The sequence below is a fragment of the Caproiciproducens galactitolivorans genome (genome assembly GCF_026672255.1).
GTDB classification, from domain to species: domain Bacteria; phylum Bacillota; class Clostridia; order Oscillospirales; family Acutalibacteraceae; genus Caproiciproducens; species Caproiciproducens galactitolivorans_A.
Genome location: NZ_JAPOHA010000001.1, coordinates 288,358 through 344,892 on the forward strand (window position 1 = coordinate 288,358; position 56,535 = coordinate 344,892).

Consider the following 56,535-nt stretch of genomic DNA (forward strand, 5'->3'; position numbering starts at 1 on the left):
CAAAAAGGAATTTCCCAAGTCTTTCACGTGGTCATAAAGTTCCAACAGGGCGTCTTTTCCCTGTACATACTTGGAAGGGGCTCTCATAAGTTTCAGCATTTTTCATCTCTCCATGTTATTTATTTGTTTTTGTTTTAACAACAGTATAATCTAAAATTTAACAATCTTATTGCTTTCACGGGAATGATGATTATTGTTTGCCGAATTCTCAGAATTAATCGGAGCATCGTTCGCTTTTTACCCATCCTCGGATTGTACTGCGTTTAACGGCAAAGATAATTGCCAGAAGAACCAGCGTCGTCGTACCGCAGAAAACAAATCCGGAATCCCCGTCGAAGTTTTCCATCGCCGCGCCGGAAAGAAAATTTCCGATCGGAGTGGAACCCTGATTTAAGAAGGAATAAACACTCATCACCCGCCCGCGGTATTCGTTGGAAGAATGGATCTGGAAAATAGAGTTGGCGGTGTTGATAAACATCAGATTAAAGAAACTGATTGCGGAAATCAGAAGGGCGCTGATAAAATAACTCGCGGTCAGCGCGGTGGCAAGCTGTAAAACGCCGGTCAGAATACCGCTGTAAATCAGCAGGCTCTTTTTTACGCCGTTTTTGCTGATATAGGCCATTAAAATCGCGCCCATAAACGCGCCCAGTCCGGCCATGGACAGGAGCATCGTGTAGCCGTCCGCACCGCGTCCGAGAACCTTTTTCGCAAATACAGGAATAATTACGTCGTTATTCATTGCAAAGGTACAGACAACTGCCATGATCAGGACATTAATGATTAACGTTTCGCTCTTTTTAATATAGCGGATTCCGTCTCCAATGCTCGAGAGCATAGGCGTACCGACCCGCGCATGGTTTTCATTGACCCTTATCATAACGATTCCGGCAATTACCGGAATAAAGCTGACCGCGTTGATGAAAAAGCAAAAAACGGTGCCGAATTGCAGCATAACCAGACCGGAAACCGCCGGGCCGATAATACGCGCGAGATTCACGATGGTAGAGTTCAGGGAGATGGCGTTCGTCAGGTTTTCGGTACCGACCAGATCAATGAAAAACGACTGTCTGGCGGGCATATCCAAAGTCTGTGTAAGACCGAACACGGTGCTGAGTACGAGGATATGCCAGTATTGGATGAGTCCGGTATACGTCAGCGCCGTCATGATCACCGCCTGAAGCATAAATATCGCCTGTGTGAAGATCAGAATTTTCTTTTTTGAAAAACGGTCGACCAGCACTCCGGCAAAAAGAGAGAACAGGAGCATCGGCATGAACTGGCAGACTCCGACGATACCGATTAACAACGGTGATTTTGTAATGGTGTAGACCAGCCAGGTCTGCGCTGTTCGCTGCATCCAGGTTCCGGTCAGGGAAATACACTGACCGAACCAGAAGAGGCGAAAATTCCGATATTGAAGCGCACGGAAGGTCGTCTTGAAAAAGCCGGAAATCTTGTTTGTTGAAATGTGCATGGTCGTCCCTTCGTATGAATAAAAGATTGATTTTTTGGTTTTTTATATTATCTCACTTTCTGAAAAGCATTAATTACTGCTGGGAAATAAAACCGCCTTTGAAAGGAAGAAAAAGGGAACGAAATTGTCAATACCGATCGGAGGCATTGAATTTGCGGCGCTACTGAAGTACAATAGGTTTATACATAAAATATGTCAGGGGGAGTAAGTTATGAAGGTTTTAGCCATAAACGGAAGCCCGCATGAAAAAGGGTGTACATATACAGCCATCCGGTTGGTCGCGGATGAGTTGGAAAAGCAGGGAATAGAGACGGAGATTGTACAGCTCGGAAATCAGCCGATTCGCGGCTGTACCGGCTGCCGCGGATGCAAAGACAGCAAGCATTGCGTATTTGACGATATTGTAAATGAATGCATTGAGAAGTCGAAGGATGCGGACGGGATTCTTTTGGGAAGCCCGGTTTATTATGCCGGCATTGCCGGCAGCATGAAATGCTTTTTGGACCGCTTCTTTTACGCGGGGCCGTATCTTCACTACAAAGTAGGCGCCGCCGTTGTTTCGGCAAGGCGCGCCGGAACCGTTGAGACCTTTCAGCAACTGAATAATTATTTTAACCTCAGGGATATCGTCATTACTCCTTCCCATTACTGGAACGAAGTCCATGGTTCCAGCGCCGAGGACGTAATAAAGGATGAGGAAGGCGTTCAGATTATGCGTACGCTGGGCAGGAACATGGCCTGGCTTTTAAAAGCGATTGACGGCAGCAAAAATACAGTTCCGCTGCCGGAGCAGGAAGCGGCTGTCCGTACAAATTTCATCCGTTAAATCAGATCAAAAAAATCATCGTATGCCAACCGGCTGACGATGATTTTTTTGATTAAGCAGAAGAAAAAGCTTGAAACCGTTTTTAAGATATCTTAAAATGCTTGCTTAAACGTGAAATACCCTGGAGATAATAAAAAGCAGAGGAGTGATTTTTATGAAAAAAAGAATTGCCGGGTTAAGCATTATTCTGGCTTTCATCCTGCTTTCCTTTTCAGGATGCCAGTTTTATAAGGGAACGCCGGGCGGGAACAGCAGTAAGGTTGAACTGAACAGCGAGGCGTTCCGCATACCGTCCAGCGGGATATCCAGTGGAATAACCAGATAATAAAAATCCGGCAGGTCTATTGGACTGCCGGATTTATGAATTTCTTTCTCCATATCCACCGTATGAACTTTCTGGTTCCGATTTCATATATTTTGCTGTCCTCACAAGTAAGCGAGGTTAATTCCTGAAAATCCGTTTGCGTTATAACGTCTTCTTGTTTAATATCAGGGTTATCTTCCGGTATTTTGTAAAAACCGTTTACCCATAGAATCCCTCCCGGCTTTATATGCTGTGCGACGATCGGGTAAAAATGCGGCTCTAATCGATAGTGATTGATAACGACGAAATCAAACTCGCCGAAATCCGCAAAGGACTCTTTTTTACATAGGCTTTTTTGCAGGACAGTTATGTCCAAATCCATTTTTGAAGCGAAATGCTTTACTTTTGCGGCGGCGATGCTGCTGAAATCCACAGCGGTTACTTTGAAGCCCTGCGACGCTAAGTATACGGCGTTCCGCCCATCACCGCAAGCCAGGTCCAAGGCTGTCCCGCTTTGTGGTAAGCAGGGCATGTCCTCTACCAGACAGCTTTCCGGCTGCATCAGTTCCGGGCCTCTTGCTTCGAATTTTTTATTCCAATAAGATTGGTTTCCCATATACATCGTAATTCCCTCTCGCTGTTAAAATGCGGGTGTGTAGGGCGCGGCCGCGTGTAGAAATGCTTAGATTCTTGCGGCAAGTTCAAGCGCAATATAAAAATTACGAAGCTGGTGGCCGATTTCTTCATCGCTTCCAAGAATTCTTCTCTCCCAGTCGGGGGAATCAAGCAAATCTCCGCTTATCAAAAAATTGTAAAATTCCAGTTTTCTGAAATCGCATACGGCCTGAACGCCCGCGCATTCCATTTCAACAGCAATACAGCCTTCCTTTTTTCTCTTTTCCATATTGCCTCTTGTTTCCCGATAAATGCCGTCGGTGGTCCATGTTTTCCCCATAACGTAAGGTAAACCGAGTTCATCCAATATTCCGGCGGTTTTCTCTGCATTCCGAATCACAATATAATCCTGCGCTTTGGCGTAGTGATACGAGAATCCCTCGTCACGGTATGCCTGAGTGGGAACGATCAATTTACCGGCAGTTATCTCTTTGTTTAAGGTTCCACAGGAACCAAACATGATGTATTTTGTCGCACCGGTTAGACAATGGGCCTCTTCAATACAGGTACCGGCTCCGGCTGAAGTGATCATCGTCATATAAAATGCAATCTCCATCCCTTTATAGGGAAATCGGTAAATAGGAATGCCGCCGTTTGCCGAGCCGATTTCTGCAATCTGTTCGCATTTGAATTTTCCAAGGATATTTTCTACGACAACATTTGAAAAAGTTACAATGCAAGTATCACAAATTTTATCTCTTTTTCCGTAGAAATTAACCGGGTTGATAACGGCTCCCGTTTTGTCGTCAAAAGTTTCTGTTAACATTTCATACCTCCTGATTCCGTATATGGTTAATCTTTAGTCCAGGGTCCTATACTTCCAATCATTGTATGAATATTTATCGTTCGTAATTTCTTCATATCTGTCACAGACATATAGAAGATTCCTGCTTCGTTTTCTTCGCTCATCACCGTTTTCCGTTGCGCAAAAGATATCTTCTGCCATTTTGGGCTCAAAATCTGATATGCAAAAGATTTCATCATCAAAGTCTCCAACAGGACAGAAGTTGCCGTGGATGCAAGATTGACAACAAATAATCTTTACGTTCTTTGGAAGTTTGTTTTGCAAGTCAATAATCGCACTTTCAGTAGATTCCAACGATTCGGCAGCGCAAAGCTCATCGCCTATTATTACTGATATTCGAGTATAGACGGAGTCATCGGGATAACGTGGCCGGAAAAATTTCAGATGATCGGTTTTCAAAAATGGCCAAACAATATGAAGATGAACAGAGCGGATTAGCAGGACGTATAAAAATGCTCAGGACCGAGCTTGACAAGGAAAGCCGTCGGACGGTAGGCACGGATATGTTTATGGCTACTGTACGTAAATATACCAGAGCCAGAAAGCTTACGCCGCGAATGCTGAATGAGCTGATCGATCACATTGAAGTCCATCAGGCCGAAAAGGTGAACGGCGTATACGTACAGAAGCTGACTATTCACTATAATTGTATTGGCTCCATTGAAATACCCGATGTTTCATCCCTGCCGGAACCGGATGTTCTTATACAAACGAGAAAAGGAGTAGCCGTAAGCTACTCCCAAGCGCAGATGGCAGGATAAGCATATAAAAAAGCGAGTGTTCTTACAGCACTTTCAAATGCTATAAGAACACTCGACATGGTGCCGGTGGCCGGACTTGAACCGGCACGGTATTGCTACCAATGGATTTTGAGTCCATCACGTCTGCCAATTCCATCACACCGGCGTGAGCAACAAGTGATATTATATAATAAATCGGCGGAAAAAGCAATATGAACTTTCAATTAATTAAGAAAAAACAGACGGAACCCCGGAATGGGCATTCCGTCTGTTTTGTAACCTTATAAATTCGAGTCGAACAGGGTAATGCAGTGCCTTGGGCAGACGTCAACGCATTCGCCGCATCCCGTGCACTTTTGCGGATCGACTTCGGCAATGAAGTTTTTCACATGAATTGCATCATGGGTACATGTTTTTTCGCACTTCATACAGCCGATGCATCCGATTTTACAGACTTTGTTCGTCTGGGCGCCTTTATCGCAGTTTGTGCAGCGGACGACCGCCTGCTTTTTTGCGGGGATAAAAGAAATCAGGTGCTTCGGGCAGGCCTTTATACACATAGAACAGGCTTTGCAGCGCGTCGGTTCGATTCTGGCCACGCCGTTGCAGACGCTGACGGCGTTATACTGACACGCCCTTACACAGTCGCCTAAACCGATGCATCCGTATTGGCAGCTTGCGGGCCCTCCGGCGACCGCTGCCGCACCCGCGCAGGTTTCGATTCCTTCGTATTCCGCCTTATTGCTGGTATTGTCGTAGCTGCCGAGGCAATGAACCGTTGCGACTTTAACTTCCATCTCGCCGGAATCACAGCCAAGGTATGCCGAGATACTTTTTGCAACAGCGGCGCCGCCTACCGGGCACAGCCCCGGCTTGGATTCACCGGTTGCCAATGCTTTCGCGTAGCCGTCGCAGCCGGAAAAACCACAGGCTCCGCAGTTTGCGCCGGGAAGCAATTCGCGTATCGTTTCCGCCTTTTCATCCTTTGGCACAGCCATTACAATGGAGGCAAACGCCAGAATCAGGCCGCACAGCAGTCCGATTCCCGCAACGATCAGGATTGGAATCAGTATTTCATTCATCATTCAGCATCTCCTAACCCAGCATCTTGTCGACAATTCCCTGGAAGCCAAGGAACGATACGGCTGTCAGCGAAGCGGCGACCAGAGTAATCGGCAAACCCTGCAGGCATTTGGGAACATCGTTATTTTCGATCCGTTCCCGTACGCCGGCAAACAGCACCATGGCAACCAAAAAGCCGATGCCGGAGCCGAATGCGTTTACCAGTGACTGAATAAACCCGAAGCTGGGGTCGGCCTGACCTTTTTCAATCACCAGCATTGTTACGCCGAGTACGGCGCAGTTCGTGGTGATCAGGGGCAGATAAATGCCGAGCGCATTATAAAGAGCAGGGATATATTTTTTCAGTACGGTTTCAATAAACTGAACGAGCGCCGCGATAATCAGAATAAACACGATGGTTTGCAGGTAAGCGAGGTTCAACGGCACCAGAACATAGGTATAGATCGGCCAGGTCGCCGCGGTGGAAATTACCATAACAACGGTAACGGCGATACTCATACCGGTTGCGGTGTCCAGTTTTTTGGAAACGCCGAGAAACGGGCAGATGCCAAGAAATTTATTCAGTATGTAGTTTTCGGTTAAAATAGCGGCTAAAAAGATAGCGAGTAAACTTTTCATCATTTCTTAGCACACTCCTTTTCTCTTTCCGCCAATTTGGAGCAGCTTGCACAAAGCGGGCAGCTTTGGCAGCCAAGTTCCGCCGGCGCTTCCCCTTTACCGGCCGCAAGCTTATTTGCAAGGGCAATCAGCATGCCGAATACGAAGAATCCGCCCGGAGGGAGCAGGAAGATAATAATCGGGGAAATGAATCCCTCCGTAATCGGAAAGCCGAAAACGGTTCCCGCGCCGAGAAGCTCACGGATAATGCCCATGACCAGCAGGGTTGCGGTAAATCCGACGCCCATGCCGAGGCCATCGAGAATGGACGGGAGCACCTTGTTTTTATTCGCGAACATTTCCGCCCTGCCCAGAATGATACAGTTTACGACGATCAGGGGGAGGTAAATGCCGAGCGCCGCTTTCAGGCTCGGCGAATAGGCTTCTATCAGCATCTGAACGATGGTAACGAACCCGGCGATCAGCGTGATGTAACAGGGGATTCGTACCTTGTCGGGGATTACCTTGCGAAGAAGGGAAATGACGGCGTTGGAGCAAACCAGCACGAATGTTGTTGCAAGGCCCATGCCGATTGCGTTGCTTGCGGAGGTACTCAGCGCCAGCGTTGCGCAGGTACCAAGCACAAGGCGCAGCACCGGGTTTTCTTTAATGATGCCTTTGCTGAATTCCTGCCATGGAGTTTTCGCCATTTTATTTACCCCCCTTAATCTTTTCATACTGCGCAACGGCTTCGTTTACACATTTCGTAACCGCCTTGCTGGTGATGGTTGCGCCCGTCATGGCGTTAATCTGACCTTCTCCGGCGTTTCCGGTTTTCACCACTTCAAACCCTTTTTCCGGGGCGTTTTGCAGGTATTGATTCCGGAAATTTTCTTTTTGCGCGTTCAGGCCGAGGCCCGGCGTATCGCTGATGGTCAGAAGGACAACGCCGGTCACTTTTCCGTTTTTATCAATCCCGGTCATTACCTTTAAATCGCCGCCGTAGCTTTTCGTCTTTGTCGTAAATACATAGCCGACAACGTCTCCTCCGTTTTTGCCGACAGCGTACAGTTTGTTTGCCGAATCCTCAAACTGCTTTGCTCCGGGAAGGACAAGCGCGCGGGAAGCGGAGGTTGTCTCCTCGTTGATCTGCTTGATTTTATCCTGTGTCATCAGATTGGTGACCGCAAGCAGGGTTGCGATCACAAGGCAGATCGTGAACAGGGTAACGGTCGGTTTCAGAATTTCCTTTGCATCGATCTTCATTTTTTAACACGCTCCTTTCCAAAGGCAAGCGGACGTGTTAAACGCTCGATATGTGGAACCAGAATATTCATTAAAATAATCGAGAAGGACACGCCTTCGGGAAGCTGCCCGAATATCCGGATCAGCATGGTAATGATACCCGCGCCGACCGCGTAAACAATTTTTCCTTTGAAATTGATCGGAGATGTGGCGTAATCGGTCGCCATGAAGATTGCGCCGAGCAGCAGGCCGCCCGCCAGAAGATCAAACAGAACATCCCGTCCGGCAATTAAGGACAGAACGGCAACCGTGCCGATGTAGCAAAGTGGAATCACAGGACTTATGATTTTGCGGTAGACAAGATAAATGCCGCCTAAAATCAAAGCGACCGCGCAGGTTTCACCCAGACAGCCCGCGCGAACACCGACGAACATACTGAGCAGATTCGGCATGGTGCCGCTTGCCCCGCTTTTCAGGATGCCGAGCGGGGAGGCGGTTGTCATTGCGTCTGCCGTCGTCTGCATATAGTAAAACGGTTTGTTCCATGTGCTCATCTCGGAAGGAAACGAGGCCATTAATATAATTCTTGCCGTGAGAGCAGGGTTGACGAAGTTCTGCCCGATGCCGCCGAACATCTGCTTTACAACAACGATTGCGGTGATGCCCCCGAATATAACAATAAACGGGCTTACGCCTACCGGCACATTGAAAGCGAGCAGAAGGCCGGTTACCACCGCGCTTAAATCACCAATGGTGTTTTCCCGCTTCATCACCCTGCGGGAAACATACTCGCTTGCTACGCAGGATGCAACGGAAACGACAATCAGCAGAAGCGCTTTCGGCCCGAATATGATAACGGACGCAATCGCCGCCGGAGTCAGCGCGATGATAACGTCCAGCATGATTTTACGGGTTGTAATGCCGCTTTTGATGTGGGGAGACGAGGATACGATCATTTTTTCTGCCATTATTTTTTACCTCCTGCTTTTACCAGCCCTTTACCTAGCCGGATCGCCTGCACAAGCGGCCTGCCGGCAGGGCAGTTAAAGGCGCAGGAACCGCACTCCATGCAGTCCATTACGTCGTATTCCTGAAGCTTTTCAATGTCTTTGGCATTCGAATATTTTTCAAGCTGGGTAGGAATCAGGTTCATTGGGCAGCTGTTCACGCAGCGGCCGCAGCGTATGCAGGAGGTAGGCTTGTTCATCCGCGCTTCCTGCTCGTCGAACGCAAGGATTCCGTTGTTCTGTTTTAAAATCGGAAGGCTGTCATCCGCAAGGGAAAGTCCCATCATAGGGCCGCCCATCAGCAGCTTTTTCGGCTCGGCACGGTAGCCGCCGCAGAAGTCAACGACGTCTGCAATTTTGGTTCCGACCGGAACGATCACGTTCTGCGGGTTCCGAATGGCGGAACCGTCAATGGTAACGCGCTTCTTTACGAGCGGCATGCCGGTTTTCAAGTAATTCGCCAGAAAAGCGACGGATGTGACGTTCATAACCAGACAGCCGACGTCCGCGGGGAGCTTTCCTATAGGAATTTCCCGGTTCGTGCAGGCTTTGATCAGAACTTTTTCCGCGCCCTGTGGGTATCGTGAAGGCAGCGTCAGGATGCAGATGCGGCTTTCCGCATTTGTTTCGCCGTCTGCGATGGCCTTTAACTTCCGGATGCCGTCCGGCTTATTCTCTTCCACCGCAAGGATTACCCGTTCAATTTTCAGCATGCGCCGTACAACGGAAATTCCGTCAAAGATGGATTGGGTATTTTCAATGATTTCCCGGTCGTCGGCCGTTATGTAAGGTTCGCACTCGGCGGCGTTGACGATCAGGGTGTCGATCGGCTTATCCTTTTGCACGCTTAATTTAACATGCGTCGGGAACCCGGCGCCTCCCAATCCGACCAGCCCGGATTCCCGGGCCGCTTTGGCAAGATCGGACGGCGTTTCAAGAACAGGCGGCTTTAAATCGGGCGAAATCTTCATTTCCCCATCCGAATCGATCACGACTGCGTCGGAAAATTGTCCGCCGGGCAGCATGACCTTTTTGATTGCCGTGACTTTTCCGGAAATGCTTGCATGAATCGGTGCGCTGATAAAAGCGTCGCTGTCTGCAATTTTCTGCCCGACAAGAACCTCGTCGCCGACTTTTACCAGAGGCGCGCAGGGGGCGCCTGCGTGCTGCTGCATAGGAAGAACAACCTGAGCCGGGGGCGGCAGAATGGCGGATTCTATCTGCTCGGTACTTTTCCGAGGGGGAACATCTGCACCGCCATGCGTTAAAAATGGCTTAACAGGAAATTCCATGTTTCTAACCTCCAAATGAAATTAATCTATCGTAAATTTATCCAGTAACGGCATCATTACACTTAATACGAGACCGGTTACGATTCCGGACAATATGCCGAAAAGAATCAGCCAAGGCAGATAGTAAAGAACCGCCGGTGTGGTTAAAAGGGACGCGACCAAAAGCTGCGCCGCGTTGTGGGAAAGCGCGCCCGCTACCCCAAGCCCGACCAGTCCGAAGGGGCGGCTCTTGATGCGGAGCAGGAGCCACATGACAAGGGTACTGAGCAAGCCGCCGGAAAGGCTCATCAGCATAGCGGTGAACCCCCGGGTAATTCCGGCAAACAGCCCTTTTATAACGGCAATGCAAAGGGCGGGGGCAAGCCCTACCGCACCGGCCGCGTACATGGTAACAAGATTGGAAAGCCCCAGCTTTGCACCGGGGGGCAAAAGCGGGAGCGGGGGGAGCGCCAGTTCGATTGCCGACAGAACAAGGGCGAGCGCGGTTAAAAGGCCGTTAAAGGCAACGCTCCGCGTACGCGGGGATAAATTCAATTTAGACGGCTGATTCATTTTCTTACCCTGTAAACCCGTCAAAGGTTTTTTTATCCTCTATGATTCGGACGGAAATTTTTGCCGGAAGACAAACCGCCACCTGTCCCGGTTTCGTAAGTTTGCCCGTCCGTACGCAGATCTGGTCGCGGCAGTCGGAATGCCGGAAGGAAATCGCGCCGGGTTCCAGCAGCAGCTTAACGTGGTATTCGCCGCCCAAGTCGATGATCTGCGTGGTTTTTTGTTTCCCTAAATCGAAGCGGTAGCATTCCGTGCCGTTTCGTTCAACCACGGCAACCCCGGTGCTTTTTGTACTGTTAAAACAGAACAGCAGTACAACGGCAAGAAGAAGAAAAAATAAAATGAAAAAGACATCCTGTTTTTTTATCATAATCGCATATTATACTCCACTTTCTACAAGAGTATATTTCCTATTGGATAATTTAAAGATATTTTTCATGCTTTCTGTTAAATAAACTTGATTATCCGTTGTAATAAAAATACCCCCGGCGTTATATTTCTTCAGCAGCTCGGTCCCCTTTTCCCGTCCAAGCACAAAACAGGCGGTTGAAAGCGCGTCACTCAGCGCACCGTTGCTGCATACGACCGTGACGGAGATCAGGCCGTTGTTTTCCGGGTATCCGGTCTTTGGATTCAGCAGATGGTGGTAAGTGACGCCGTTCTTTGTAAAGTACTTTTCATAGGTGCCGGAGGTGGAAACATAGCCGGATTGAAGATCAATCGACCCGATGGAAGTGCTTTGCGTTTCGGTGCTGTGCGGGTCACGTACGGCAATGTTCCAGGGGGTTCCGTCTTCTTTCGTTCCGAACACGCCGATGCTGCCTCCGACCGCAACAATTCCATAGTCCGCGCCGGCCTGCTTGTAAGCGGCTACCGCTTCGTCGCATGCCGCGCCCTTTCCGACCGCGCCAAGGTCAACAGCCATATAATGCATTTTTAATGAGGCGGCGGATTCCTGCGTGTTAACGCGAAGATCATGATAATTTACATATTTTAAATATTTCTGAATTTCTTCTTTTGCGGGGAGATGCTGATTCTCGCCACCGAAATCCCAAAGGGAGGAAATCGGCAGAATGGTAGGATCGAGCGCGCCGTCCGATTTTTCCGCAACGTCAAGGCTTTTTTGAAGGATTGCCGCCGTTCTTGGATCGATCGAAATCCAGTCGGAGCCGGAAGCTTGGTTCAGTTTGCTGATATCGGAATCACCGAGTCTCCAGGAAATCAGATTCTCCAGTTCGCCGATTTTCTGTGCCGCTGCTTTGGCAGCCTGCTGCGCGTTTTTGCCGTAAACGGTTTGCTGCACGTAGGTTCCCATTGCATAATTTGTGCATTCAAAGCTTTGCGGTTTTTGATTGGATTTTATAAAAATACCGGCCAATACGGCCAGTATCACAAAGAATACAGCGGAAAGCAGGAGAACGAGCTTTTTATCTTTTTTCATCGGTCAACCTCCAGTAGTAGATTATACCATGATTTCATACAAAGTCCAATAAAACCGCATTTTTTAAGACTAACGAAGAAACCGCTGCCTGCGGAAGAAATAAAGTCACCTGCCTGCGTTTTTTGCCGGCAGATGACTTTCTCTTCTATTATAGTATCCTTTCTTCGTTTAGTCTACGGCGCCTTTTTCCAGAATAAACAGGTCGATCATTTTTGCAATGCAGGAAAGCGCGGAGATTTCTTCGGAAGACCATACGCGTTCTTCCTTGCACGCATCGAAGCCGACAATGCCTTTCCGCTTTCCGTCCCGTTTGATGCAGAAGTACAATACGGATTTTACGTCGTGTTTCAGCAGTTCTTCCCGCAGCGGGTGTTGGAGAAGATTGGTGTCACCGCAGAAAAAGACGCCGTCTTCGTTAAAGAGAGGCAGAATGTCAAAGGCGGTCTCCTCCTGAAAGGTATGCCGGGGGGGAATTCCCTCCGCGCACCATTCATAAATGTTTTTTAAGGCCGTTTTTTCCGAGTCCTCAAAAATGTAGGCGCGGCTTATATGAAAGCGTTCTCCGGTCATTCTCAGGACGATATTCATTACGCTTTCGAAGTCCTTGGCGTGGTACAGCATGTCGGATACATAGGAAAGGATATCGTCATGAAAAGATTGATAAAGGGGTGCGGAGTATTCCGGCGTCGGCGTCAGCGTATTCCGGAGTTCCGGGCAGGTTTCCAGTTGCTTTTGGGATTCCGCGCTGCTGTCAAAAAGAACGAACCGGTTCCGGCCGCCGCGCTTTGCCTCGTACAGGGCAATATCGGCTTTTTTATAAAGCTCGGTATAGGTTGTTCCGTCTTTCGGGGAAACAGCCACGCCCACGCTTCCGGAAATAGAGTAACAGGTATTGAACGTTTGCTGCAGGCACTGGTTAATGGCCAATGCCTTTTCAACGATCAGCGCCGGGTTGTCAACGTTTTTCAGGAGCACCATAAATTCGTCGCCGCCGATCCGGCCCACGATATCCGAAGCCCGGAATAGCTTTTTCAGTTTGCCGCCGATATCCGCCAGCACGGCGTCTCCGAACATATGCCCCAGATTATCGTTGACCTCTTTAAAGTGGTCGACGTCAATCATGTAAAGGGCGCAGGGCTCATTGTCACACAGCGCCTGTTCAATTAAATTCTGGGTTGCGATTTTATTAAGCAGGTCCGTCAGGCCGTCCCGCTGCGCTTTATGTAAAAGTCTTTGCGTCGCTTCCTTTTGGCAGGTAATGTCGCTGATTCGGCCGATTGCCCGGATTGCCTTGCCTTCTTTGCTGAAAATAGTGGTGATTTTAATGTTATACCATAGATAATCGCCGTTTTCGAGTTTCATCCGACATTCGCCTTCCGCGTTGTGTTCGCCGTTTTTGACGCTTTCGAACATTTTGCGGAAGGGTTCAATATCGTCCGGATGAATCATACCGGTTTTCAGGAAGCTTTCAGGGAAATTTTTAATGGCATAGCCGCCGCCCGCAATCTGCCGGCCGCCCGTACTGTTCAGAATCGTACTATTTAAAATATCATAGTCAAAAATCATGCTGTCCGACTGATCCAAAACGATCTGGTAGCGTTCGTTGCTGATTTCCAGTTCCTGCATGATTTCCCTCTGGTCGGTAATATCAATTAAAAGGCTGTACAGCTCCGGTTCTTCTCCGCTTTCCACCATCAGCTGGCCCCGTTCCAGAATCCATACCAGCGTGCCGTCTTTTTTCTGAATCCGATACTGTATATCGATTACGCTGCCGGTATGAAGCTGTACGTCGATGCTCTGTTTCACCGTTTCCCGGTCGTGCGGATAGATCATTTTCAGAAACTGATTATCGAACAGGTCGGCTATTTCCTCAAGAGTATAGCCCGTCAAATAATAGAAACCGTCGCTGCAATAAATCATGGTGAAATCCCCGTCGTATTTACAGCGCTGGACGCAGCCGGGAATATTGGCCGTTAAAACATTCATTTCCTGACAGCTCTTTTTAATGTCGCTGTTCTTTTTCCGGAGAAGGAGGATCACATAAAAACCGAGAAGAATGAAGGCGAATGCGGTGCTGAATGCCAGCAACGCGGAGTTGCGGATCAGGTAATCGGACTGCGGCAGAATCACATCCGCAGGAACCACGGTGATCAGGTACCAGTCGCCGGAACCCAGCGGCTGGTAATGTACAAAACTGTCCGCACCGCCGACATTGCATTCCGCCATCCCGCTGCTATTCCGGTTGATTTCATTCTTCATGGTTTCAACGCCCGTTTTGTCCTGATTTGTACGCATGAGCGAAGAATAGAAATTCTGAAGGGCGCTGTCGGCTGCTTTTTGAGGATAGAGCACAACGGTGCCGTCACGGCGAATCAGGAAACGGGTTCCCTTTCCTTCGTACAGGGGGGTATCCAGTTGTTCGGCGACGGGGGCGGCGGACGCGGTTCCGCTTAATACGCCGATCACTTTATGGTTCGAATAGATCGGTACGGAATAGAGAAGCGCTTTTTTTACCTTTGGAAACGAATCGGATGAATCGGTAACGACACAGGAGCCTTTTATCGATTTTTTAAAAGAATCATCGGAGGCGATATTCTTTTTCTGCCCGTCATTTGTTATGCTGTCCCCATGGATGTCGGCAATGGAGACCTGAAGAAACTGTTTACTGTTCAGTACCGCCTGTACGGCGCCCGCAGCCGTTTCATTATATAAATTTCCCTTTTCACCAATGCAGGTGGACAAGGATTGCAAAACAGATGATTTTTCGTCCAGCTTTGCCGTTATTGCCGCCGCGCTTTGTGCAGCGTTTTCGACCATATTCTTCGAAACGGACGACCGAAGGTCGCTGTTCATCTTGCCTACGAATGCTGCAAATGAGATTGGCAGAAAGGATAAAGAGATCAGAAAAACGAACGCAGCCGCCAGTTTTGGCTTTAACGTCACAAGCTCGCATCCCTTCCGTTGTATATTTTTACAGGAAAAAATTGTTTATTATAGATAAAATATACACTATTTTATTCTTTTACGCAATTCTTTTTTCTTTATAAAATCCAGGATAGGATTTTCATCTTAAATGTGATAAAATCAAAAATAGGAATGCGAAGCAGATTCTTTCGGGGAATAAAAGAAAATTTTCTCCGCGCTCATTTTGGAGAAATCGGAGGAAAAATATACAGGAAACCGATTTTTCGCTGCGGCAATGGGGCAGATACCCGCGTAGGTGATAATTTTTATGCGAATTACGGATGTATTATGCTCGGCGCCTGTTTGGCTCCATCGGGAGAATTTCCGTTCGTGACTTCCCCTGTATTGCATTTATACGGCGGCTTGTCCCATACAGGTGCCGGCTGGCAGCGCTCCGGCGAAAGCCATCAAACGTTTCCGTAGAAATTTCGTGCAAATCTGATACAGAAAACCCAAAAAAGATTTTGTCGGATTTGTATTTTATTACAAAATTACAGCGAAATACTTTTCACGCACAAACTGTATGTTATACTAAAGTTTAATAATATTTTGGAGGGCGACATGGCGGTACAAAAAGTAAAGGAATATCTTAAAACGTTCGGAATGGAAAACCGTCTGCGGGAATTTTCGGTTTCCAGCGCAACGGTTGAGCTTGCGGCGCAGGCGCTGCAAGTGGAAGAAGCGCGCATTGCAAAAACCATTTCTTTTTACGCGGAAGACGGGTGTATTTTAATCGTTACCGCGGGTGACGCGAAAATTGACAATCCAAAGTTCAAAGCGGAATTCGGGATGAAAGCGAAAATGCTTGCTCCCGAAGATGTGGAGCGGCTTACCGGATACCGGATCGGCGGGGTATGCCCGTTCGGGAATCCGCCGCAGGCAAAGGTTTACTGCGATTTGTCTTTGAAGCGGTTCACCACGGTCTATCCGGCCGGGGGCAGCTCCAATTCCTGTGTGGAATTAAGCTGCGAGGAGCTTTTTCAGGTATCGAAAAGTGTAAAATGGCTGGATGTCTGCAAGAATTGGCAGGAAACCGGGGGACAGGGTTAATCGTATGAGAATGCGGAATAAGCCATGGGCTGCGCCGGAACTGAATGCCTGCGAATTTTTTGTCCGTAATCCGTCGGAGCACATCGGGAAATGGCACGCGTATTTTTCGCGCAGACAGCCGATCCACCTGGAACTTGGCTGCGGAAAAGGTCTTTTTCTTGCGGGACTGGCCCCGAAGCACCCGGAAATCAATTATATGGGGATCGATCTGAAGGACGCCGTTCTGGCCCCGGCAAAGCGCAATATTGAACAGGCGTTTCAGGAGCAGAACCGGAAACCGGACAATGTGGTGCTGATGGCACAGGATATCGAGCGGATTTTAACGGTTATGAATGCGGAGGATGCCGTCGAAAGAATCTATATCAATTTCTGCAATCCCTGGCCGAAAGCGAAGCACAATAAGCGCCGCCTTACGTATCCGCGAATGCTGGAAAACTATAAACAGATTCTGGCAAAGGGCGGCGAAATCTATTTTAAAACGGATGACGATCCGCTTTTTGCCGATTCGCTTTCTTATTTTGCGGAAAGCGGATTTGAAATCATCAAAATAACCTATGATCTTCACGCGGAGAACTGGCCGGAAAATGTACTTACGGAGCATGAGAAAATGTTTATGGAGCGGGGGATAAAAATCAAAGCCCTGATTGCGAAAATCCCTGTTTCTTAATTCATAAAGATGCATTGACAAAATCACGGGACTACATTATAGTTCCTATAAAATCAGTAATATTATTTGGAGGGTGCTGGAATGGGCGAGGCCATTATCGAAATACGGGCGCTTAGCAAATCTTTCCGCACAAAAGATACGGAAGTAACCGCCCTGCGGGATATTAACCTGACAATTGAAAAGGGCGAGATTTTCGGAATTATCGGCATGAGCGGCGCTGGTAAGAGCACGCTTGTACGTTGTATCAATATGCTTGAAAAGCCTACAGAAGGTACGGTTTTGTTCGACGGCCGCGATATGGCGAAGTTATCCGACCGGGAACTGCGGGAAGTCCGGCATTCCATGGGAATGATTTTTCAGCAGTTCAATCTTTTAATGCAGCGCACGGCGGAAAGCAACATTTGTTTCCCGCTGGAGCTCGCCGGAATGGATAAGGCTTCCGCAAAGAAGCGCGCGAAAGAGCTTCTGGAACTGGTCGGGCTTGCAGATAAAGCCAAGGCGTATCCGTCCCAGCTTTCGGGCGGGCAGAAACAGCGCGTCGCCATTGCACGCGCACTCGCTACGAATCCGAAAGTGCTTCTCTGCGACGAAGCCACCAGCGCGCTTGACCCGACAACCACCACGTCGATTCTGGCATTGTTAAAGGATATCAATCAGCGGCTGGGCATTACGATTATTATTATTACACATCAAATGAGCGTAATCGAGGAAATCTGCAACCGCGTTGCGATTATCAACGAAAGCCAGATTGCCGAGTCCGGCACGGTGGAAGATATTTTCTATAAACCGAAAACCGAAATCGCGCAGAAACTGGTCTATCCTTCCGGAAAACCGACGGAACAATTTATCAGCAAGCGATGCATGCGCATTGTGTTTGACGGAAATTCTTCGTTTGAGCCGGTTATTGCAAATATGGTGCTTGAATGCAAGGCTCCCGTGAACATCATGTATGCAGATACAAAAAATATAGACGGCAAAGCGTTTGGCCAAATGGTGGTCCAGCTGCCGCAGGATGAAGCTCTGGCGCAGAAAATGTTTGCCTATGTCCGCGCAAGAGGATTATCCGCTGAGGAGGTGAACGGTTATGTGGGATGAGGCAACGCTGAATTTACTGATACAGGGTGTTGGTGAAACCCTGTATATGACGCTTGTTTCCACCTTGTTCGCTTATATCATCGGGCTGCCGCTGGGCATCCTGCTTGTAACAAGCGCAAAGGACGGGATCCGCCCGTGCCCATGGCTGTTTAAAACGTTGGACGTTATTGTGAATCTGACCCGTTCCATACCGTTCCTGATCCTTCTCGTAGCCATCATTCCTTTTACACGGCTCGTTGTCGGAACATCCATCGGCTCAACCGCAACCATTGTTCCGCTGACTTTATCCGCGGCGCCGTTCGTCGCCCGGCTGGTCGAGTCTTCGATTAAGGAAGTCGATGTCGGCGTAATCGAGGCCGCCCAGTCCATGGGCGCTTCCAATATGCAGATTATCTGGAAGGTCATGCTTCCGGAAGCCAAACCGTCCCTGATTGTCGGCTGTGCAATCGCAACCACAACCATCCTCGGCTATTCGGCGATGGCCGGCTTTGTGGGCGGCGGCGGACTTGGCGCGATTGCAACCAATTACGGATTCTATCGTTATCAGTATGATGTTATGCTGGTTACCGTAATCCTTTTGGTGCTGATCGTACAGGTGCTTCAGGGAATCGGAATGAAAGCGGCAGGATTCAGCAATAAGAGATAATCATTCTATATTATTGGAGGGAAAATTCATGAAAAGAATCGTATCGATTTTATTAATAGCGGCTCTTTCCCTGTCGGTGTTTGCCGGCTGCGCAAAATCCGGCCAAACTTCTTCTGCGGGGACATCCGCGGGAAACAAAAAAATTGTAATAGGCGCTTCTCCCACACCCCATGAGCTCATTTTGAAGGAAGCGGCGAAACTGTTAAAGCAAAAGGGCTATGACCTTGAGGTGAAGGAATTTAACGATTACGTTTTGCCCAATACCGCGCTGGTAAGCAAGGAACTGGACGCGAACTATTTCCAGCATGTAACCTATCTGGAGGATTACAATAAGAAAAACGGAACCGATCTTGTTTCCGCCGGGTCCATCCACTATGAACCGTTCGGAATTTATGCGGGAAGAACTAAAGCCCTGGCCGATTTAAAAGACGGCGCGACGGTTTCCGTTCCGAATGATACATCCAATGAAGCGAGGGCCCTTCTTCTTTTGCAGTCGCAGGGGTTAATTAAACTGAAAGAAGGCGCCGGAATCGACGCGACCCAGAAAGATATCGTCGAGAACAAAAAGAATCTGAAATTTACGGAAATTGAGGCCGCCCAGCTTGTACGTTCCCTACCGGATGTCGACCTGGCCGTTATTAACGGAAACTATGCATTGCAGGGCAACCTGAAGGTTTCCGATGCACTTGCCGTGGAGAAAGACGATTCGATCGCCGCGGAAAAATATGCAAACGTGATCGCCGTGCGCAAAGGCGATGAAAACCGGGAAGAGATTAAAGCATTGGTTGAGGTACTGAAAAGCGACGAAATGAAAACCTTTATTAAAAATACCTTTAACGGTGCGGTCGTACCTGTAAAATAAGAAACGAAAGTGAACACCCGTGCCGGACAGCATTCCTGCACGGGTGTTTTTACGTTGAAATCAACCCTGTATTTTGCTACAATAAGGGAATCTTATGACGAGGTGTTCATGATGAAATGCTATAAAATCGAAAATGATATGCTTACGGAAGAAGGCGCTCAGCCGTTTCAAAACAATACCGTCTGTTTCTGCACGCCGAATGAACTTCGGGGCGGAATAAAGGTGGCTCCGCACACCATCGATGAGTGTACCCGTCCCGGTCCGGCCAAGCTGGAAGCCTACGACGGTTATGATTTCATTCTTCTCAACCTGATTGACTGTAAAGAGCAGCGTGTTGCAAAAAGAATCGGCATTTACATTATGCCGGATAAGCTTATTTTTACCTGTGCGCATTCTGCAAAAACCGTACAGGATGTTCTGGAGGCTTTATCATCCTGCCGAACCGCCAACCTGTCCCCGGAACGTGTGCTGTATGCTTTTTTCAATTATCTGACAACCAAAGATTCCGGGAAACTGGAAGACTTTGAGGAAGAAATCTCCGCACTTGAAGAACAGATTATGGAAAACAAGGAAGGAAATTATATTAAGGAAATCGCAGCAATGCGCAAAAAGCTGATGTTTTTTAAGAAATACTACGAGCAGCTTCTGGATATCGCGGAAAGTATTGAAGAAAATACGAACGAGCTGTTTTCTAACAGCGTGCTGCGCTATTTCCGGATGTTTACCGCGCGGCTTGAACGGCTGAACCGCAGCGTCCTGAATTTACGCGATTACATAACGCAGGTTCGGGAAGCGTATCAGTCCCAGGTGGATATCGGCTTGAACGAAATTATGAAACTGTTTACGGTGATTACCGCCATTTTTCTGCCGCTGACCCTTTTGGTGGGATGGTATGGAATGAATTTTAAAAATATGCCGGAGCTGCAGTGGCCGTATGGCTATGCTTTTGCGGTGGGCCTTTCCGTTTTGATTGTTATCATCAGTGTCCTCTTTTTCAAAAAGAAAAAGATATTGTAATAGAAAACAGATTATCGACTGCTTTTTCATAAAATACTGGAATTATTTCGTCTTATGCACTATAATAAGAAAGCTTAGGAAACAAGGAAATATTTTCCTGTATTATAAAAAACGCATCTCTGGTGATATTGCACAATAAATTTCGGAAGCCATAAATTATCTTGACATTTCCATAGCCCGGTAGTAAAATGAAATCAGCTTGAAACCGGTTTCAAAATAATTGATGCATATTTAGGGAAGGCTATGGTGATAAAGTTTGGCTCAGATCGGCGATGTGGCAAAATTGGCGGGCGTATCTTCGGCAACCGTATCGCGTGTGATCAACGGATCTGCCAAAGTAAACGAAGAAAAAGTCAAACGTGTAATGGAAGCGATTGAAGTAACCGGTTTCAAACCGAATGAGATTGCGCGTTCACTGTACAAAAAATCTTCACGGATTATCGGATATATCGTACCAAGCATTTTAAACATTTTTTTGAATGAAATCGGGCGGGCAATTGAGGACGAGGCCTTTCAGAACGGATATAAAATGATCCTCTGCAACTCCGATGAAAACCCGAAAAAAGAGGCGGCCTATATTCAGATGCTGACCGCCATGAATGCCGACGGAATTATTATTACGGCAAACAACGACAATCTGGATGAGGAAATCCGGAACTGCCCGCTCCCGATCGTCGTACTGGACAAAGAAGCCAGCAGCCGTTATACCGCCGTGGTGCAGTCCGACAATTACTCCGGGGGGCGAATTTCCACCGAACACCTTCTGGAATGCGGATGCAGACACCCCGTTCTGATGCGCGGCCCGCAAAAGTATTCGAGCGGCCGGCAGCGTTTTCTCGGCTATGTGGACGTATGCAATGAGCATGGAATCCAGCCGCTGTTTATCGACAGCCAGTTCAGCTCCAATGACGGGCTCCGGTGTACGCAGGAACTTTTGGAGCGGTTCCCGTATGCGGACGGTATCCTGGCGGTCAACGATATGACGGTTCTGTCCATCTATAAGGTGCTGTCCGCACGGGGCAGAAGAGTTCCGGAAGATATCATGATCGTCGGTTACGACGGTGTGGAGCTGGGCGGCCTGATGAATCCCGCGCTGACAACCGTCATGCAGCCGATCGAGGAAATCGGAAGGCTTTCCGCGAAAATCATCATCGATCAGGTGGAGGACAAAAATCCGGACTGCCGGGAAAATATCCTTCCGGTTCAGCTGAAGGTAAGGCAGACAACCAGATCGCAGGCAGGGAATGAAGCTTAAATTGCCGGAACGAAAACGAAGGTTTCCTATTTTTAAATAAAAGGGATGGCAGTATATGAGTAAACGTATTTTTTTAATCGTACTGGACAGTGTCGGAATCGGCGAAGAACCGGATGCCGCACAATACGGGGACGAAGGCAGCAACACGCTTGCCGCCGCCGCTACAAGCAGTTCTTTTGCGATGCCCAATATGCAGAAGCTTGGGCTGTTTAATATTGACGGCGTTACCTGCCGACCAAAGGCGGAACATCCGGCCGCCGCGTTCGCCCGCATGCAGGAAGTTTCGAAAGGAAAGGACACGACGATCGGCCATTGGGAAATTGCGGGAATCAATTCCCCCAAACCGCTTCCGACCTATCCGAACGGTTTCCCCGATGACGTAATTCGTGCTTTTGAGGAGAAGACAGGCAGAAAGGCCATTTGCAACAAGCCGTATTCCGGTACCCAGGTTATTTTGGATTATGGCAGGGAACATGCACAAACGGGTGCCCTGATTGTTTATACCTCGGCGGACAGCGTTTTCCAGATCGCCGCGAATGAAGCGATCGTTCCGGTTGAAGAACTTTACCGTTACTGCCGGATCGCGAGGGATCTGCTGACCGGCGAACACGGCGTAGGCAGAGTAATCGCAAGGCCGTTTGTCGGCACTTACCCCGATTATACCCGCACGACAAACCGCCACGACTTTTCCCTTCTCCCCCCGAAAACCACCATGCTCGATCAGCTTTTGGAGAAAAAGTATGATGTGATTGCGGTTGGAAAAATTAATGATATCTTTGCCGGCAAAGGAATCAGCCGCTTTATGCGCACCAAAGGAAACGCCGAGGGCATTGAGCGCACCATTGAACTGACGAAAGAGGATTTCAACGGACTTTGTTTTGTGAATCTTGTTGATTTTGATATGCTGTATGGCCACCGCAACGATGTGGAAGGCTACGCGAAAGCGCTGACCTATTTTGATCAGAAGCTTCCGGAAATTTTGAACGGCCTGCGTGACGACGATCTGCTAATGATTACGGCGGATCACGGCTGCGACCCGATTACGCCGTCCACCGACCATTCGCGGGAATACACGCCGTGGATTATTTACGGAAAGAACGTAAAGCCCGGTGTAAACCTCGGCACCCTTCCGACCTTTGCCGATATTGCGGCGACCGTTTTGGAGTATTTTAATGTTGAACAGAAAGTGACGGGTACGTCGCAGTTAAGGAATATTTTAAAATAAGAGCAGGAGGAATATTCAAATGTCCAATACACCTACACCCCATAACGCGGCAAAAGAAGGGGAAATTGCCAAAACGGTTTTAATGCCGGGCGATCCGCTGCGGGCGAAATTTATAGCGGATACATTCCTGACCGATGTTATATGTTTCAATACGGTCCGCAATATGCTGGGGTTTACCGGAACCTATAAGGGCAAACGCGTGTCCGTTATGGGCGGCGGAATGGGAATGCCTTCCGTAGGCATTTATACTTACGAGTTGTTTCACTTTTACGATGTGGAGAATATTATCCGGATCGGCTCGGCCGGAGGAATCGCGGAGAATGTGCATGTGCGCGATGTAGTGATCGGCATGGGCGCCTGTACCGATTCAAACTATGCTTCCCAGTATCACCTTCCGGGTACGTTTGCGCCGATCGCGAGTTATGACCTCCTCAGCCGGGCGGTAAACGAGGCGGAAAGGCTGAACATCCGGACGAAGGTCGGCAATATCCTTTCTTCCGATGTGTTCTACGGAGACGACGGGGACGCGCTGGCAAAATGGAAGAAGATGGGCGTCCTTGCGGTGGAAATGGAAGCTGCCGCCCTGTATATGAACGCGGCCCGCGCCGGGAAAAACGCTCTTTGCATGCTCACAATTTCCGACTGCCCGTTTACCGGGGAAGCTCTCCCCGCCGAAGAACGCCAGACCAGCTTTACGCAGATGATGGAAATCGCGCTGTCTCTTGCCTGATGATGTGGGTAATATCACGTTTGTGATATTCTATATATCCCAAGGCCTCATTTAAAAAACCAGAGAACCTGCTTTTTTCAGTAAAATTGCGTCATTCAGGTTCAAATGCCTGCGTACGGCAGTATTCTTCCGCATCTGCCTTGTCTGGAACAATTTTATCTCGAAATGCGCGCTTTTTGTTTATTAAATAGGGCCTGACTAAAAACAGGAGGAAAAATTATGAAGAAGATTGTAGCATTTTTTCTTGCAGTAATGATGACGGCGTCTGTAACCGCGTGCGGTTCAAGCTCAACGACATCCAGCACCGCTCCCGCCGCCAGCACTGCGGAGAGCAAAGCGGAAAGCCAGGCGGCTTCCACCGCGGCAAAATCGGATTTTAAAATTGCGATGGTTACGGATACCGGCGGTGTAAACGACCAGTCCTTTAACCAGTCGTCCTGGGAAGGCCTTCAGAAGCTGTCCAAGGATTTGGGTGTTACGGTAAAGTACACGGAATCCAAACAGCCTTCCGATTACACCACAAACCTTGATAAGGCTGCCGACGACGGCAACAACCTGATCTGGGGCATCGGCTTTGCTATGGCCGACGCGGTAACAAACGCGGCAAAACAGAATCCGGATATCAGCTATGCGATCGTTGATAATTCCTACGGCGACAAAACGCCTTCCAATGTAACGGGCGTTATGTTCCGCGCGCAGGAGCCTTCCTTCCTCGTTGGCTACATTGCGGCGAAAACCACAAAGACCGGCAAGGTCGGTTTCGTAGGCGGCCAGACCAGTGACATCATCAGCCAGTTTGAATACGGTTACAAGGCCGGTGTTGCCTACGCCGCCAAAGAGATGAAAAAGAACATTACGGTCGACGCCCAGTACGCGGAAAGCTTCAATGACGCCGCAAAGGGCAAGGCGATTGCATCAAAGATGTTTAACAATGGCTGCGATATCGTATTCCATGCAGCCGGCGGTGTTGGCGTAGGCGTTATTGCAGCCGCAAAGGAAGCCAACAAATTTGCGATCGGTGTAGACCGTGACCAGGCTTATCTTGCGCCGAAGAATGTTCTCACCTCTGCTTTAAAGCTTGTAAACAAAGCAGTTGAACTCGTTTCCAAGGAAGCAGTCGACGGCAAACAGATTGGCGGCAAGACCTATAACTATGGCTTAGCGGAAAACGCTGTCGGAATTCCGGAAGAGCATACGCTCATGGGCGACGACACTTACAATGCCGCAATTGCACTCGAAAGCAAAATCAAAGACAAGACAATCACTCCTCCGGCAAACAAGGACGAATATAATAAATTTGTAGCCGGCCTTAAATAATTTAATTTCTTTCCGTTTCTTAAACCAGCGGGGCGCGTTTTCAGCCGCCCCGCTGTGTCTAAAGAGATATTAACAGGCAGGGGGTCTATTAGATGGAAGTCAGCAGCGAATATGCGGTGCAGATGCACGGTATTACAAAGATGTTCGGTTCTTTTTGCGCCCTGAATAATGTCCATCTCGACGTTAAGAAGGGAACAATCCACGCGATCCTAGGCGAAAACGGCGCGGGAAAAAGTACGCTGATGAACGTGCTTTACGGTTTGTATCAGGCGGATGCCGGTGAACTCTTTTTAAACGGTGAAAAAGTAAACATTAAAAACCCGAATATTGCGATCAAACATGGGATTGGGATGGTTCATCAGCACTTCATGCTGGTTGAAAATTTTACGGTAACGCAGAACATCATTCTGGGAAATGAGGTAACAAATCAGTTCGGCACATTAAATATGAAAAAAGCACGTGAGGAAATTCTCAAAATCGTCGAGAAATACGGGCTTGAAGTAGACCCGGATGCAAAAATAGAGGATATTTCCGTTGGTATGCAGCAGCGTGTTGAAATATTAAAAGCTCTTTATCGCGGGGTTGACCTGCTGATTTTGGACGAGCCTACCGCGGTACTGACTCCGCAGGAAATAGACGACCTGATTCAGATTATGCACAATCTGGTTTCGGACGGGAAAACGATTGTCATCATTACCCATAAACTGAAAGAAATCAAGGCTTCGTCCGATGTCTGTACCATTATCCGCCGCGGCGAGTATGTTGATACGGTTCCTGTCGCGGATGTGGACGAGGAGGAACTGGCGACAAAGATGGTCGGGCACGCCGTTCAGCTTGTCGTTGAAAAAACACCCGCCAACCCGGGCGACGTGGTTTTCGAAATCGATAACCTGACGGTGAAAGATGAACGAAAGCTGGACGCGGTGAAAAATTTGTCGCTGAAAGTACGAAAAGGGGAAATTGTCGGCATTGCCGGAATCGACGGAAACGGTCAGAAAGAACTTGTGGAGGCTATCACGAGCCTTACAAAGGCGGAAAGCGGCACCATTAAAATAAACGGGGCCGAAATCCAGAATACGACGCCGCGCAATGTAATCGACCATAAAATTTCAACGATTCATGAAGATCGCCAGAAACGCGGTCTGGTTCTGCCGTTTACCGTTGCGGAAAACATGGTCATTGAAAAATACCGCGAGCAGCCGTACAGCAAGGGCGGAATGCTCAACAGCAGCGAGATTCTCGCGTTTACAAAAGGCCTTATCAAGGATTATGATATCCGTCCGGAAGACTGCGAAAATCAGGCGGCAAGAGGTCTTTCCGGCGGAAACCAGCAAAAGGTGATTATCGCGAGGGAGATTTCCAATGAGCCTGATCTGCTGATCGCCGTTCAGCCTACCCGCGGCCTTGACGTGGGCGCGATTGAGTACGTACATAAGACGCTGATTCGCGAACGCGATAAGGGCAAAGCTATTCTGCTGATCTCCCTGGAACTCGACGAAGTCATGAATGTGGCCGATACGATTGACGTGATCTATGCGGGCACCATCGTTTCCAGTTTTAAACAGGGCGAGGTCGACGAAAATACGATCGGACTACTGATGGCGGGAGGCAAAATAAATGAAAACGTTGGTTAAAATTCTGAAAAAGCCCATTACCTCCACGCTGCTGGCCATTCTTTGCGGCTTTCTGGTCGCCGCAATCGTTCTGCTGCTGGCGGGTTACAGCCCGGCAAGCTCTTTTGCGGCTTTGTTTAAGGGCATTTTTGCGAAACCAAAGTATATTTCGAATGTCATTATCAAGGCAACTCCGATTATATTGACCGGATTAAGCGTGGCGTTTGCGTTTAAAACCGGCCTGTTCAATATCGGCGCGGAGGGTCAGTACATAATCGGAACGGTCGCCGCGGTATGCATTGGCGTTAAATTGAATTTGCCCCCAGCGCTGGAAATTCCGATTGTTGTACTGTCCGGCGTTCTTGCCGGTGCGATTTACGGCGGAATCGTCGGATTGCTGAAAGCCCGGTTCGGCATTCATGAAGTTATTACCAGTATCATGCTGAACTGGATTGCGTTCTATCTGTCCAACTATATCGTTACACTGGACGCATACCACGAACCGAACTCAACAAGTTCCCTTCCGGTTAACGAATCGAGCTTTACGATGCTTCTGCCCAAATGGAAGTCCTCCGAAGCGGGCATGGCTGCGCTCAAGCCGAATAAATGGCTTTATGAAGTCATGCTGAAGACCGATGTGAACTTCGGAATTCTGATTGCCATTCTTATGGCGGTGATTATCTGGATTCTTCTTTACCGCTCCACAAAAGGCTATGAGCTGCGTGCAGTCGGCTTCAACAGCGACGCGGCTGAATTTGCCGGAATCAATGTCAGCCGCAATATTATCCGCGCGATGGTCATTTCCGGAGCACTTGCCGGTCTTGCCGGATCGCTTGCCATAACCGGAAACGCGCCGCACCGCATTGCGCAGATGGCCGCTTTCGAAAACAATGGCTTTAACGGTTTGTCGGTTGCGCTCATCGCCGGTTCTTCGCCGATCGGCTGCATTTTTGCCGGGCTCCTGTTCGGCGGCCTGCTTTACGGCGGGCAGAGCGTTCAACAGGAAGTCGGAGCACCGACGGAAATCATCAACATTATGATCGGTACGATTGTCTTTTTTGTAGCGCTTACGAAGGTTGTGCCTGTGCTGGCCGATAAGCTTGAGAAGAGGAGTGCTCACCATGCTAAGTAAAATTCTGCTGTTAATCGGTATTACGATGATGTATTCCACCCCGCTGGTGTTCGGCGCGCTCGGCGGCGTAATCTCCGAACGTTCCGGCGTGGTGAACATCGGGATTGAGGGCATGATGACGGTTGGCGCTTTTGCGGCGGCCGCGGTCAGCTATTTTACCGGCAACCCCTGGCTGGGCCTGCTTGCGGCGGGAGCGGCCGGCGGAGCGATCGCCCTTTTGCACGCGATTGCATCGGTAACCTTTAAAGCGGATCAGACCATCTCCGGTATCGCCATTAATTTTATCGGGCCCGGTCTGGCGCTGTTTTTCTGCCGCCTTCTGTTCGACAACGCGACCATGACGCTGCCCGCCCATACGCTGCCGAAAATTTTCGGTGAAGATTTCTTTCAGGGCAGTCCGGCAGGCAATTTGAACGTGGATGTCACCGTTGTGCTTGCGCTTGCCGCCGCAGTGATTCTATGGTACTTCCTGTATAAGACGAAATGGGGCCTTCGCGTACGTTCCGTCGGCGAGCATCCTGCCGCCGCCGATACGCTGGGAATCAACGTCAGCCGTACCCGCTACCTCTGCGTGCTCGTGTCGGGTGTTTTAGCGGGATTCGGCGGGGCTTCCATGACCCTCGCAATTATTTCGCAGTTTACGCCGACGGCAATCAGCGGACAGGGATTCATTGCGCTTGCCGCCGTTATCTTCGGGAAATGGACGCCGTTCGGCGCCTATGGCGCGTGCATGCTCTTCGGTTTTGCCCAGGCTTTGACAATCGTTCTGGGCGGCGGCGATTTTGCCGTCCCGTCGCAAATCCTTGCAATGCTTCCGTACATCCTGACAATTATCGTACTGATTCTTTTTGTAGGACGCTCGGTAGCGCCGAAAGCGGACGGCTTGCCGTATGAAAAGGGCGAAAGATAAACAGTGATTATTGAATAAGGGAGCAAAAAAATGGATCAGAAAGAAATACTTGAAAAAGTTGACCATACCCTGCTGACGCAGACGGCAACATGGGCGGAAATCAAGCAAATCTGCGACGACGCCGTTCAGTACGGCACCGCCTCCGTCTGCATTCCCGCTTCCTATGTGAAACGGACGAAGGAATATGTCGGAGATAAAATGGCGGTATGCACTGTTATTGGCTTTCCGAACGGATACGCTACCACAGCCGTAAAGGTATTTGAGGCGAAAGACGCCATTCAGAACGGAGCCGATGAAATTGATATGGTTATTAACCTCGGCTATGTAAAAGACGGCCTTTACGACCTTCAGCTTGAAGAAATCAAACAGGTAAAAGCCGCCTGCGGCAGCCGTATTCTGAAAGTAATCATCGAAACCTGCCTGCTGACGGAGGAAGAGAAGATCAAGATGTGCGAGGTTGTAACGAAATCAGGAGCTGATTTTATCAAGACCTCCACGGGGTTTTCCACGGCGGGCGCGACGTTTGAAGATGTCGCTTTATTTAAAAAGCATGTCGGGCCGAATGTAAAGATCAAGGCGGCCGGCGGTATTCAAACCATGGACGATGCGGAAAAATTCGTTTCCCTCGGCGCTTCCCGCCTGGGAACAAGCAGAATTATCAAGCTCATTAAGAAGGAAGAGGCGCACGGATATTAACAAAAAGGAGCGGTTCGCCGCTCCTTAAAACTTCTTTGAAACAAGGTGTTAACATGGAAAACTATCAGGAATTGGTTTCTGCGGCTGTTTCCGCCCGGGAAATGGCGTATACGCCTTATTCGCATTTTAAAGTGGGAGCCGCTCTGCTTTCTAAAAGCGGGAAACTCTATAAGGGCTGCAATATTGAAAACGCGGCTTATACCCCGACAAACTGCGCGGAACGAACGGCTTTTTTCAAAGCGGTCAGCGAAGGGGAGCTTGCGTTTGAGTGCATCGCCATTGTAGGAGGAAGGGGAGACACACTGGAGGAACTTTGCCCGCCCTGCGGCGTTTGCAGGCAGGTAATGATGGAATTTTGTGATCCCGACCGGTTCAAAATTATTTTAGGCACACCGGAAAAATGGAATGTCTATACCCTGCGCGAACTGCTGCCGTTCGGATTCGGCAGAATCAATTTGGAGAAAGATCATGATTAAGAATATTGTTTTTGACATGGGGCAGGTGTTTGTGGATTTTGACCCCGATTTCTTTATCGAGCACTATATTACCGATCCGCAGGATGCCTGCCTTCTGCGGAACGAACTGTTCTGCGGAAGCGAGTGGGTGGAAATGGACCGCGGCACTATGAACGAGGAAGACCTGGTTGAGCCTGTTTGTGCCCGTCTGCCGGAACGCCTTCACTTTGCGGTGAAGGAACTTCTTCTGCATTGGCAGGATTATATGAAGGTTCTTCATAATCTCGACCCGCTGGCGGCGGAATTGAAAGAGAACGGCTATTCCCTTTACCTGCTGTCCAACGCGTCTGTCAGTATTCATAACTTTACCCATAAAATTACGGCGCTGCAATACTTTAACGACACGTTTTTTTCCGCGGATGTAAAGTACATAAAGCCCGACCAGACCATTTACCGGCTGTTCTTTGAAAAATTCTCCCTGAACCCGGAGGAATGTTTTTTTATTGACGACCGCGCGGATAATATAGAAGCGGGCCGCAAACTGGGCATGGAAGGCTTTGTCTATGGGGGCGAGGCGCAGCCTTTGCGCGAAGCGCTGCGCGGGGCCGGCGTTTCCCTGAAACTATAAAATTACACATGAGGTGATTGAAATGAGAATGTACGATATTATTGCAAAGAAAAGGGATGGGGGAGAACTTTCCGACGAGGAAATCCAATTCTTCATCAGCGGATATGTAAAGGGCGAAATTCCGGATTATCAGGTTTCCTCCCTTCTCATGGCTATTTATTTTCATGGAATGACCGACAGGGAAACGGCATCCCTTACCATGTGTATGGCAAATTCCGGTGAAACGGTTGATTTGTCTTCCATTGACGGCGTCAAGGTGGACAAACACAGCACCGGCGGTGTGGGTGATAAAACGACATTGATTATTTCGCCGATCGTCGCTTCCCTCGGTGTACGCGTTGCCAAAATGAGCGGGCGCGGTCTGGGGCATACCGGCGGAACGGTCGATAAAATGGAATCGATTCCCGGGATGCAGACTTCCATCGACCGGGAAAAATTCTTCGATATTGTCCGCAAGGTCGGCGTCAGTGTCATCGGGCAGTCCGGCAATCTGGTTCCCGCGGATAAAAAGCTGTACGCGCTGCGCGATGTAACCGCAACGATTGAAAGCATTCCGCTGATTGCTTCCAGCATTATGAGCAAAAAAATCGCCGCGGGTTCCGACTGCATCCTGCTGGATGTCAAAACCGGAAGCGGCGCGTTTATGAAAACGGTGGACGACTCCATTAAACTTGCGCAGGCCATGGTTGCCATCGGCGAGCATGTCGGGCGCAAAACCATCGCCCTGATTACCGATATGGACCGTCCGCTCGGCAATGCAATCGGCAATTCGCTGGAAATTATGGAAGTGTGCGATACCCTGAAAGGGCACGGGCCGGAGGATCTTACGGAAATCTGCATTGAGCTTGCCGCCAATATGCTGTATCTGGCGGGGAAAGGCGAGCTTGCGGAATGCAGGAAGCTGGCGAAGCGGCAGATCGACAACGGCGAGGCGTTTGCGAAGCTGAAAGAAATGGTTGCGGCACAGGGCGGCGACACCAGTGTTCTGGACGACAGCGCAAATTTCCCGCAGGCCAAGGTCGCGCACGAGGTTTTGGCACAGGGCGAAGGTTACCTGTATGCAATGAATACGGAGCAATGCGGCATTTCTTCCGTCGAACTGGGCGCAGGCCGTGAAAAGAAAGAGGATTCCATCGATTACAGCGCGGGCATCATACTCCGCAAAAAGATCGGGGATTATGTAAAGAAAGGCGACGTAATCGCTGTGTTCTATACTTCCGAGGAAGGAAAATGCAAAGAAGCGGAAAAGCTCTTTGAAAGCGCGGTTTCCATCCGTCCGGAAGCACCGAAAGCTGCTCCGGTTATTCACGCAAGGGTAACCGTAGACGGAGTGGAAAAATTATAAATAAAAGGCCGCCAACTGGCGGCCTTCATTTTTTAGGTTTACTGCATGATGGTATCCAGTCCCTCGAACTGCATATTGTAGTATTTTGCGTAGATTCCGTTTTTCTCGATTAATTCCTGATGACTGCCTTGCTCCTCAATGCCTTCGTCGCCGATGACGATGATTTCATCCGCGTTGCGAATCGTGCTCAGCCGGTGGGCGATCACCACGGTTGTACGGTTCTTGGAAAGCGTCTCGAGCGATTTCTGAATATGGCGCTCACTTTCGTTGTCAAGCGCGCTGGTTGCTTCATCCAGAATTAAGATCCGCGGATTCTTCAAAAAGACCCGGGCAATGGCAATCCGCTGCTTCTGCCCGCCGGAAAGGCGCGTTCCGCGTTCGCCGACGTATGTATCGTAGCCTTCATCAAGGCCGACGATAAAATCATGAATATTGGCGTTTTTCGCGGCTTCTATAATTTCTTTATCCGTTGCGTCGGGCTTGCCGTAGGCGATATTTTCTTTAATACTGCCTGCAAACATATAAACGTCCTGCTGTACGATGCCGATTGCCTTGCGCAGGGTCTTCAGCGTAACATCCCGGACGTCGTGGCCGTCGATCGTTACACTGCCGCCGGTAACATCGTAAAAGCGGGGCAGCAGAGAGCAAAGCGTCGTTTTTCCGCCGCCGGACGGGCCGACAAGCGCGATGGTTTTGCCCGCGTCGATTTGAATGTTGATGTTTTCCAGCACGTTGTTGGCCGTGTCGTAGCTGAAGGAAACGTTTTTATATTCGATGTTGCCCTTCACGTCTTTCAGATCAACGGCTCCGGGCTTGTCGACAATTTCCGGTTTGGTTTCCACGACCTCGATAAAGCGCCGGAAACCGGAGTATCCCTTTTGAAACAGCTCGGTAAATTCAATCAGGATGTCGATCGGATTGATGATGATATTGATGTACAAAGCATAGACTGCCAAATCGGTGAGCTGGAGCGTTCCCTGCGCAATAAAAAGCCCGCCGCTCACCAGTACAGTCAGGAACAGAAGGCCTTCGAAAAACGAAGTCCCCGCGCGGAAACTTCCCATAATGCGGTAACTGCTCTCTTTGGAATCCAGAAATTTCAGGTTGCTGTCGCTGAACTTTTCATGTTCCAGCGCTTCGTTTCCAAAGCTTTTTACCACGCGGATACCCGCCAGACTGTCCTGCACGCGGGAGTTTACGCCCGCGATTTTCTTGCGGTTATCCATGAAGATCGCGCGCATCTTCTTGTTTTTTTCAATGCTGAACGCAATCATAATCAGGGTGACCGCCAGCAGGATCAGTGTCATGGGTACGTTGATCAGCATCATCAGCACGAAGCTGCCGACGATTTTTAGAAGGGAAATCAACACGTTTTCCGGGCCGTGGTGGGCCAGCTCGCTGATGTCGAATAAATCGGAAACGAGCTTGCTCATCATTTCCCCGGTGTTGTTTTTGTCGTAGTAGGAGAAAGAAAGCCTCTGCAAATGGTCGAATAAGTCCTGCCGCATGTCGCTTTCCATTCGCGCGCCCATTACGTGTCCCCAGCTTGTGATAAAGTACTGGCAGCCGTAACGCACAAGTTCCATCACCAGAAGCGCCGCCGCAATCCACGGAAGGCTCTTCATAATGATTTGTGCCCCCTGTGCGAACAGGCCTTTTGTCAGCCAGTTCAAAATTTGGGGAAAGGCGACGTCAATCGCCGATACGATCAGCGCGCAGAACATATCGAAATAAAACAGAGCGCGATACGGTTCATAATATTTAATAAATTTTCTAAAAATGGACATTCATTACTCCTGTAATTATCGTTTGACCGGTTCTTTAAAATCCTCCCCAAAAGTGTCGACGGTGACGTTTTTCATAAACTCGTCTGTTTTGGGTCTGTCTCTGCGGTCGCGGCGAACGGATACAATGCGGTCCGCTTCCTCGATTCCCTCAATAACCTTGCCGAATGCGGCATACTGGCCGTCGAGGTGCGACGCGTCCGCTACCATGATGAAAAATTGAGAACCGGCGCTGTTCGGATCCATGGAGCGTGCCATGGACAGCACTCCGCGGGTATGCTTCAAATCATTTTTTACGCCGTTGTCACTGAATTCTCCCTGAATGCTGTAACCGGGGCCGCCCATACCGGTTCCTTCCGGATCGCCGCCCTGAATCATAAAACCGGGGATTACGCGGTGGAAAATGGTTCCGTTATAGAATCCCTTTTGCACAAGGGAGATAAAGTTGTTTACCGTATTTGGCGCGATATTTGGATACAACTCTATTTTTATGGTACCTTCGTTGGTCGTAATGGTAACAATCGGATTTTTCATTTTTATTCCTCCAAACTTTGTCAATTGATCTTCTTATTATAACGGGAAATGAAGTTTCGTTCAAGGGATAAATTTTTGCTTGGGAATCATTTATTAATAATTTGTTAATAAAAAAATACTATAATTTTGGAAACAAAGTTATGCAGTATCACGGCAAATGGATGGTCTGACCGGAGGAGGTGATTAAAAAATGTTACAGGCAATTACCACAGATTACGAAATGTCGGTTCGTACGGCTCCCCTTTCCGCGGAGAATGTGCAGAAAACCCCGGAAACGGAAATTCTGAAAAAAGCGCAGGGAAGCCAAAATGGCAGGAAAGATTCTGTGGAAATAAGCGAGCAGGCGCGGGCCGCGATGCAGCAAGCCGATACCGTAGCTTCAACCGGAGATAAAGCGGCCGCCGCGTATTCGAAGCGGGAAGAACCGCAGGCAGTTTCCGACGGGGAAAAGCAACTGACGCTGAAGAAACAGCAGACGGAGGAAAAGCCCCGGTCTGGTCATTACGCAAACCTTTCCGCGTATTCGGAAGCGGAGCTGGACAAACTTGTTTCAGACGGAATTATTACCAAATTCCAGGAGCAGACGGAGATTGCGAAGAGGGCTGCAAAGAAGCAGGAAAAAGAAGACAGCGAAACAAAGAAAACACAGAAAGCCGGTTCATATCAACAGGCAATTGATTCATACAAGGCCCGGCAGAAAAAAGAGATTTCCTATGCTGCTATCGGTAAATATTTCAATCGTGTTGCGTAAACTTAAGAGGCAGGAGATACTTTATTCAGCATCTCCTGCTTTTTTTAAAAAATGATTTCAATCTTAAAAAAATAGAAATTCTACGAAATAGAAGGAACGGTTTCGTAATTTCCCCGCGGTTATGGTATAATTAAAAAAAACAAGGGGGATAAAAGGGTGAGATTTTTTTCATGGAATGTAAACGGGCTTCGCGCCTGCCTGAATAAAGGATTTTTGGACTTTTTCTGTGCGGCGGATGCGGATGCCGTATGCTTGCAGGAAACAAAAATGCAGCCGGGCCAGGTGGAAATCGAGCTTCCGGGGTACCGGCAGTACTGGAATTCTGCGGAAAAGAAAGGATATTCCGGCACGGCGATTTTTACCCGTCTGGAACCGATTTCCGTTTCCTACGACATTCAGGCGGAAGAGCATGTCGGGGAAGGCCGCTCGATCACATTGGAGTTTGAAGATTATTATCTTGTAACGGTATATACCCCCAATGCGCAGCGGGGGCTGGTACGGATTGATTACCGGATGAGCTGGGAAGACGCGTTCCGTTCCTATCTACAGCAGCTCAATGCAAAAAAGCCGGTTATTGTGTGCGGCGATATGAATGTGGCGCACAATGAAATAGACCTGAAAAATCCAAAAAGCAATGCGGGAAATGCCGGGTTTTCCGACCAGGAGCGCGGGAAGATGACCGAGCTTCTGGCTTGTGGGTTTACGGACAGCTTCCGCTGTCTGCATCCGGACGAGAAAGACGCCTACACATGGTGGTCCTATATGTTCAAGGCGCGCGAAAAAAATATCGGATGGCGCATTGATTATTTTCTGGTATCCGACAGCATCCGGGACAGAATTGCAGAAAGCAATATTCATCCGGAAGTCATGGGAAGCGACCACTGTCCAATTGAACTGGTATTGTCCTAAAAATTTTATGGGGGAATGACGACGATGCAGCTGATTTTTTACGGAGCCGACCGGGAAGTAACCGGAAGCTGCCACTGCCTTATGGTAAACGGCAAAAAGATTCTGATCGACTGCGGTTTGCAGCAGGGAGCAGATGAGGATGACAATCACAGGCTTCCGTTTTATGCTTCACAGATTGATTACGTCCTTGTGACGCACGCCCATATCGACCACAGCGGCAGGCTGCCGCTTCTGATCAAGAATGGGTATCAGGGGAAAATCTATGCGTCCGGTATGACCTGCAGCCTGCTTTCCATTATGCTGCGCGACAGCGCCCATATTCAGGAAATGGACGCCGTGAATGAAAACCGCAAGGGTAAGCGCGCGGGCAGGGAACCGGAGGAACCGATTTATACCATTGAAGATGCGCAGGATACGCTCACCCGGCTGGTTCCGTATCCCTACGGAGAAATGGTGGAGCTTTGCGAGGGGGTGCGTTTCCGGTTTACCGACGCGGGGCATCTTCTGGGTTCCGCTTCTATCGAAATGTGGCTGACAGAAAACGGTCAAACGGAAAAAATCGTTTTTTCGGGCGATATCGGGAATACGAATCAACCGATTATCCGCGACCCGCAGTATATGGAGCAGGCCGATTATGTAGTGATGGAATCAACATACGGCGACCGTGACCATGAAAAATCGGAGGATTATGTCGCAGCGCTGGCGGATATCTTTGAAAAAACACTGTCCGCGGGCGGCAATGTGGTTATTCCAAGCTTTGCGGTCGGCCGCACGCAGGAACTTCTTTATTATATCCGTGAAATGAAAGAGAGAGGGCTTGTGAAATGCAACCCGGATTTTCCGGTGTATGTGGACAGTCCTCTGGCCGCCGAGGCAACAAAAATTTACAGCGGCAACCTTGCGGGATACGCCGATGAGGATACCGTTAATGTAGTCAAATCCGGTTTTAAGCCGATTTCGTTTTCCAATTTAAATATCTGCGCCAGCGTGGAGGAATCCAAGGCGCTGAATATGGACAACGTGCCGAAAGTAATCCTTTCGTCCAGCGGCATGTGTGAAGCGGGGAGAATACGGCACCACTTAAAGCATAACCTGTGGCGGCCGGAATGTGCCGTGGTGTTTGTCGGCTATCAGGCGAACGGCACCCTCGGCCGAATTTTACTCGACGGAGTGAAACAGGTGAAACTGTTCGGAGAGGAAATCGCGGTACAGGCGCATATTTATAATTTCAAGGGCCTTTCCGCGCATGCCGACAGAACCGGTTTGCTCCGGTGGATTCAGGCTTTTCAGAAGAAGCCGCGCCGTGTGTTCGTTGTTCACGGCGAAACCGAGGTATGCGACGCGTTTTGTTCTTCCCTGCGGCAGCTTGGCTATGACGCCATGACACCGAATTATGAATCCGTTTTCGATTTGGCCGAAAACGAAGTTCTGGAAGAGGGGATTGCGCCCGAAGCCCGTCATCCGCAGAAAACGGGGAAGGGCAGAAAATACTCCGCACCGTTTGCGCGTCTTTTGGAAGCCGGAAAGCGGCTTTTGCAGGTTATTCAGAAAAACGAGGGCGGCGCGAACAAAGATCTTGCAAAATTCGCGGATCAGGTCCTTACCCTGTGCGACAAGTGGGACAGATAACGGAATAAAAAAAGGAGCCGGTATGCCGGCTCTTTTTTTATTCCGTTTGGTTCAGTTTTTCCCGCGCTACGGCAAGCATGAGTTTAATGCGGTTTTCCTGGTTGACGCGCGTGGCGCTCGGGTCGTAATCAATGGGGACGATGTTTGACCGTTCGTCAACCGCCTTGATACGGTGAATCATGCCCTTGCCGCAGATGTGGTTCGGCAGGCAGCCGAACGGCTGTGTGCACACAATATTTTCGTACCCCTGCTCTACAAGTTCCAGCATTTCGGCGGTTAAAAGCCAGCCTTCGCCCATTTTGTCGCCGTAACCGATGACACCTTTTACAAGGCTTTTGGTATGCGCGTAGGTAACGGGCGCTAAAAATTTCGGCTCGGTTTCCACTGCGCGGATCAGGATGTTCTGCATTTTCAGCAGGTAATCCATCAATGCTTTTACCACGACAAATTTTGCGGAATTTCCGCCGTAAAGCTTGATATCTTCCAGACGGTTATCCACCTTGAATAATGCGAAATTCAGGATTCCGGGCACGTTGACCTCGCAGTCCTGCTCGGCCAGGAAATTTTCCAGATAGTTGTTGCCAAGCGCGGAGTATTTTACGTAGATTTCGCCGACGATGCCGACTTTGATTTTCGGACGCTTGTTCATTTTTATCTGCGCAAAGTCCTTTACAATCCGGTTCAGATTTTCTTTCTGCTGTTTTAAGGAAAGCCCCTGTCCTTTGTTAAATTGCTCGGTGAGCGCGTCAATCCATTTCTCCACCATCCGGCTGCTCTCTCCGGGAACTTCTTCATATGCTTTGATCTGGTTGTCCAGAAGCATCAGCGCGTCGCCGTAAACCACGGCCGCGATAAATTTCCGAATCATGGGCAAGGTAATATGGAATCCCGGGTTGCTTTCCAAACCCGACATATTAAGCGAAACGACCGGAACTTTTTCCAAACCGGCTTTTTTCAGCGCCTTTCGCAAAAGGTGAATATAATTGGAAGCACGGCACCCGCCGCCGGTCTGCGTAATCATCAGCGCCGTGCGGTCAAGGTCGTATTTTCCGGAATGCAGGGCGTCGATGAACTGGCCGATAACCAGCAGAGCGGGATAGCAGGTATCGTTATGAACATATTTCAGGCCTTCCTGTACGACGTTCGGCCCGTCGTTCGTCAACAGCTCCACGTTATAACCGCAGTTTTTAATCACGTTGACGAACAGCTGAAAGTGGATGGGAGCCATCATCGGGCAGAGGATGGTATACTCCTTTTTCATTTCCTTTGTGAAAAGCAAGCGCCCTTCCTTGTTGAATTTCAATTCTGCCAAATGCTTCACCTCAGTTCTCCAGTGCGGCAAACAGGCTGCGAAGCCGGATTTTTACCGCGCCGAGATTTGTAATTTCATCGATTTTAATCTGTGTGTAAATTTTACCGTTTTCCTCCAGAATGCGCCGGACTTCGTCGGTCGTTATGGCGTCAACGCCGCAGCCGAAGGAAACAAGCTGTACCAGATTCATATCCGGTTTATTGCCGATATATTTTGCCGCCGCGTAAAGTCTGGAATGGTAGGTCCACTGGTCCAGTACCGCGGTGGGGAAACGACGGACCTTGCAGCTCAGGACATCCTCTGAAATAACCGCCGCGCCGAGGCTGACAATCAGCTTGTCGATTCCGTGGTTGATTTCCGGGTCCAGATGGTACGGCCTTCCGCACAGTACGATAATCGGTTTATGTTCCTTTTGCGCCTCGGCGATCATCCGGTCTCCTTTTTCATGAATTCTGGCAAAGTAGCGGTCATACTCTTTATAAGCGGCTTTTGCAGCTTTCTTGATTTCGATAAACGAGATTCCGTCAAAGTACTTTGCAAGAATCCCATGCATTTTAATCGGAAAGTCATGCTTTCGGTGGATACCGACATAATCGTGGATAAAGTGCAGCTCATCGGGCGCACTCATGTTTGCGGAGATGACCTCGGGGTAATAGGCCACAACCGGGCAGTTGTAATGGTTGTCGCCCAGGCCTTCGTCAAAGTTGTAGGACATACAGGGATAAAAAATAGCTTGAACGCCCTGATCAATCAGCGCCTGCACATGTCCGTGCATCAGTTTCGCGGGGAAGCATACGGTGTCGGATGGAATCGTGTGCTGCCCTTCGATGTAGAGTTCCCGGCTGGAAAGGGGGGACAGGACGACTTCAAAGCCAAGCTGCGTAAAGAAGGTGTGCCAGAACGGCAGCAGCTCATACATGTTCAGCCCCATCGGCAGCCCGATTTTCCCTCTTTCGCCTTTTACCGGCTGATAGGAGCGAAGGGTCCGCAATTTAAAAGCATACATGTTCAGCTCGTCGCTGGAAGCACGCTTTGTCACAGGCTTTTCACAGCGGTTTCCGCCGATAAAACGCCGGCTTCCGCCTCCGAATACATTGATCGTCAGGCGGCAGTTGTTGCTGCATCTTCCGCAGGAGGTTACCTTGACTTCATGCTGGAAATTTTCAAGCTCGTCCTTCTTTATAATGGTGCTTTCCCCGGCCGACCGGTTTTTCGCGTAAATTCCGGCGCCGTAAGCACCCATCAGGCCGGAAATATCCGGACGGGAAACATGGACGCCCAGTTCATTTTCAAAAACCCGCAGAACCGCGTCATTCAGGAACGTGCCGCCCTGAACCACAATGTTCCGGCCGAGTTCTTCGGCGGAAGCGGCGCGGATAACCTTGTAGATGGCATTTTTTACAACACTGACGGAAAGTCCGGCCGAAATGTCTTCGGTTGTCGCGCCGTCCTTCTGCGCCTGCTTTACCTGCGAATTCATGAACACGGTGCAGCGGGAACCCAGGTCCACCGGGTGCTTCGCGAACAGCCCAAGTTTTGCAAAGTCGGCGATGTCATACCCGAGCGTATTTGCAAAGGTCTGTAAAAACGAGCCGCAGCCGGAGGAACAGGCTTCATTTAAAAAGATATTGTCGACTGCCCCGTTGCAAATTTTGAAGCATTTCATATCCTGTCCGCCGATGTCGATAACAAAATCAACATCCGGCAGAAAGCATTTGGCGGCTGTGAAATGCGCGACCGTTTCCACAATGCCGAAGTCAATATTAAATGCATTTTTCAAAAGCTCTTCGCCGTAGCCGGTAACAGCCCCCGCGGCGATATGAATTTTTGGATAATTCTTGTAAAGGCTGAGAAGATATTCGCGGATGATGGGCACGGGATTCCCGGAGTTGCCTTTATAAATCGAATCCAGTACCTCTCCGTCTTTTCCGAGCAGCATGGCCTTAACGGTGGTGGAACCCGCGTCAATCCCGAGGTAAGTGTCGCCTGTGTAGGTTTCCGCGTTTCCCCGGGGCGCCCTGCACTGGGCGTGGCGGTGTTTGAATTCGTCGTATTCCTCCTGATTTTTAAACAGCGGGGCAATCGAAAGGAAATTCGCCGTTGTGCCGTAGGCTTTAATGCTTTCGAGCGCGGTATCCAAATCCGTTTCGATTCCGCTGCTCAGCGCGGCGCCGACCGCCACATAATACAGGGAATTTTCCGGACAGATTCCTTTGGTCTTCAACGCCTGATCAAAGCTTTCCCGGAGCTGGGAAAGGAAGGTCAGCGGCCCGCCGAGGTAGATGACCTTTCCGGCAATTTTGCGCCCCTGCGCCAGCCCCGCGATGGTCTGGTTGGCGACGGCCGCAAAGATGCTTGCCGAAATATCGCTTTTGCGCGCACCCTGATTCAAAAGGGGCTGCACGTCGGATTTTGCAAACACGCCGCAGCGGGATGCGATCGTATAGATTTTTTCATACTGTTCGGCAAGGCGGTCCATCTCGTCGAGCGGAAGGTTCAGCAAAGTCGCCATCTGATCGATAAACGCGCCGGTTCCTCCCGCGCAGGTACCGTTCATACGGACTTCGGTTCCGCCGGAAAGAAACAGAATCTTGGCGTCTTCTCCGCCAAGCTCAATAATAACGTCCGCGTCGGGAATCAACTTACCGGTCGCAACACGGGTAGCGTAAACCTCCTGTATAAACGGCAGATTGCAGGTCTGCGAAATGCCCATGCCTGCGGAGCCGGAAACGGTAAGAAGGGCGTGCTTTCCCTTTACGATTTCCTTCTGAACCTTCGTGAGCAGTTCCGACATTTTCTCTGTAATCTGGGAATAGTGCCTTTCATAGGATTTATACAATATTTGATTGTCGTCGCCGAGCACAACGCATTTGATCGTCGTGGAGCCGACGTCTAAGCCTATTTTCATAAAGCGCCACCGTTCTACATTCTATATTCTATAAACGTTAATAACATATTCTAGTTCAAAAGGTATCCCATTGTCAAGTGAGATCCTTTCCAAATTCCCCTTAATCTGCGGTAAACCGTTTTCTTTCCCCAGCCTGTGTAGGCAGCTTTCGGGGGCGCGGCGGGGCTCCCGAAAAGTCCGGGAAAAAAGCGCGGCTGGTAATTATTAAATAAATAGATTATATATTGTTATTCCCGGATGGAAATGTTAGAATGAGGTTAAACGAAGCCTTGTTTGTAAACTTAAGAATCTTGTCTGTTTCGGCTAAAATTGTATCTGCCTTCGTCACAAATATGCGGAGTATGGCATATTTTATCCCGAAAATCCGCCGATTTTTATTTTATAATCAGGGCTGATAAAAATTTAATATGAGGTGATTTGATGCAGTTAAAAAATCTGATTGATTTGGACCGGCTGACCCTCGGTGAAATTCATGAACTCATCAAACTTTCAACCAATATCCGGAACAATCCGTGGGTGTACAGAGAATCCTGCCGTGGAAAAATTATGGCTGCTCTGTTTACCGAGCCGGCGGTTGCAACGCAAATGGCATTTCAGGCCGCGATGTATCGGCTCGGCGGCGAAGTGGTTTGTTTTGATTCTTCGGACGGCACCTCATTTTTACAGCAAGGGAGCCTGAAAAGCGCCATTACCGCCGTCGGCGGTTTTGCCGATCTGATTGTTCTTCGCAGTGCGGCGGAAGGCACGGCTGCCGCCGCGGCCCTGTATTCCCGAAAGCCCGTTATCAACGCGGGGGACGGGGGACATCTGCGGCCCGCCAGAACCCTTTCAGATTTGGCGGCAATCAGCAGTGAAAAGGGCCGGCTTGACCATTTATGTATCGGTCTGTGCGGAAACCTGAAGAGTAACCCGGCTTCCCTCTCTCTTATTCAGACAATGATGCGTTATAAAGGGAATACCTTTGTATTGATTTCTTCGCCGGAATACACGCTGCCGCAGAATATAAAAGACAGTCTGGACGCCGCCGACTGCAAATATGTCGAATCGTCCTCCCTGAACGAAGTTATTTCGGCAATTGACGTGCTTTACATAACCTGTGCGCAGCAGGAAAGTATGGGAAAAGGGGAACTCGCCGAAAAGAAGAAAAGAATTCTCAGCGCCAAAACCCTTGGACGCGCGAAAAAAGACCTGACTGTAATCCACCCCGCACTTTGCAGCGGGGAAATCACGGTGGATGCCGACGACGACGAGCGCGTCATCGATCAAACGCCATATGGCCTGTATACCCGTATGGCACTGATTCTTACTCTTCTGCAAAACGCGGAAGAATGCGGGAAACAAAAGGTTCCGCATTCCACGCATCCCAGCAGATGTACGAATCCGAAATGCGTAACGCGCACGGAGCCTTATCTGCCCAATTTATTCTCTGAGGCCGGTGATATGCTTGAATGCAAATACTGTGAAGGAAGAATGCTCATCTGATCAAAAGCTTGTTCTGGTTTTCTTCGGGTCACCGCATAAAAACGGGACTTCCGCGAAGCTTTTGGACGCGTTTTTGGCGCCTTTTTACGGGAATGCGGAAGTTCGGATCATCCATTCCTATGAACAAAAAATTGCTCCCTGTTTAGGCTGCAATGTGTGCGCCGCGGAACAGACCTGCTCCCAGCGGGATTTCGACGGGCTGGACCTTCTTATCCGGCGCGCAGATGCAATTGTTGTGGCAACGCCCGTGTATAATCTGGGGTTCCCCGCTCCGCTGAAAGCGATCATTGACCGCACCCAAAGGTACTATGCCGCCCGCTTTTTCCTCGGCGTGCAAAAACCGATTGAAAAGCATAAAACGGCCGCACTGCTGGTTACCTGCGGTTCATCGGAACCGGAAGACGCGGCTCTTCTGTACCGCCAGCTGGAACGGGTTTTTTCGGTTATGAATACGAAATTAAAGGGAATGACCGTCTGGGCGGATACGGACGCCGACGACGGTCATTCGACCTTTGAAAAAGCCCGGAAAGCCGCCCGAGACCTGGCGCTTGCCATACTATGTGAAATGTGATATCATAAAATGTAGCCTTATTATTTGGGAGGATTAAAATATGTCAGGCCATTCAAAATGGAACAATATTAAGCGGAAAAAAGAAAAGACAGACGGCGCGAAAGCAAAAGTATTTACGAAAATCGGCCGCGAACTCGCGGTTGCGGTTAAAGAAGGCGGCGGTCCGGACCCGAATTCCAACTCAAAACTGAAGGATTGCATTGCCAAAGCGAAAGCGGCGAATGTACCGAATGACAATATTGACCGGATCATCAAAAAAGCTGCCGGTGACGGCGACGACACAAAATACGAAAATATTACATACGAAGGATACGGCCCGAACGGCATCGCCGTCATTGTGGAAACACTGACCGACAACCGTAACCGTACCGCCGGCGACGTCCGCCATTATTTCGATAAATTCGGCGGAAACCTCGGCACAACCGGCTGCGTTTCCTTTATGTTCGCTTCGAAAGGCGTTATCATTATTGAAAAAGAAGGACTGGAAGAAGACAAAGTAATGGAGGACTGCCTTGAAGCGGGCGCGTCCGATTTTCAGGCCGACGAGGATGTTTTTGAAATTTATACGGAGCCGGAAGATTTCAGCGGCGTACGCGACGACCTGGAGAAAAAGGGCTATGAATTCGTTTCCGCCGAGGTGGAAATGGTTCCGAACACCTACTCCACACTGACGGAGGAAGAATCCATTACGAAGATGCAGCGCCTGCTCGATGCCCTCGAAGACAATGATGACGTTCAAAATGTTTGGCATAACTGGGATAATCCGGATTCGGATGACCAAGAATAGCAGTAAGTTTTTCCATATTGTGTAAAACATGGAGGAAACAAGATGACAGGCTTTGACAATCTATGTATGAACTGTATGTCCGATACGGGCGGCAAAAGAGAATGCCCGAACTGCGGTTTCAGCGCTGCCGAGCCTCAGATGCGCCACGCGCTTCCGTACAGGACAATGCTGCAGCAGCGGTATATTGTCGGCCGCGCGAAGTCAAGCAACGGTGAAGGCATCACGTATATCGGCTACGATACGGTTTTAAACATACCGATTGAACTGCGCGAATTTTTTCCCCAGACCCTGTGCGAAAGGCCGGGCGGAAAAGGGGACATCTGCGTTATGGGCGGAAGCGAAATCATCTTTGACGAGTGTCTTGCCGCGTTTTTGAACTTTTCGAGGGAAGTTGCCCATCTGCGGGAGCTTTCCGCGATTGTGCATATTTATGATATATTTGAAGAAAATCATACGGCATATACCGTTTCCGAATGGAACGAGAGCATTACCCTGCGTTATTTTATTGAGCGCAGCGGCGGCAACCTGAACTGGAATGCCGCGCGTCAGCTTTTTATGCCGGTTTTGTCCGCGCTCAGTGCAATGCACGCTGTGGGGATCAGCCATCTTGGAATTTCACCGGATACGCTGGAAATTATGCAGGACGGCAAAATGAAGCTGGGAAGCTTCTGCATCGGCAGTGTGCGCAGAATGGATACGGATTTGCCGCCGGATCTGGTGCCCGGCTGTGCGGCAATTGAACAGTACGTAATGGGTTATGTACCGGACGAATCGACGGATGTCTACGGGTTTGCCGCTTCGCTCTTTTTCGCTTTAACCGGCACGATTCCTCAGGACGCTTTAAAACGGCGCTCGGATACGCGTCTTTTGATTCCGACAAGCATTATGCGCAGCCTGCCGCCCCATGTTGTATCCGCGCTGGCGAACGCGTTGCAGGTTTCCCCGGATAAACGCACGCCGACGTTTGAACGGCTGCGCGCGGAATTGTCCGCCGCGCCGACCGTTACGGCAACGATGGACGAAACAACACAGCGGATTCCAAAACTCGGCAGGGAAGGCGATCAGGAGAAAAAGGGTGTTCCGAATTTTGTATGGATTATCCTCACCTGTGTCGCGGCATTAATTGTTTTTACCATTGTCGGCATTATCTGGGTATCCAACTCCGACCGCAGCGGCGCGGAAACGCTCGCTTCGGATACTTCGCAGGTGGATTCCTTCGGATCGGAAATTCCGGACAGCGCGCTGGAATCCGCAGACCCGAACCTGATTTCCGCGCCGAGCTTAATCGGCCAGAGTTTTCAGGATCTGACTTCGTCGGGTTATTCCTCCGAGAATCAGGATTATCAGGTACTGCTCTCTACCAAGCAGTTCAGCGATACCATTCCGGAGGGATGCATTATTTCCCAGTCGCCCGCGCCGGGTACAAAAATGGCGAAGGGAACGGCGATTGTTGTGGTTGTCAGTGAAGGCGCCGCCGTGCGTACCCTGCCGTCCATTACCGGAAAAACACTGGCGGAGGCTTCCGAGACGGTTACCTCGGCCGGATTCACCCCAACCAAAACGGAAGAATACAGTTCTACCGTCGCGCAGGGTCTGGCTATCGGTTACAAAGATGTAAAAGAAGGCAGCCAGATGGCTTACGGTTCCCAGGTTGTCATCGTAATCAGCAAGGGGCCGGAAGGCGGCGATGATACAACATCCTGATATTCAGAAAAGAAAAGGACCTGAAACAAGTATTCTTGTTCGGGTCTTTTTTTGTTGCGGTCAGAACCCGCAGGCTACGCCTGAACGGTAACGGCAGCAACCGATTTGACCTGACTTATTCCGGTTTTGAAAGAATAATTACAAACATTTAACTACTCATTTTACGGATAGCGTCATATAATAGAACTGTAAGCAATTGTGACGATATCCGACAAAGAAAGTGTGAATATGATTCATTTTGCAAGCCGTACCTTACGAAGAAGAGCACGCCATGTTTTGATTGTTTCAGCAGCTTTTTTGCTGCTTTTTGCCCTTGGCATGCTGATCGGCCAATTCAGCGGGAAAATGGGGCTGTTCCATGCGGCGAAGCCGACCATGGCCGCGGCGGGAATGCCGACAAATGGAAATGTTCAAAGCACCCCGCAGCCGGCAGAGAGCGAGGCGGCGTCTTCAGCCTCTTCCAGCACCGCGTCGTCGGCTGAAAAAGAAGCAGTTCCCGCTTATCAGGCGATGTACCCCCATCTGTACGCCGGAACGCTGGAACCGTCGGCCCCGGTAAAAAAGAAAACGGTCTATCTGACCTTTGACGACGGCCCGTCCAACCTGACGGTACCGCTTCTCAACGTACTGGATACATACCACGTGAAGGCGACCTTCTTCGTTATTGGCCGCACCGACCGCCAGAGCGTGGAAGCCATAAAGGAGATTGTCAACCGCGGGCACGCAATCGGGGTTCATTCCTATACCCATCAGTACAAACAGATTTATGCCTCACCTGCGGCGTTTTTGGATGATTTTGCAAAAATGCATGATCTGATTGAAAACACGACGGGAGTCGATACGAAAATCTACCGGTATGCCGGCGGAAGTGTCAATGGCTATAACAAGAGTACGGCAAGAGATATTATTGCGGAAATGAACCGGCGCAGATACGTGTATTACGACTGGAACGTGGACTCCGGCGACGCCGAGACAGGCGCCACCGCAAAATCAATTTACCGGGAAGTAATCAACGGCGTTCACCGGCACAGTGATTCCGTAGTCTTGTTTCATAATACCAAGTTTAAAGCGAGTACGCTGAATGATATGTCAAAAATCATTAAGACGCTGCAGAGCCAGGGCTATTCCTTTGAGAAGCTCGACCCGTCCGTCGACAGCGTCTCCTACCGTTTTAACAATATCCCATAAAAGGATGGCTGCCGTAAAATAGCTCCGCTGGAATATACTGCACAAAAACTGCGCCTTAATCGGACTTGAAAACCGATTAAGGCGCAGTTGCCTGCTTTGGGGGCTGTTCTTTTTTTGTACGAGATTCGGCAAGCAAAAGGTCGACCATCCGCCCGTAACTTTTTACGCCGTCCTCCTGTTTGTTGGCTTTCAGATAGCTGTCGTTTACAGCGCTTGCCGCAACGGCAACCGGTCCCTCGAACTGCTCCCAATAGGCGTAGTCGTTTGCCAGATCGCGTTTCACGCCGTCGCTGAGCTTCTCATATACTTTACCCGCCGCGCCGCCGTCGGCGGCACTGAGGGCATTGTATGTATAAATAAAGGCCAGCATATCACCGGAATATTGAAAATCCGGGTCGTCGCTGTTCTCGCAGGCGAGGTAGCCGATAAAATTGGCTTCGTCCTCGCGCATATATCCGCGCAGATGGGACAGTTCATGGCACATGGTGGCCGGTATGGAATAGGAAGGAACATCCACGTTTACATTGGCCTCAAAGGTAAACGGGAAAAACACGCCCGTAATATTGCACCAGGACATCAGCCTTGAACTGATCACCGGTTTCGGCCGGCCATATCCTGCCAATAAAAGGGGATACTGTTGATGAACTTTATCAAATGCCGTCTGCGCCTTCTTTGCGGTTTCGTAGATATTCCCGCTGTTAAGCTCCATTACGGATTTGCCGTCGGTTTTCACCTCTTTGCGAAGCACATTGACTTTATCGCCAAGGGTGCTGCACAGCGCGGCAAGCTCGGCTTTTGAAGACGGTCTGACATCCAGCCCGGAGGTTTGGGCAAAGGGATACCGGCTGTAGTTGATTCCGCAGTCGAGCACAAAAACAAAATAAAGAACGCTGGCAAGGCAGACCGGGGTAATCAGGGAAAGAAACAGGAGCTTTCCGCGGCTTCCTTTTCCCTTTATGATCTTCACGATGCAGGCGATCAGGTAAATTACGATGCCGATGATCAACAGCGCAATCAGCAGCTCCGCTATCGAAAACGGGACAAGTGAAGTTACAAAGTTTACGCTTTTGGACAACACAGGGTAAACCGTTATTGCATACCATTCCGCAAAAGCAGGATACCGGGAGGCTATGTACGAAAGTAAAAATGCGGCCGGTGCAAAGGCAAGCAGCCACAGTCGTTTATAAGAAAGGATTTTTTTCATTGGAACACCTCCGCTTTCGTTTATTGTAGTATATTGTCGAAGAAGCGTCAATGGAATCGCGTTCCAAGCAATGCTTTTCAATAAATGGGCGGGCGTGAGCGGATTTGCCCATATTTATACAGAATTTAAGTTGCCTATATACCATAAAAATGGTATGATAAACAATAATCTTTATTTTTAAGGGGAGGCTGGCGCATGAAGTTTTTTATTAAGCAGAGCACCGGCACAGACGCTCTTTTTACCATTATTGATACGCTGGGCCAATCGGTTTACCGCGTTACCGGCGATTCCCTTGCCATTGGAAGCAAGTTTTATTTCATTGACGGCAGTGCAAACGAAGCGGCCAAAATTGTAAGCTTAGGCCTGACGGCTTCGTCAAAATATACGATATTCATACATGATAAGGAATGCGCCCGTGTAAACCGGAGCTTTACTTCGCAGCATCATCCGGTAAAAATCAGGGGCGTGAAATGGCACTTTCGCGGCGATCTTATGGAACGCTCCTATGATTTGATCAATGAGGATTCGGCTGTCGTGATGACCCACGGACGATGCTGGAATGAAAACGGCGACTGCTTTGCCGTTGATATTACAAATGAATCCGATGTCCTGCTCTGTCTGTGCATTGCAGTTATCCTGGACAGCACGGTGATCGGGGGTTCCGCCAAAGCGGTGCCGGCGAACTGACCGGAATTGACAAATTAGCCCCGCAATGCAATAATAGAGTACTGTGATTTATTAAATTATGGCAAAGGTGTATCTTAACATGGCAATACATTAATTTGAAATACAGGGGAAAAACCCAGGAGGGAAATCTATGAGCAGGGAACTGGCAAAGACCTATAATCCGCAGGAGGTAGAGGACAGAATTTATGACTTCTGGTTGTCCGGCGGATATTTTCACGCAAAGGTGGATCCGGAGAAAAAACCGTATACAATCGTAATCCCGCCCCCGAACATTACCGGGCAGCTTCATATGGGACATGCCCTGGATGAAACTTTACAGGATATTCTGATTCGCTGGAGAAGAATGCAGGGCTATTCGGCTCTTTGGGTACCGGGAACCGACCACGCTTCCATTGCGACAGAGGCGAAAATTGTCGAGGCGATGCGCGAGGAAGGCCTTTCAAAGGACGATATCGGCCGTGACGCATTCTTGGAGCGCGCCTGGAAATGGAAAGAAAAATACGGCGGACGCATTGTTGAGCAATTGAAAAAGCTGGGTTCCTCCTGCGACTGGGAACGCGAACGCTTTACGCTTGACGAAGGCTGTTCCAAGGCGGTTCGTGAAGTTTTTGTAAGGCTGTATGATAAAGGGCTGATTTACCGCGGCGAGCGCATTATCAACTGGTGCCCGCACTGCCGTACCTCCATTTCCGACGCGGAAGTGGATTTCAGTGAGCATGACGGGTTCTTCTGGCATCTGCGCTATCCGTTCAAGGACGGCAGCGGTTCTATTCAGCTTGCCACAACCCGGCCGGAAACCATGCTGGGCGATACCGCCGTGGCCGTGCATCCGGAAGACGAACGCTATGCGGACCTGATCGGCAAAACGCTGATTCTGCCGATTGTCGGGCGCGAAATCCCGATAATCGCCGATACGTATGTTGAGCGCGATTTCGGAACCGGCGTGGTGAAAATTACCCCGGCGCATGACCCGAACGACTTTGAGGTCGGTCTGCGCCACGATCTGCCGGTTATCAACGTGATGGACGACAGCGGCAATATGAATGAAAATGCCGGTAAATACGCCGGGATGCCTTCGCTGGAAGCCCGCGAGAAGATCGTGGAAGAGCTGAAGGAAAAAGGATTTTTGGTTGCGGTGGAACCGATTAAGCACAACGTCGGCTCCTGCTACCGCTGCGGAACGGTTGTGGAACCGCGGGTTTCGAAGCAGTGGTTTGTAAAAATGAAACCCCTGGCGGAGCCTGCAATCGAGCAGGTGAAAGACGGAAAGACCAAATTTGTTCCGGAACGCTTTGAAAAAATCTATTATCACTGGATGGAAAACATCAAAGACTGGTGCATTTCGCGTCAGCTTTGGTGGGGCCACCGTATTCCCGCCTGGTACTGCCAGGACTGCGGAGAAATGATCGTTGCGCGCGAAGAACCGCACACCTGCCCGAAATGCGGTTCCAAGAACCTGAAGCAGGACGAGGATACGCTTGATACGTGGTTCAGTTCCGCGCTCTGGCCGTTTTCCACACTGGGCTGGCCGGATCAGACCGAGGATTTGAAATATTTCTATCCGACCGATACGCTTGTTACCGGCTATGATATTATCTTTTTCTGGGTTGCGCGCATGATTTTCTCTGCCATCGAACAGACCGGAGAGGTTCCGTTCAACACGGTTTTGATTCACGGCTTGGTACGCGACGCACAGGGCAGAAAAATGAGCAAGTCGCTCGGCAACGGGGTCGACCCGCTTGAGATTATTGACAAATACGGCGCGGACGCGCTCCGCTTTATGCTTGCCACAGGCAACAGCCCCGGGAACGACATGCGTTTCTCCGATGAAAAAGTACAGTCCAGCCGCAACTTTGCGAATAAGATCTGGAATGCGTCCCGCTTTATTCTGATGAATATTGACGGCCATGATGTGAAGAATACACTTCCGGACGAGCTCGCCATGGAAGATCAGTGGATTCTTGACTCCTTTAACCGTGTGACGAAGGAAATTACCGAGAACCTTGAACATTTTGAGCTGGGTATCGCCGTGCAGAAGCTGTACGACTTTTTATGGGACGAATTCTGCGACTGGTATATTGAAATTGCAAAGATCCGCCTGAATTCCGAAGACGAAAAGACGGCGCAGAATGTGCGCCGGGTGCTTGTTTGGGTCATGAGCGGCACGCTCAAGCTGCTGCATCCGTTTATGCCGTACATTACGGAGGAAATCTGGCAGACCCTTCCGCACGAGGGCGAAGCCATCATGGTTTCCAAATGGCCGGAATTTGAGGAAGCACACTGCTTCCCGCAGGCCGCGGACAATATGCGCAGCATTATGGAGGCAATCCGTGCCGTGCGGAACCGCCGTTCCGAAATGAACGTGCCGCCGTCACGCAAAACGCATCTGTATATTGCCACCGGTTCGAAGAAGGTCTTTGAAGACGGCGTTGAAATCCTGAAAAAACTTGCTTATGCAAACGACGTGGATATCGGGGAAGAATTTGAACTCGACGGTACGGTGACCATTGTTACCGCGGATGCAAAACTTTACATTCCTATGTCCGAACTGGTAGATAAAAAGGCGGAGCTGGAACGCCTTACGAAAGAACTGGAATCCGCGCAAAAGCAGTATGCCAACGCGCAGGCAAAACTGAGCAATGAGAAATTCATCTCCAAAGCACCGGCAAACGTTGTCGAGGGTGTGAAGCAGAACGCGGAAAAACTGAGCGAGCATATTGCTTTGATTCAGTCTGGTATCGAGGCTCTGAAATAATCAAAAATCAAGGCGGACATTGTGTCCGCCTTTCATTTTCAAAATGCAGGTGAATAAGAAATGACGTATGAGGAAGCATTAAACAAAATAGCGTCGCTGATGCGCTTCGGCTCAAAACCGGGGCTGGAACGGATTCAAAAACTGCTTCAAAGGATGGGAAACCCGCAGGACAGCCTGAAATTTGTGCACGTTGCAGGCACGAACGGAAAAGGCTCCACCTGTGCGCTGATCGCCTCTGTTTTAAAGAAATCCGGTTATAAAACCGGACTGTTTATATCGCCCTATATTACGGATTTCTGCGAACGGATGCAGATCAACGGGGAAAAGATTTCCCATGAAGAGCTGGCCGAAATCGTGGAAAAGCTATTCCCGCTTGTGGAGAAGATGAACGAAAACGGCGAAATCATAACGGAATTTGAGTTGGTAACCGCGATCGCTTTTCAATGGTTTGCCCAAAAGCAATGTGATCTTGTCGTGCTGGAGGTTGGCCTTGGGGGCCGCCTTGACGCGACCAATGTGATTCAAACCCCGCTTGTGTCCGTAATCACTTCGATTTCTCTGGATCATACGAAAGTGCTGGGGGATACGCTGGAGCAGATCGCGTATGAAAAAAGCGGAATTATTAAAGACGGCGGCGTTACCGTCTGTTACCCGGATCAGAAAAAGGAAGCCCTTGCAATCATCCGGAAAACGGCGGCCGGGCGAAATAACCGCTTTGTCCTTGCCGACAAGAAAAGCGTCGTACCGCTTTCCATGAATCTGACCGGTACGGGTCTGCTGTACGAGGATTTGCTGGTGAACCTGCCGTTCCTGGGGGAGCATCAGATTAAGAACGCCGTTACCGCGCTCGCCGTGCTCGAAGTTCTGAAGGAAGAAGGCTACCATATTTCCGGGCACAGCGTCGAATCCGGTTTTGCCTGCGCAAGCTTTCCGGCCAGAATGGAAGTGCTGTCGGTAAATCCGACGATCATTCTTGACGGCGCGCATAATCCGGACGGGATGGCAGCGCTGGCCGACGCGGTCAGAAAATACCTTCCCGGTAAAAAAATCACGGCCATTGTCGGCATGCTTGCCGATAAAGACGTGAAATCGTCGCTCCATTTCCTTGCGGGGCTGTTTACAAACGTCATCACGCTGGCGCCGAATAATCCGCGCGCGATGAAAGCGGAGGACCTTGCCGAACGCTTCCGTCTGAACGGAATACCCGCGCAGGCGATGGAAAACGCCGGGGAAGCCCTTCAAAAGGGAATGTCGCTGGCTGGCGAAGACGGCGCTCTGCTTATTTGCGGTTCTCTTTATCTTGCGGGGGATATCCGTCCGCTTGTGCTGAATCTGCTTTCCAAAAAATAAAAAAACGGCTTGTCCGCAAATTTCGAGTAAAAATTTACATCGTATCCCTTATCTTATTAGATGAGGGATTTTTTTATTGCACTTTTTTATTTTTGTGTATAAATGGCAGGGACTTCGCCAATAATAAAAGATTACATAAAAGCATGGAGGTTTCGCAATGAGCGTCAGACTACTGTTAAAGGACGGAGAGATGACAGCGATTCTGAGCGGAGAAATTGATCACCACTCCGCACGGGAAATCCGCGGCGAGGTGGACGAGGCCGCGTCAAAGGTTAAACCAAAGCGGCTGACACTTGATTTTTCGGGCGTGCAGTTCATGGACAGCTCCGGTATCGGCCTTGTTATGGGGCGCTGCAAGCTGATGCAGATGTGGGGCGGCAGTGTACGAATCGCAAATCTTAACCCAAAGATTGAAAAAATTGTATCTCTGGCAGGCTTAAATCAGCTCTGCACGATCGTAAAGGATGTGAATGATCATGAAGCCTACGAATGAAATGACGGTCTCCTTTTTAAGCTGTTCGGCAAACGAATCTTTCGGAAGAGCTGCGGTGGCGGCGTTTGCGGCTCAGCTTGATCCCACCATCGATGAACTCAGCGATATTAAAACGGCGGTATCCGAAGCGGTTACAAATTGCATTGTTCATGCTTACCGCGATACCATCGGTGTCATATACATAACCTGCAAATTATATGAAAACGGCCAAATCAGCATCCGGATCCGCGACAAAGGCTGCGGAATTGAAGATGTGGAGAAGGCGATGCAGCCGTTGTTTACCACATCCGACAGCGAAGAGCGCGCGGGACTGGGCTTTGCCGTGATGGAGAGCTTTATGGATACCTTGAGGGTTACTTCGAAGCCGGGCAAGGGAACGTCGGTCACCATGCATAAAACCATTAAACGCCGCCAGGCGGAAAAGAATACTTAAAATGGACAGAGATCAAACCATTAATGAGAATATCGGACTTGTGCACGCCTGCGTAAAGCATTTTAAAGGACGCGGCGTAGAATATGACGACCTTTTTCAGGCCGGCTGCCTCGGCCTTGTCAAGGCGGTGGACAATTTTGACAGCAGCCGCGGAGTGAAGTTCTCAACGTATGCCGTACCGGTCATCCTCGGCGAGATCCGGCGGCTTTTCCGGGACGGGGGGGCGGTTAAAGTAGGCCGCGGCTTAAAGGAGCTCGCCATGCGCGCCGCGCGCGAATCCGCCGCGTTCAGCGAAAGGGAAGGGCGTTCCCCCACGGTCGGCGAGCTGGCGGATATCCTGAATGTCGAACCGGCCGAAGCCGCGCAGGCCCTCGGGGCGTCGCAGCTCCCGATTTCGCTTACGGCTTCCCCGGAAGACGGCGGCGGGCAGATCGATATCAGCGTGGATGCCGGTGATGATAAAATTGCCGAACTCCTGTCGCTGAAGCAGGTTGTTACGGAGCTTGAGCCGAAGGACAGGAGCATTATTGTTTTTCGGTACTTCAAAAGCCAAACGCAGACGCAGACGGCCGCCGCGCTTGGAATGACACAGGTTCAGGTGTCCCGGCGGGAAAAGAAAATTTTAAATGAGCTGCGGCTGAAACTGTCGTAGCGAAAAAAGCGGTTCCTCCATCCATATTCTGGACGGGGAACCGCTTTTGTGATATGATTTTGAATAGCATGATGAAAACGTTTATGAAAAAGAAAGGACGATTCTGATATGAAATCTTTTCGAAAAGAACTGCACTTTCATCTGCCGACGCGGAGAGGAATCGTAAATATTACGCCGCAGGTGGAAGAAGCACTTAAAGAAAGCGGAATCCGGGAGGGGCTGGTCCTGGTGAATGCCATGAATATCACGGCCAGTGTGTTTATTAATGACGATGAAAGCGGGCTGCACCATGATTATGAGGTATGGCTCGAAAAGCTTGCGCCGGAAAAACCGTATAGCCAGTACCATCACAACGGTTTTGAAGACAACGCCGACGCGCATTTGAAACGCACGGTTATGGGGCGCGAAGCAGTGGTGGCGGTTACGGACGGCAAACTGGATTTCGGTACATGGGAACAGATCTTTTATTTTGAATTTGACGGAAAACGGGACAAACGAGCTCTGATTAAAATCATCGGTGAATAAATAAACCAGTCGGGCAATTTCCCGGCTGGTTCTCTCTATTCGGAAATTTCTCCGATATTGTACGGCGTGTTCTGATAAACAAAATAATTCAGCCAGTTGGCAAACAGAAGGTGCGCATGGCTGCGCCATACAAACGGCGGCTGCTTTGTTACGTCATCGTTGGGGAAATAGTGTAATGGAATAGAGGGGTGAATTCCTTTTTTTAAATCACGGAAATATTCTTTTGCAAGTGTGTCACAGTCGTATTCGAGATGCCCGGTGATAAAAAACTGCCGGCCGTTCTTCGCGGCGACAATGTGGACACCGGCTTCATCGGATGCAGTCAGCACGACAAGGTCGCTGCATTTTTCAATATCTTCAAAGTGAACCTCGGTATTACGGGAATGCGGCGCGTAAAAATCGTCGTCGAAACCCCGGACAAGAGGATGGCGGCAGACCAGCACATGATGACAGAAGATACCGGACAGTTTTTCGGGAAGCGAGTATTTCGGAATTCCGAAATGATAGTACAGCCCGGCTTGTGCCCCCCAGCAGATATGTAGCGTAGAATAGACGTTTTTCCGGCTCCAGGCCATGATTTTACAAAGCTCGTCCCAGTAATCCACTTCTTCGAACGGCATATTTTCAACCGGAGCGCCTGTAATAATCATTCCGTCATATTTTTCATCCTTTACCTCGTCGAACGTTTTATAAAATGTATTCAAATGAGAGGAAGAAGTATTTTTTGAAATATGCGTGGCCATTTGCAGAAGTTCAACGTCAACCTGCAAAGGCGAATTGCTTAAAAGGCGCAGAAGCTGGGTTTCGGTTTCAATTTTTGTAGGCATTAAATTCAGTATAATGATTTTAAGCGGACGGATGTCCTGTGCAATGGCGCGCTGATGCGTCATGACGAATATATTTTCAGATTCCAGCACTTCGACCGCCGGAAGGTTCTCTTGAATTTTAATCGGCATCGTTGATCCTCCTGTAGAGACAATGAATTCATTATAGCAAACATCTATAAATACTGCAATAATACATAAAATATTGATCGTTTGATAAAAATATAAGAAAAGCGTTGACATTGGTTGCTCTGCGTGGTATTATAGTGAAGCCGTCGAAAAACGGGGACAAAATGCTTGACAAGTTCACTGAATTGTGGTAACATGTTAAACGTTCTCCTGTGAAGTTTGACGGAGAACCAGGACCTTGAAAATTAAACAACGAAAGAATTAAGGAACCCG

General features: G+C 49.4%; 55 protein-coding genes and 1 tRNA gene (1 of these 56 only partly in view). 35 read left to right on the top strand and 21 right to left on the bottom strand.

The genetic code is table 11. From position 1 onward, the window contains the following. Together OUY18_RS01340 and OUY18_RS01345 are read right to left on the bottom strand one after the other, a co-directional pair. On the bottom strand, positions 1–99 hold the 5' portion of the coding sequence (locus tag OUY18_RS01340; protein WP_268056905.1) for a glycerol dehydrogenase. It extends 993 nt beyond the left edge of the window; the window shows 99 of its 1,092 coding nt (coding positions 1–99); it begins with the start codon at positions 97–99; the stop codon falls past the left edge of the window. Between the two features lie 115 nt (positions 100–214). Then, complete coding sequence (locus tag OUY18_RS01345; RefSeq protein WP_268056906.1) at positions 215–1,477, bottom strand: MFS transporter; 1,263 nt, start codon at positions 1,475–1,477, stop codon at positions 215–217. Positions 1,478–1,688: 211 nt separating this feature from the next. On the opposite strand from OUY18_RS01345, the gene OUY18_RS01350 reads away from it, so the two are divergent. Both OUY18_RS01350 and OUY18_RS01355 read left to right on the top strand, forming a co-directional pair. Continuing rightward, positions 1,689–2,303 (top strand): flavodoxin family protein, encoded by a 615-nt coding sequence (locus tag OUY18_RS01350; protein WP_268056907.1) that lies wholly within the window; start codon positions 1,689–1,691, stop codon positions 2,301–2,303. A gap of 154 nt (positions 2,304–2,457) precedes the next feature. Then, positions 2,458–2,628: a hypothetical protein gene (locus tag OUY18_RS01355; RefSeq protein ID WP_268056908.1), complete on the top strand. Its 171-nt coding sequence runs from the start codon at positions 2,458–2,460 to the stop codon at positions 2,626–2,628. A gap of 16 nt (positions 2,629–2,644) precedes the next feature. Here the strand turns inward: OUY18_RS01355 and OUY18_RS01360 are convergent, their stop codons facing one another. Then, positions 2,645–3,229: a class I SAM-dependent methyltransferase gene (locus OUY18_RS01360; protein WP_268056909.1), complete on the bottom strand. Its 585-nt coding sequence runs from the start codon at positions 3,227–3,229 to the stop codon at positions 2,645–2,647. A 60-nt stretch (positions 3,230–3,289) separates the two neighbouring features. After that, a complete protein-coding gene (locus OUY18_RS01365) occupies positions 3,290–4,048 on the bottom strand; it encodes a nucleoside phosphorylase (protein ID WP_268056910.1) in 759 nt (252 codons plus the stop codon). Positions 4,049–4,539: 491 nt separating this feature from the next. On the opposite strand from OUY18_RS01365, the gene OUY18_RS01370 reads away from it, so the two are divergent. Continuing rightward, on the top strand, positions 4,540–4,848 hold the full coding sequence (locus OUY18_RS01370; RefSeq protein ID WP_268056911.1) for a DUF4368 domain-containing protein: 309 nt from the start codon (positions 4,540–4,542) through the stop codon (positions 4,846–4,848). 58 nt (positions 4,849–4,906) lie between these two features. Here OUY18_RS01370 and OUY18_RS01375 read toward each other — a convergent pair. The 11 genes from OUY18_RS01375 to OUY18_RS01425 form a co-directional block, all read right to left on the bottom strand. Continuing rightward, positions 4,907–4,993: transfer RNA gene (locus OUY18_RS01375), tRNA-Leu, on the bottom strand. A 115-nt stretch (positions 4,994–5,108) separates the two neighbouring features. Beyond that, positions 5,109–5,912, bottom strand: coding sequence for an RnfABCDGE type electron transport complex subunit B (locus tag OUY18_RS01380; protein ID WP_268056912.1), 804 nt, complete (start codon positions 5,910–5,912; stop codon positions 5,109–5,111). Between the two features lie 10 nt (positions 5,913–5,922). Continuing rightward, on the bottom strand, positions 5,923–6,531 hold the full coding sequence (locus OUY18_RS01385) for an electron transport complex protein RnfA (RefSeq protein ID WP_268056913.1): 609 nt from the start codon (positions 6,529–6,531) through the stop codon (positions 5,923–5,925). Further along, complete coding sequence (locus OUY18_RS01390; RefSeq protein WP_268056914.1) at positions 6,528–7,217, bottom strand: RnfABCDGE type electron transport complex subunit E; 690 nt, start codon at positions 7,215–7,217, stop codon at positions 6,528–6,530. The genes OUY18_RS01385 and OUY18_RS01390 overlap by 4 nt, the downstream gene beginning before the upstream one ends. Position 7,218: 1 nt before the next feature. Beyond that, positions 7,219–7,773 (bottom strand): FMN-binding protein, encoded by a 555-nt coding sequence (locus OUY18_RS01395; protein WP_268056915.1) that lies wholly within the window; start codon positions 7,771–7,773, stop codon positions 7,219–7,221. Next, positions 7,770–8,720 (bottom strand): RnfABCDGE type electron transport complex subunit D, encoded by a 951-nt coding sequence (locus tag OUY18_RS01400; RefSeq protein WP_268056916.1) that lies wholly within the window; start codon positions 8,718–8,720, stop codon positions 7,770–7,772. The genes OUY18_RS01395 and OUY18_RS01400 overlap by 4 nt, the downstream gene beginning before the upstream one ends. After that, a complete protein-coding gene (rsxC, locus tag OUY18_RS01405) occupies positions 8,720–10,051 on the bottom strand; it encodes an electron transport complex subunit RsxC (RefSeq protein WP_268056917.1) in 1,332 nt (443 codons plus the stop codon). Before rsxC ends, OUY18_RS01400 begins: the two co-directional genes overlap by 1 nt. A gap of 21 nt (positions 10,052–10,072) precedes the next feature. After that, a complete protein-coding gene (locus tag OUY18_RS01410; RefSeq protein ID WP_268056918.1) occupies positions 10,073–10,603 on the bottom strand; it encodes a Gx transporter family protein in 531 nt (176 codons plus the stop codon). A 4-nt stretch (positions 10,604–10,607) separates the two neighbouring features. Continuing rightward, positions 10,608–10,973, bottom strand: coding sequence for a NusG domain II-containing protein (locus tag OUY18_RS01415; protein WP_268056919.1), 366 nt, complete (start codon positions 10,971–10,973; stop codon positions 10,608–10,610). A 9-nt stretch (positions 10,974–10,982) separates the two neighbouring features. Further along, the gene (locus tag OUY18_RS01420; protein WP_268056920.1) at positions 10,983–12,044 is read right to left on the bottom strand and encodes an FAD:protein FMN transferase; all 1,062 of its coding nucleotides are present in this window, start codon (positions 12,042–12,044) and stop codon (positions 10,983–10,985) included. A gap of 168 nt (positions 12,045–12,212) precedes the next feature. Then, complete coding sequence (locus tag OUY18_RS01425) at positions 12,213–14,987, bottom strand: diguanylate cyclase domain-containing protein (protein ID WP_268056921.1); 2,775 nt, start codon at positions 14,985–14,987, stop codon at positions 12,213–12,215. A 582-nt stretch (positions 14,988–15,569) separates the two neighbouring features. On the opposite strand from OUY18_RS01425, the gene OUY18_RS01430 reads away from it, so the two are divergent. The 17 genes from OUY18_RS01430 (at position 15,570) to OUY18_RS01510 (ending at position 31,651) form a co-directional block, all read left to right on the top strand. Then, on the top strand, positions 15,570–16,058 hold the full coding sequence (locus OUY18_RS01430; protein ID WP_268056922.1) for a YbaK/EbsC family protein: 489 nt from the start codon (positions 15,570–15,572) through the stop codon (positions 16,056–16,058). 4 nt (positions 16,059–16,062) lie between these two features. Continuing rightward, positions 16,063–16,725, top strand: a complete 663-nt coding sequence (gene trmB / locus OUY18_RS01435; RefSeq protein WP_268056923.1) for a tRNA (guanosine(46)-N7)-methyltransferase TrmB — start codon at positions 16,063–16,065, stop codon at positions 16,723–16,725. 81 nt (positions 16,726–16,806) lie between these two features. Next, positions 16,807–17,820, top strand: a complete 1,014-nt coding sequence (locus tag OUY18_RS01440) for a methionine ABC transporter ATP-binding protein (protein ID WP_268056924.1) — start codon at positions 16,807–16,809, stop codon at positions 17,818–17,820. Further along, entirely contained in the window at positions 17,810–18,466 is a 657-nt protein-coding gene (locus OUY18_RS01445; RefSeq protein WP_268056925.1) for a methionine ABC transporter permease, read from the top strand. The genes OUY18_RS01440 and OUY18_RS01445 overlap by 11 nt, the downstream gene beginning before the upstream one ends. A 28-nt stretch (positions 18,467–18,494) precedes the next feature. Further along, positions 18,495–19,328: a MetQ/NlpA family ABC transporter substrate-binding protein gene (locus OUY18_RS01450; protein WP_268056926.1), complete on the top strand. Its 834-nt coding sequence runs from the start codon at positions 18,495–18,497 to the stop codon at positions 19,326–19,328. A 108-nt stretch (positions 19,329–19,436) separates the two neighbouring features. Further along, positions 19,437–20,345: a CorA family divalent cation transporter gene (locus OUY18_RS01455; protein WP_268056927.1), complete on the top strand. Its 909-nt coding sequence runs from the start codon at positions 19,437–19,439 to the stop codon at positions 20,343–20,345. 256 nt (positions 20,346–20,601) lie between these two features. Then, positions 20,602–21,600, top strand: a complete 999-nt coding sequence (locus OUY18_RS01460) for a LacI family DNA-binding transcriptional regulator (protein WP_268056928.1) — start codon at positions 20,602–20,604, stop codon at positions 21,598–21,600. Positions 21,601–21,655: 55 nt separating this feature from the next. Next, positions 21,656–22,825 carry a phosphopentomutase gene (locus tag OUY18_RS01465; protein WP_268056929.1) on the top strand — a complete coding sequence of 390 codons (1,170 nt, stop codon included), beginning with the start codon at positions 21,656–21,658 and terminating at the stop codon, positions 22,823–22,825. A gap of 19 nt (positions 22,826–22,844) precedes the next feature. Beyond that, positions 22,845–23,555: a purine-nucleoside phosphorylase gene (deoD, locus tag OUY18_RS01470; RefSeq protein WP_268056930.1), complete on the top strand. Its 711-nt coding sequence runs from the start codon at positions 22,845–22,847 to the stop codon at positions 23,553–23,555. Positions 23,556–23,774: 219 nt separating this feature from the next. Then, entirely contained in the window at positions 23,775–24,872 is a 1,098-nt protein-coding gene (locus tag OUY18_RS01475; protein WP_268056931.1) for a BMP family ABC transporter substrate-binding protein, read from the top strand. Between the two features lie 92 nt (positions 24,873–24,964). After that, positions 24,965–26,506 (top strand): ABC transporter ATP-binding protein, encoded by a 1,542-nt coding sequence (locus OUY18_RS01480; RefSeq protein ID WP_326492969.1) that lies wholly within the window; start codon positions 24,965–24,967, stop codon positions 26,504–26,506. Further along, positions 26,490–27,617 carry an ABC transporter permease gene (locus tag OUY18_RS01485; protein WP_268056932.1) on the top strand — a complete coding sequence of 376 codons (1,128 nt, stop codon included), beginning with the start codon at positions 26,490–26,492 and terminating at the stop codon, positions 27,615–27,617. The genes OUY18_RS01480 and OUY18_RS01485 overlap by 17 nt, the downstream gene beginning before the upstream one ends. Next, the gene (locus OUY18_RS01490) at positions 27,607–28,527 is read left to right on the top strand and encodes an ABC transporter permease (RefSeq protein ID WP_268056933.1); all 921 of its coding nucleotides are present in this window, start codon (positions 27,607–27,609) and stop codon (positions 28,525–28,527) included. Before OUY18_RS01485 ends, OUY18_RS01490 begins: the two co-directional genes overlap by 11 nt. Before the next feature lie 30 nt (positions 28,528–28,557). Continuing rightward, complete coding sequence (gene deoC, locus OUY18_RS01495) at positions 28,558–29,223, top strand: deoxyribose-phosphate aldolase (protein ID WP_268056934.1); 666 nt, start codon at positions 28,558–28,560, stop codon at positions 29,221–29,223. 53 nt (positions 29,224–29,276) lie between these two features. After that, positions 29,277–29,699, top strand: a complete 423-nt coding sequence (locus OUY18_RS01500) for a cytidine deaminase (protein ID WP_268056935.1) — start codon at positions 29,277–29,279, stop codon at positions 29,697–29,699. Next, entirely contained in the window at positions 29,692–30,306 is a 615-nt protein-coding gene (locus tag OUY18_RS01505; protein ID WP_268056936.1) for an HAD family hydrolase, read from the top strand. Before OUY18_RS01500 ends, OUY18_RS01505 begins: the two co-directional genes overlap by 8 nt. A gap of 22 nt (positions 30,307–30,328) precedes the next feature. Then, positions 30,329–31,651 (top strand): pyrimidine-nucleoside phosphorylase, encoded by a 1,323-nt coding sequence (locus OUY18_RS01510; protein WP_268056937.1) that lies wholly within the window; start codon positions 30,329–30,331, stop codon positions 31,649–31,651. Positions 31,652–31,689: 38 nt separating this feature from the next. Here the strand turns inward: OUY18_RS01510 and OUY18_RS01515 are convergent, their stop codons facing one another. Continuing rightward, entirely contained in the window at positions 31,690–33,438 is a 1,749-nt protein-coding gene (locus OUY18_RS01515) for an ABC transporter ATP-binding protein (protein ID WP_268056938.1), read from the bottom strand. A 15-nt stretch (positions 33,439–33,453) separates the two neighbouring features. Next, positions 33,454–33,969 carry a peptidylprolyl isomerase gene (locus tag OUY18_RS01520; RefSeq protein WP_268056939.1) on the bottom strand — a complete coding sequence of 172 codons (516 nt, stop codon included), beginning with the start codon at positions 33,967–33,969 and terminating at the stop codon, positions 33,454–33,456. Positions 33,970–34,159: 190 nt separating this feature from the next. Here OUY18_RS01520 and OUY18_RS01525 point away from each other — a divergent pair, with 190 nt between their 5' ends. From OUY18_RS01525 to OUY18_RS01535, 3 genes are all read left to right on the top strand, one after another. Continuing rightward, positions 34,160–34,720: a hypothetical protein gene (locus OUY18_RS01525; protein WP_268056940.1), complete on the top strand. Its 561-nt coding sequence runs from the start codon at positions 34,160–34,162 to the stop codon at positions 34,718–34,720. A 156-nt stretch (positions 34,721–34,876) separates the two neighbouring features. Beyond that, positions 34,877–35,629 carry an exodeoxyribonuclease III gene (locus OUY18_RS01530; RefSeq protein ID WP_268056941.1) on the top strand — a complete coding sequence of 251 codons (753 nt, stop codon included), beginning with the start codon at positions 34,877–34,879 and terminating at the stop codon, positions 35,627–35,629. A gap of 24 nt (positions 35,630–35,653) precedes the next feature. After that, the gene (locus tag OUY18_RS01535) at positions 35,654–37,258 is read left to right on the top strand and encodes an MBL fold metallo-hydrolase RNA specificity domain-containing protein (protein WP_268056942.1); all 1,605 of its coding nucleotides are present in this window, start codon (positions 35,654–35,656) and stop codon (positions 37,256–37,258) included. Between the two features lie 37 nt (positions 37,259–37,295). Here the strand turns inward: OUY18_RS01535 and OUY18_RS01540 are convergent, their stop codons facing one another. Beyond that, the gene (locus OUY18_RS01540; RefSeq protein WP_268056943.1) at positions 37,296–38,570 is read right to left on the bottom strand and encodes a 2-hydroxyacyl-CoA dehydratase; all 1,275 of its coding nucleotides are present in this window, start codon (positions 38,568–38,570) and stop codon (positions 37,296–37,298) included. A gap of 10 nt (positions 38,571–38,580) precedes the next feature. Next, the gene (locus tag OUY18_RS01545; RefSeq protein ID WP_268056944.1) at positions 38,581–41,478 is read right to left on the bottom strand and encodes an acyl-CoA dehydratase activase-related protein; all 2,898 of its coding nucleotides are present in this window, start codon (positions 41,476–41,478) and stop codon (positions 38,581–38,583) included. A gap of 420 nt (positions 41,479–41,898) precedes the next feature. Here OUY18_RS01545 and OUY18_RS01550 point away from each other — a divergent pair, with 420 nt between their 5' ends. The 5 genes from OUY18_RS01550 (at position 41,899) to OUY18_RS01570 (ending at position 47,210) form a co-directional block, all read left to right on the top strand. Continuing rightward, entirely contained in the window at positions 41,899–42,960 is a 1,062-nt protein-coding gene (locus OUY18_RS01550) for an aspartate carbamoyltransferase (RefSeq protein ID WP_268056945.1), read from the top strand. Continuing rightward, positions 42,923–43,531 (top strand): flavodoxin family protein, encoded by a 609-nt coding sequence (locus OUY18_RS01555; RefSeq protein WP_268056946.1) that lies wholly within the window; start codon positions 42,923–42,925, stop codon positions 43,529–43,531. The genes OUY18_RS01550 and OUY18_RS01555 overlap by 38 nt, the downstream gene beginning before the upstream one ends. Positions 43,532–43,571: 40 nt before the next feature. Further along, a complete protein-coding gene (locus OUY18_RS01560; RefSeq protein ID WP_268056947.1) occupies positions 43,572–44,318 on the top strand; it encodes a YebC/PmpR family DNA-binding transcriptional regulator in 747 nt (248 codons plus the stop codon). A gap of 42 nt (positions 44,319–44,360) precedes the next feature. Then, positions 44,361–46,022, top strand: a complete 1,662-nt coding sequence (locus OUY18_RS01565) for a PASTA domain-containing protein (RefSeq protein ID WP_268056948.1) — start codon at positions 44,361–44,363, stop codon at positions 46,020–46,022. Between the two features lie 228 nt (positions 46,023–46,250). Then, positions 46,251–47,210: a polysaccharide deacetylase family protein gene (locus OUY18_RS01570; protein ID WP_268056949.1), complete on the top strand. Its 960-nt coding sequence runs from the start codon at positions 46,251–46,253 to the stop codon at positions 47,208–47,210. A 76-nt stretch (positions 47,211–47,286) separates the two neighbouring features. Here OUY18_RS01570 and OUY18_RS01575 read toward each other — a convergent pair whose 3' ends face one another. Further along, on the bottom strand, positions 47,287–48,414 hold the full coding sequence (locus OUY18_RS01575) for a DUF3810 domain-containing protein (RefSeq protein WP_268056950.1): 1,128 nt from the start codon (positions 48,412–48,414) through the stop codon (positions 47,287–47,289). Positions 48,415–48,609: 195 nt separating this feature from the next. Between OUY18_RS01575 and OUY18_RS01580 the strand changes: the two genes are divergently transcribed. The 7 genes from OUY18_RS01580 to OUY18_RS01610 all read left to right on the top strand — a co-directional run bounded on the left by OUY18_RS01580 (position 48,610) and on the right by OUY18_RS01610 (position 55,309). Further along, positions 48,610–49,101, top strand: a complete 492-nt coding sequence (locus tag OUY18_RS01580) for an LURP-one-related family protein (RefSeq protein WP_268056951.1) — start codon at positions 48,610–48,612, stop codon at positions 49,099–49,101. Between the two features lie 130 nt (positions 49,102–49,231). Continuing rightward, the gene (locus OUY18_RS01585; protein ID WP_268056952.1) at positions 49,232–51,856 is read left to right on the top strand and encodes a valine--tRNA ligase; all 2,625 of its coding nucleotides are present in this window, start codon (positions 49,232–49,234) and stop codon (positions 51,854–51,856) included. Between the two features lie 60 nt (positions 51,857–51,916). Further along, positions 51,917–53,206 carry a bifunctional folylpolyglutamate synthase/dihydrofolate synthase gene (locus OUY18_RS01590; protein WP_268056953.1) on the top strand — a complete coding sequence of 430 codons (1,290 nt, stop codon included), beginning with the start codon at positions 51,917–51,919 and terminating at the stop codon, positions 53,204–53,206. 157 nt (positions 53,207–53,363) lie between these two features. Continuing rightward, positions 53,364–53,699 (top strand): STAS domain-containing protein, encoded by a 336-nt coding sequence (locus OUY18_RS01595; RefSeq protein WP_268056954.1) that lies wholly within the window; start codon positions 53,364–53,366, stop codon positions 53,697–53,699. Then, positions 53,683–54,132 carry an anti-sigma F factor gene (gene spoIIAB / locus OUY18_RS01600; RefSeq protein WP_268056955.1) on the top strand — a complete coding sequence of 150 codons (450 nt, stop codon included), beginning with the start codon at positions 53,683–53,685 and terminating at the stop codon, positions 54,130–54,132. Before OUY18_RS01595 ends, spoIIAB begins: the two co-directional genes overlap by 17 nt. A 1-nt stretch (position 54,133) precedes the next feature. After that, positions 54,134–54,784 carry a sigma-70 family RNA polymerase sigma factor gene (locus OUY18_RS01605; RefSeq protein ID WP_268056956.1) on the top strand — a complete coding sequence of 217 codons (651 nt, stop codon included), beginning with the start codon at positions 54,134–54,136 and terminating at the stop codon, positions 54,782–54,784. 108 nt (positions 54,785–54,892) lie between these two features. Continuing rightward, positions 54,893–55,309 (top strand): secondary thiamine-phosphate synthase enzyme YjbQ, encoded by a 417-nt coding sequence (locus tag OUY18_RS01610; protein WP_268056957.1) that lies wholly within the window; start codon positions 54,893–54,895, stop codon positions 55,307–55,309. A gap of 35 nt (positions 55,310–55,344) precedes the next feature. Here OUY18_RS01610 and metA read toward each other — a convergent pair whose 3' ends face one another. Next, complete coding sequence (gene metA, locus OUY18_RS01615) at positions 55,345–56,265, bottom strand: homoserine O-acetyltransferase MetA (RefSeq protein ID WP_268056958.1); 921 nt, start codon at positions 56,263–56,265, stop codon at positions 55,345–55,347. Positions 56,266–56,535: the final 270 nt, after the last annotated feature.

Excerpts from the sequence above, each read along its gene's own strand:
- OUY18_RS01370 (WP_268056911.1), top strand. The coding sequence starts at position 4,540 with ATGCTCAGGACCGAGCTTGACAAGGAAAGCCGTCGGACGGTAGGCACG.
- OUY18_RS01475 (WP_268056931.1), top strand. The coding sequence starts at position 23,775 with ATGAAGAAGATTGTAGCATTTTTTCTTGCAGTAATGATGACGGCGTCT.
- OUY18_RS01415 (WP_268056919.1), bottom strand. The coding sequence starts at position 10,973 with ATGATAAAAAAACAGGATGTCTTTTTCATTTTATTTTTTCTTCTTCTT.
- OUY18_RS01500 (WP_268056935.1), top strand. The coding sequence starts at position 29,277 with ATGGAAAACTATCAGGAATTGGTTTCTGCGGCTGTTTCCGCCCGGGAA.
- OUY18_RS01365 (WP_268056910.1), bottom strand. The coding sequence starts at position 4,048 with ATGTTAACAGAAACTTTTGACGACAAAACGGGAGCCGTTATCAACCCG.
- OUY18_RS01410 (WP_268056918.1), bottom strand. The coding sequence starts at position 10,603 with ATGAATCAGCCGTCTAAATTGAATTTATCCCCGCGTACGCGGAGCGTT.
- deoD (WP_268056930.1), top strand. The coding sequence starts at position 22,845 with ATGTCCAATACACCTACACCCCATAACGCGGCAAAAGAAGGGGAAATT.
- OUY18_RS01605 (WP_268056956.1), top strand. The coding sequence starts at position 54,134 with ATGGACAGAGATCAAACCATTAATGAGAATATCGGACTTGTGCACGCC.
- OUY18_RS01450 (WP_268056926.1), top strand. The coding sequence starts at position 18,495 with ATGAAAAGAATCGTATCGATTTTATTAATAGCGGCTCTTTCCCTGTCG.
- OUY18_RS01480 (WP_326492969.1), top strand. The coding sequence starts at position 24,965 with ATGGAAGTCAGCAGCGAATATGCGGTGCAGATGCACGGTATTACAAAG.
- OUY18_RS01515 (WP_268056938.1), bottom strand. The coding sequence starts at position 33,438 with ATGTCCATTTTTAGAAAATTTATTAAATATTATGAACCGTATCGCGCT.
- OUY18_RS01580 (WP_268056951.1), top strand. The coding sequence starts at position 48,610 with ATGAAGTTTTTTATTAAGCAGAGCACCGGCACAGACGCTCTTTTTACC.
- OUY18_RS01565 (WP_268056948.1), top strand. The coding sequence starts at position 44,361 with ATGACAGGCTTTGACAATCTATGTATGAACTGTATGTCCGATACGGGC.
- trmB (WP_268056923.1), top strand. The coding sequence starts at position 16,063 with ATGAGAATGCGGAATAAGCCATGGGCTGCGCCGGAACTGAATGCCTGC.
- OUY18_RS01420 (WP_268056920.1), bottom strand. The coding sequence starts at position 12,044 with ATGAAAAAAGATAAAAAGCTCGTTCTCCTGCTTTCCGCTGTATTCTTT.
- OUY18_RS01395 (WP_268056915.1), bottom strand. The coding sequence starts at position 7,773 with ATGAAGATCGATGCAAAGGAAATTCTGAAACCGACCGTTACCCTGTTC.
- OUY18_RS01550 (WP_268056945.1), top strand. The coding sequence starts at position 41,899 with ATGCAGTTAAAAAATCTGATTGATTTGGACCGGCTGACCCTCGGTGAA.
- OUY18_RS01585 (WP_268056952.1), top strand. The coding sequence starts at position 49,232 with ATGAGCAGGGAACTGGCAAAGACCTATAATCCGCAGGAGGTAGAGGAC.
- metA (WP_268056958.1), bottom strand. The coding sequence starts at position 56,265 with ATGCCGATTAAAATTCAAGAGAACCTTCCGGCGGTCGAAGTGCTGGAA.
- OUY18_RS01525 (WP_268056940.1), top strand. The coding sequence starts at position 34,160 with ATGTTACAGGCAATTACCACAGATTACGAAATGTCGGTTCGTACGGCT.
- OUY18_RS01510 (WP_268056937.1), top strand. The coding sequence starts at position 30,329 with ATGAGAATGTACGATATTATTGCAAAGAAAAGGGATGGGGGAGAACTT.
- OUY18_RS01445 (WP_268056925.1), top strand. The coding sequence starts at position 17,810 with ATGTGGGATGAGGCAACGCTGAATTTACTGATACAGGGTGTTGGTGAA.
- OUY18_RS01385 (WP_268056913.1), bottom strand. The coding sequence starts at position 6,531 with ATGATGAAAAGTTTACTCGCTATCTTTTTAGCCGCTATTTTAACCGAA.
- OUY18_RS01390 (WP_268056914.1), bottom strand. The coding sequence starts at position 7,217 with ATGGCGAAAACTCCATGGCAGGAATTCAGCAAAGGCATCATTAAAGAA.
- OUY18_RS01455 (WP_268056927.1), top strand. The coding sequence starts at position 19,437 with ATGATGAAATGCTATAAAATCGAAAATGATATGCTTACGGAAGAAGGC.
- OUY18_RS01400 (WP_268056916.1), bottom strand. The coding sequence starts at position 8,720 with ATGGCAGAAAAAATGATCGTATCCTCGTCTCCCCACATCAAAAGCGGC.
- deoC (WP_268056934.1), top strand. The coding sequence starts at position 28,558 with ATGGATCAGAAAGAAATACTTGAAAAAGTTGACCATACCCTGCTGACG.
- OUY18_RS01490 (WP_268056933.1), top strand. The coding sequence starts at position 27,607 with ATGCTAAGTAAAATTCTGCTGTTAATCGGTATTACGATGATGTATTCC.
- OUY18_RS01440 (WP_268056924.1), top strand. The coding sequence starts at position 16,807 with ATGGGCGAGGCCATTATCGAAATACGGGCGCTTAGCAAATCTTTCCGC.
- spoIIAB (WP_268056955.1), top strand. The coding sequence starts at position 53,683 with ATGAAGCCTACGAATGAAATGACGGTCTCCTTTTTAAGCTGTTCGGCA.
- OUY18_RS01595 (WP_268056954.1), top strand. The coding sequence starts at position 53,364 with ATGAGCGTCAGACTACTGTTAAAGGACGGAGAGATGACAGCGATTCTG.
- OUY18_RS01345 (WP_268056906.1), bottom strand. The coding sequence starts at position 1,477 with ATGCACATTTCAACAAACAAGATTTCCGGCTTTTTCAAGACGACCTTC.
- OUY18_RS01575 (WP_268056950.1), bottom strand. The coding sequence starts at position 48,414 with ATGAAAAAAATCCTTTCTTATAAACGACTGTGGCTGCTTGCCTTTGCA.
- OUY18_RS01505 (WP_268056936.1), top strand. The coding sequence starts at position 29,692 with ATGATTAAGAATATTGTTTTTGACATGGGGCAGGTGTTTGTGGATTTT.
- OUY18_RS01350 (WP_268056907.1), top strand. The coding sequence starts at position 1,689 with ATGAAGGTTTTAGCCATAAACGGAAGCCCGCATGAAAAAGGGTGTACA.
- OUY18_RS01610 (WP_268056957.1), top strand. The coding sequence starts at position 54,893 with ATGAAATCTTTTCGAAAAGAACTGCACTTTCATCTGCCGACGCGGAGA.
- OUY18_RS01560 (WP_268056947.1), top strand. The coding sequence starts at position 43,572 with ATGTCAGGCCATTCAAAATGGAACAATATTAAGCGGAAAAAAGAAAAG.
- OUY18_RS01590 (WP_268056953.1), top strand. The coding sequence starts at position 51,917 with ATGACGTATGAGGAAGCATTAAACAAAATAGCGTCGCTGATGCGCTTC.
- OUY18_RS01360 (WP_268056909.1), bottom strand. The coding sequence starts at position 3,229 with ATGTATATGGGAAACCAATCTTATTGGAATAAAAAATTCGAAGCAAGA.
- OUY18_RS01465 (WP_268056929.1), top strand. The coding sequence starts at position 21,656 with ATGAGTAAACGTATTTTTTTAATCGTACTGGACAGTGTCGGAATCGGC.
- OUY18_RS01570 (WP_268056949.1), top strand. The coding sequence starts at position 46,251 with ATGATTCATTTTGCAAGCCGTACCTTACGAAGAAGAGCACGCCATGTT.
- OUY18_RS01355 (WP_268056908.1), top strand. The coding sequence starts at position 2,458 with ATGAAAAAAAGAATTGCCGGGTTAAGCATTATTCTGGCTTTCATCCTG.
- OUY18_RS01380 (WP_268056912.1), bottom strand. The coding sequence starts at position 5,912 with ATGATGAATGAAATACTGATTCCAATCCTGATCGTTGCGGGAATCGGA.
- OUY18_RS01535 (WP_268056942.1), top strand. The coding sequence starts at position 35,654 with ATGCAGCTGATTTTTTACGGAGCCGACCGGGAAGTAACCGGAAGCTGC.
- rsxC (WP_268056917.1), bottom strand. The coding sequence starts at position 10,051 with ATGGAATTTCCTGTTAAGCCATTTTTAACGCATGGCGGTGCAGATGTT.
- OUY18_RS01430 (WP_268056922.1), top strand. The coding sequence starts at position 15,570 with ATGGCGGTACAAAAAGTAAAGGAATATCTTAAAACGTTCGGAATGGAA.
- OUY18_RS01545 (WP_268056944.1), bottom strand. The coding sequence starts at position 41,478 with ATGAAAATAGGCTTAGACGTCGGCTCCACGACGATCAAATGCGTTGTG.
- OUY18_RS01520 (WP_268056939.1), bottom strand. The coding sequence starts at position 33,969 with ATGAAAAATCCGATTGTTACCATTACGACCAACGAAGGTACCATAAAA.
- OUY18_RS01485 (WP_268056932.1), top strand. The coding sequence starts at position 26,490 with ATGAAAACGTTGGTTAAAATTCTGAAAAAGCCCATTACCTCCACGCTG.